This is a genomic window from Pontibacter mangrovi (genome assembly GCF_006385705.1).
Classification (GTDB): domain Bacteria; phylum Bacteroidota; class Bacteroidia; order Cytophagales; family Hymenobacteraceae; genus Pontibacter; species Pontibacter mangrovi.
In genome coordinates this window covers 287,105-344,051 of record NZ_VFRQ01000002.1, presented here as the reverse complement: position 1 = coordinate 344,051, position 56,947 = coordinate 287,105, and the positions used below count along the sequence as shown (strand labels likewise).

The 56,947-nt window shown below is 53.2% G+C and carries 55 protein-coding genes (1 of these 55 only partly in view); 36 read left to right on the top strand and 19 right to left on the bottom strand.

Features of this window, described 5'->3' with window-relative positions; translation table 11 throughout:
- The first annotated feature begins 42 nt into the window (after nt 1-42).
- The 7 genes from FJM65_RS05085 to porN all read left to right on the top strand — a co-directional run bounded on the left by FJM65_RS05085 (nt 43) and on the right by porN (nt 7,863).
- Nucleotides 43-1,218: a DUF4271 domain-containing protein gene (locus FJM65_RS05085; RefSeq protein ID WP_239022832.1), complete on the top strand. Its 1,176-nt coding sequence runs from the start codon at nt 43-45 to the stop codon at nt 1,216-1,218.
- Between the two features lie 43 nt (nt 1,219-1,261).
- The gene (locus FJM65_RS05080; protein ID WP_140620086.1) at nt 1,262-2,065 is read left to right on the top strand and encodes a uroporphyrinogen-III synthase; all 804 of its coding nucleotides are present in this window, start codon (nt 1,262-1,264) and stop codon (nt 2,063-2,065) included.
- A 163-nt stretch (nt 2,066-2,228) separates the two neighbouring features.
- Entirely contained in the window at nt 2,229-3,191 is a 963-nt protein-coding gene (locus tag FJM65_RS05075; protein ID WP_140620085.1) for a PorP/SprF family type IX secretion system membrane protein, read from the top strand.
- A 229-nt stretch (nt 3,192-3,420) separates the two neighbouring features.
- Nucleotides 3,421-4,437 carry a T9SS ring complex lipoprotein PorK/GldK gene (porK, locus tag FJM65_RS05070; RefSeq protein WP_140620084.1) on the top strand — a complete coding sequence of 339 codons (1,017 nt, stop codon included), beginning with the start codon at nt 3,421-3,423 and terminating at the stop codon, nt 4,435-4,437.
- A gap of 87 nt (nt 4,438-4,524) precedes the next feature.
- On the top strand, nt 4,525-5,328 hold the full coding sequence (porL, locus tag FJM65_RS05065; RefSeq protein WP_140620083.1) for a type IX secretion system motor protein PorL/GldL: 804 nt from the start codon (nt 4,525-4,527) through the stop codon (nt 5,326-5,328).
- Nucleotides 5,329-5,382: 54 nt separating this feature from the next.
- The gene (gene porM, locus FJM65_RS05060; RefSeq protein ID WP_140620082.1) at nt 5,383-6,981 is read left to right on the top strand and encodes a type IX secretion system motor protein PorM/GldM; all 1,599 of its coding nucleotides are present in this window, start codon (nt 5,383-5,385) and stop codon (nt 6,979-6,981) included.
- Nucleotides 6,982-7,002: 21 nt separating this feature from the next.
- The gene (porN, locus tag FJM65_RS05055) at nt 7,003-7,863 is read left to right on the top strand and encodes a type IX secretion system ring subunit PorN/GldN (protein WP_140620081.1); all 861 of its coding nucleotides are present in this window, start codon (nt 7,003-7,005) and stop codon (nt 7,861-7,863) included.
- Between the two features lie 210 nt (nt 7,864-8,073).
- Here porN and uvrC read toward each other — a convergent pair whose 3' ends face one another.
- Genes uvrC through porW form a run of 3 tightly spaced genes read right to left on the bottom strand, consistent with a single transcriptional unit; the run spans nt 8,074 to nt 15,022 of the window.
- Entirely contained in the window at nt 8,074-9,882 is a 1,809-nt protein-coding gene (uvrC, locus tag FJM65_RS05050; RefSeq protein WP_140620079.1) for an excinuclease ABC subunit UvrC, read from the bottom strand.
- A gap of 12 nt (nt 9,883-9,894) precedes the next feature.
- Entirely contained in the window at nt 9,895-12,210 is a 2,316-nt protein-coding gene (locus FJM65_RS05045) for a penicillin-binding protein 1A (protein ID WP_140620076.1), read from the bottom strand.
- 4 nt (nt 12,211-12,214) lie between these two features.
- Nucleotides 12,215-15,022: a type IX secretion system periplasmic lipoprotein PorW/SprE gene (porW, locus tag FJM65_RS05040; RefSeq protein WP_140620074.1), complete on the bottom strand. Its 2,808-nt coding sequence runs from the start codon at nt 15,020-15,022 to the stop codon at nt 12,215-12,217.
- 280 nt (nt 15,023-15,302) lie between these two features.
- On the opposite strand from porW, the gene FJM65_RS05035 reads away from it, so the two are divergent.
- The 11 genes from FJM65_RS05035 to FJM65_RS04985 all read left to right on the top strand — a co-directional run bounded on the left by FJM65_RS05035 (nt 15,303) and on the right by FJM65_RS04985 (nt 24,611).
- Nucleotides 15,303-15,545 (top strand): AtpZ/AtpI family protein, encoded by a 243-nt coding sequence (locus tag FJM65_RS05035; protein ID WP_140620073.1) that lies wholly within the window; start codon nt 15,303-15,305, stop codon nt 15,543-15,545.
- Between the two features lie 4 nt (nt 15,546-15,549).
- Nucleotides 15,550-15,933: a hypothetical protein gene (locus FJM65_RS05030; RefSeq protein ID WP_140620071.1), complete on the top strand. Its 384-nt coding sequence runs from the start codon at nt 15,550-15,552 to the stop codon at nt 15,931-15,933.
- A gap of 43 nt (nt 15,934-15,976) precedes the next feature.
- Entirely contained in the window at nt 15,977-16,993 is a 1,017-nt protein-coding gene (gene atpB / locus FJM65_RS05025) for a F0F1 ATP synthase subunit A (protein ID WP_140620069.1), read from the top strand.
- Nucleotides 16,994-17,030: 37 nt separating this feature from the next.
- Complete coding sequence (gene atpE / locus FJM65_RS05020) at nt 17,031-17,288, top strand: ATP synthase F0 subunit C (RefSeq protein ID WP_025608468.1); 258 nt, start codon at nt 17,031-17,033, stop codon at nt 17,286-17,288.
- Between the two features lie 146 nt (nt 17,289-17,434).
- Nucleotides 17,435-17,929 (top strand): F0F1 ATP synthase subunit B, encoded by a 495-nt coding sequence (locus FJM65_RS05015; RefSeq protein ID WP_140620067.1) that lies wholly within the window; start codon nt 17,435-17,437, stop codon nt 17,927-17,929.
- 50 nt (nt 17,930-17,979) lie between these two features.
- Nucleotides 17,980-18,537 carry an ATP synthase F1 subunit delta gene (atpH, locus tag FJM65_RS05010; RefSeq protein ID WP_140620065.1) on the top strand — a complete coding sequence of 186 codons (558 nt, stop codon included), beginning with the start codon at nt 17,980-17,982 and terminating at the stop codon, nt 18,535-18,537.
- A gap of 2 nt (nt 18,538-18,539) precedes the next feature.
- Nucleotides 18,540-20,120 (top strand): F0F1 ATP synthase subunit alpha, encoded by a 1,581-nt coding sequence (gene atpA, locus FJM65_RS05005; protein ID WP_140620063.1) that lies wholly within the window; start codon nt 18,540-18,542, stop codon nt 20,118-20,120.
- 69 nt (nt 20,121-20,189) lie between these two features.
- On the top strand, nt 20,190-21,080 hold the full coding sequence (gene atpG / locus FJM65_RS05000) for an ATP synthase F1 subunit gamma (protein ID WP_140620060.1): 891 nt from the start codon (nt 20,190-20,192) through the stop codon (nt 21,078-21,080).
- Between the two features lie 171 nt (nt 21,081-21,251).
- Nucleotides 21,252-22,961, top strand: a complete 1,710-nt coding sequence (gene pafA, locus FJM65_RS04995; protein WP_239022831.1) for an alkaline phosphatase PafA — start codon at nt 21,252-21,254, stop codon at nt 22,959-22,961.
- A gap of 51 nt (nt 22,962-23,012) precedes the next feature.
- Entirely contained in the window at nt 23,013-23,591 is a 579-nt protein-coding gene (locus FJM65_RS04990) for an inorganic diphosphatase (protein ID WP_140620540.1), read from the top strand.
- A gap of 120 nt (nt 23,592-23,711) precedes the next feature.
- Nucleotides 23,712-24,611: a UbiA prenyltransferase family protein gene (locus tag FJM65_RS04985; protein ID WP_140620058.1), complete on the top strand. Its 900-nt coding sequence runs from the start codon at nt 23,712-23,714 to the stop codon at nt 24,609-24,611.
- Here the strand turns inward: FJM65_RS04985 and FJM65_RS04980 are convergent.
- Complete coding sequence (locus FJM65_RS04980) at nt 24,592-26,109, bottom strand: NAD(P)H-hydrate dehydratase (protein WP_140620056.1); 1,518 nt, start codon at nt 26,107-26,109, stop codon at nt 24,592-24,594. The genes FJM65_RS04985 and FJM65_RS04980 overlap by 20 nt on opposite strands.
- 114 nt (nt 26,110-26,223) lie before the next feature.
- On the opposite strand from FJM65_RS04980, the gene FJM65_RS04975 reads away from it, so the two are divergent.
- The 4 genes from FJM65_RS04975 to FJM65_RS04960 all read left to right on the top strand — a co-directional run bounded on the left by FJM65_RS04975 (nt 26,224) and on the right by FJM65_RS04960 (nt 31,329).
- Nucleotides 26,224-27,117, top strand: coding sequence for a phosphatase PAP2 family protein (locus FJM65_RS04975; protein ID WP_140620054.1), 894 nt, complete (start codon nt 26,224-26,226; stop codon nt 27,115-27,117).
- Between the two features lie 64 nt (nt 27,118-27,181).
- Nucleotides 27,182-29,614, top strand: a complete 2,433-nt coding sequence (locus FJM65_RS04970) for a DUF5686 and carboxypeptidase-like regulatory domain-containing protein (RefSeq protein WP_140620052.1) — start codon at nt 27,182-27,184, stop codon at nt 29,612-29,614.
- Nucleotides 29,615-29,779: 165 nt separating this feature from the next.
- A complete protein-coding gene (locus FJM65_RS04965) occupies nt 29,780-31,036 on the top strand; it encodes a pyridoxal phosphate-dependent aminotransferase (RefSeq protein ID WP_181163640.1) in 1,257 nt (418 codons plus the stop codon).
- A gap of 5 nt (nt 31,037-31,041) precedes the next feature.
- Entirely contained in the window at nt 31,042-31,329 is a 288-nt protein-coding gene (locus FJM65_RS04960; RefSeq protein ID WP_140620050.1) for a YciI family protein, read from the top strand.
- 67 nt (nt 31,330-31,396) lie between these two features.
- Here the strand turns inward: FJM65_RS04960 and FJM65_RS04955 are convergent, their stop codons facing one another.
- On the bottom strand, nt 31,397-31,855 hold the full coding sequence (locus tag FJM65_RS04955) for an Lrp/AsnC ligand binding domain-containing protein (protein WP_140620048.1): 459 nt from the start codon (nt 31,853-31,855) through the stop codon (nt 31,397-31,399).
- 164 nt (nt 31,856-32,019) lie between these two features.
- On the opposite strand from FJM65_RS04955, the gene FJM65_RS04950 reads away from it, so the two are divergent.
- Nucleotides 32,020-32,976, top strand: coding sequence for an asparagine synthetase A (locus FJM65_RS04950; protein ID WP_140620046.1), 957 nt, complete (start codon nt 32,020-32,022; stop codon nt 32,974-32,976).
- An 851-nt stretch (nt 32,977-33,827) separates the two neighbouring features.
- On the opposite strand, the gene FJM65_RS04945 is transcribed toward FJM65_RS04950, so the two are convergent.
- The 3 genes from FJM65_RS04945 to rocD form a co-directional block, all read right to left on the bottom strand.
- Nucleotides 33,828-35,003, bottom strand: a complete 1,176-nt coding sequence (locus tag FJM65_RS04945) for a DUF4407 domain-containing protein (protein ID WP_140620044.1) — start codon at nt 35,001-35,003, stop codon at nt 33,828-33,830.
- Nucleotides 35,004-35,146: 143 nt separating this feature from the next.
- Nucleotides 35,147-35,884, bottom strand: a complete 738-nt coding sequence (locus FJM65_RS04940) for a hypothetical protein (RefSeq protein WP_140620042.1) — start codon at nt 35,882-35,884, stop codon at nt 35,147-35,149.
- Between the two features lie 263 nt (nt 35,885-36,147).
- Nucleotides 36,148-37,389 carry an ornithine--oxo-acid transaminase gene (gene rocD / locus FJM65_RS04935; protein WP_140620041.1) on the bottom strand — a complete coding sequence of 414 codons (1,242 nt, stop codon included), beginning with the start codon at nt 37,387-37,389 and terminating at the stop codon, nt 36,148-36,150.
- A gap of 258 nt (nt 37,390-37,647) precedes the next feature.
- Here rocD and FJM65_RS21155 point away from each other — a divergent pair, with 258 nt between their 5' ends.
- The 7 genes from FJM65_RS21155 (at nt 37,648) to rimO (ending at nt 41,761) form a co-directional block, all read left to right on the top strand.
- Nucleotides 37,648-37,815 (top strand): DUF5522 domain-containing protein, encoded by a 168-nt coding sequence (locus tag FJM65_RS21155; RefSeq protein WP_181163639.1) that lies wholly within the window; start codon nt 37,648-37,650, stop codon nt 37,813-37,815.
- Nucleotides 37,816-37,949: 134 nt separating this feature from the next.
- Nucleotides 37,950-38,189 carry a 50S ribosomal protein L28 gene (rpmB, locus tag FJM65_RS04930; protein WP_073851608.1) on the top strand — a complete coding sequence of 80 codons (240 nt, stop codon included), beginning with the start codon at nt 37,950-37,952 and terminating at the stop codon, nt 38,187-38,189.
- Between the two features lie 299 nt (nt 38,190-38,488).
- Complete coding sequence (rpmG, locus tag FJM65_RS04925) at nt 38,489-38,677, top strand: 50S ribosomal protein L33 (RefSeq protein WP_073851609.1); 189 nt, start codon at nt 38,489-38,491, stop codon at nt 38,675-38,677.
- Between the two features lie 2 nt (nt 38,678-38,679).
- A complete protein-coding gene (locus FJM65_RS04920; protein ID WP_140620040.1) occupies nt 38,680-38,835 on the top strand; it encodes a DUF4295 domain-containing protein in 156 nt (51 codons plus the stop codon).
- Between the two features lie 112 nt (nt 38,836-38,947).
- Nucleotides 38,948-39,907 (top strand): signal recognition particle-docking protein FtsY, encoded by a 960-nt coding sequence (gene ftsY / locus FJM65_RS04915; protein ID WP_140620039.1) that lies wholly within the window; start codon nt 38,948-38,950, stop codon nt 39,905-39,907.
- Nucleotides 39,908-39,916: 9 nt separating this feature from the next.
- Nucleotides 39,917-40,429 (top strand): carboxypeptidase-like regulatory domain-containing protein, encoded by a 513-nt coding sequence (locus tag FJM65_RS04910; protein WP_140620038.1) that lies wholly within the window; start codon nt 39,917-39,919, stop codon nt 40,427-40,429.
- Nucleotides 40,430-40,432: 3 nt separating this feature from the next.
- Nucleotides 40,433-41,761 (top strand): 30S ribosomal protein S12 methylthiotransferase RimO, encoded by a 1,329-nt coding sequence (gene rimO / locus FJM65_RS04905; RefSeq protein WP_140620037.1) that lies wholly within the window; start codon nt 40,433-40,435, stop codon nt 41,759-41,761.
- A gap of 140 nt (nt 41,762-41,901) precedes the next feature.
- On the opposite strand, the gene FJM65_RS04900 is transcribed toward rimO, so the two are convergent.
- Both FJM65_RS04900 and FJM65_RS04895 read right to left on the bottom strand, forming a co-directional pair.
- Nucleotides 41,902-42,252 (bottom strand): endonuclease domain-containing protein, encoded by a 351-nt coding sequence (locus FJM65_RS04900; RefSeq protein WP_262710933.1) that lies wholly within the window; start codon nt 42,250-42,252, stop codon nt 41,902-41,904.
- A gap of 91 nt (nt 42,253-42,343) precedes the next feature.
- Nucleotides 42,344-42,721: a PH domain-containing protein gene (locus tag FJM65_RS04895; protein WP_181163638.1), complete on the bottom strand. Its 378-nt coding sequence runs from the start codon at nt 42,719-42,721 to the stop codon at nt 42,344-42,346.
- A gap of 262 nt (nt 42,722-42,983) precedes the next feature.
- Between FJM65_RS04895 and bshC the strand changes: the two genes are divergently transcribed.
- Both bshC and FJM65_RS04885 read left to right on the top strand, forming a co-directional pair.
- Entirely contained in the window at nt 42,984-44,549 is a 1,566-nt protein-coding gene (gene bshC, locus FJM65_RS04890; RefSeq protein WP_239022830.1) for a bacillithiol biosynthesis cysteine-adding enzyme BshC, read from the top strand.
- Nucleotides 44,549-45,130 carry a 5-formyltetrahydrofolate cyclo-ligase gene (locus FJM65_RS04885; RefSeq protein WP_140620035.1) on the top strand — a complete coding sequence of 194 codons (582 nt, stop codon included), beginning with the start codon at nt 44,549-44,551 and terminating at the stop codon, nt 45,128-45,130. The genes bshC and FJM65_RS04885 overlap by 1 nt, the downstream gene beginning before the upstream one ends.
- On the opposite strand, the gene FJM65_RS21440 is transcribed toward FJM65_RS04885, so the two are convergent.
- On the bottom strand, nt 45,127-45,630 hold the full coding sequence (locus FJM65_RS21440) for a hypothetical protein (protein WP_219855952.1): 504 nt from the start codon (nt 45,628-45,630) through the stop codon (nt 45,127-45,129). The two genes, FJM65_RS04885 and FJM65_RS21440, sit on opposite strands and share 4 nt — an antisense overlap.
- A gap of 612 nt (nt 45,631-46,242) precedes the next feature.
- On the opposite strand from FJM65_RS21440, the gene FJM65_RS04875 reads away from it, so the two are divergent.
- A complete protein-coding gene (locus FJM65_RS04875; RefSeq protein ID WP_140620033.1) occupies nt 46,243-46,779 on the top strand; it encodes a TetR/AcrR family transcriptional regulator in 537 nt (178 codons plus the stop codon).
- Nucleotides 46,780-46,868: 89 nt separating this feature from the next.
- Here the strand turns inward: FJM65_RS04875 and FJM65_RS04870 are convergent, their stop codons facing one another.
- The 3 genes from FJM65_RS04870 to mnmD form a co-directional block, all read right to left on the bottom strand.
- Complete coding sequence (locus tag FJM65_RS04870) at nt 46,869-47,177, bottom strand: hypothetical protein (RefSeq protein ID WP_140620032.1); 309 nt, start codon at nt 47,175-47,177, stop codon at nt 46,869-46,871.
- A gap of 221 nt (nt 47,178-47,398) precedes the next feature.
- Nucleotides 47,399-48,511, bottom strand: coding sequence for an endonuclease/exonuclease/phosphatase family protein (locus tag FJM65_RS04865; protein ID WP_140620031.1), 1,113 nt, complete (start codon nt 48,509-48,511; stop codon nt 47,399-47,401).
- Between the two features lie 62 nt (nt 48,512-48,573).
- Complete coding sequence (mnmD, locus tag FJM65_RS04860; protein ID WP_140620030.1) at nt 48,574-49,260, bottom strand: tRNA (5-methylaminomethyl-2-thiouridine)(34)-methyltransferase MnmD; 687 nt, start codon at nt 49,258-49,260, stop codon at nt 48,574-48,576.
- A gap of 129 nt (nt 49,261-49,389) precedes the next feature.
- Here mnmD and FJM65_RS04855 point away from each other — a divergent pair, with 129 nt between their 5' ends.
- Both FJM65_RS04855 and rlmN read left to right on the top strand, forming a co-directional pair.
- Nucleotides 49,390-49,818 (top strand): acyl-CoA thioesterase, encoded by a 429-nt coding sequence (locus tag FJM65_RS04855; protein ID WP_140620029.1) that lies wholly within the window; start codon nt 49,390-49,392, stop codon nt 49,816-49,818.
- 21 nt (nt 49,819-49,839) lie between these two features.
- Nucleotides 49,840-50,913, top strand: coding sequence for a 23S rRNA (adenine(2503)-C(2))-methyltransferase RlmN (gene rlmN, locus FJM65_RS04850; protein WP_140620027.1), 1,074 nt, complete (start codon nt 49,840-49,842; stop codon nt 50,911-50,913).
- Nucleotides 50,914-51,424: 511 nt separating this feature from the next.
- Here the strand turns inward: rlmN and FJM65_RS04845 are convergent.
- Nucleotides 51,425-52,387, bottom strand: a complete 963-nt coding sequence (locus tag FJM65_RS04845) for a YihY/virulence factor BrkB family protein (protein WP_140620024.1) — start codon at nt 52,385-52,387, stop codon at nt 51,425-51,427.
- 70 nt (nt 52,388-52,457) lie between these two features.
- Between FJM65_RS04845 and FJM65_RS04840 the strand changes: the two genes are divergently transcribed.
- Nucleotides 52,458-53,264, top strand: a complete 807-nt coding sequence (locus FJM65_RS04840) for a DUF6503 family protein (protein WP_140620022.1) — start codon at nt 52,458-52,460, stop codon at nt 53,262-53,264.
- Between the two features lie 111 nt (nt 53,265-53,375).
- Here FJM65_RS04840 and FJM65_RS04835 read toward each other — a convergent pair whose 3' ends face one another.
- The 4 genes from FJM65_RS04835 to FJM65_RS04820 form a co-directional block, all read right to left on the bottom strand.
- Nucleotides 53,376-54,830, bottom strand: coding sequence for a DUF4403 family protein (locus FJM65_RS04835; protein WP_140620020.1), 1,455 nt, complete (start codon nt 54,828-54,830; stop codon nt 53,376-53,378).
- Between the two features lie 90 nt (nt 54,831-54,920).
- On the bottom strand, nt 54,921-55,244 hold the full coding sequence (locus tag FJM65_RS04830; protein WP_140620018.1) for a thioredoxin family protein: 324 nt from the start codon (nt 55,242-55,244) through the stop codon (nt 54,921-54,923).
- 108 nt (nt 55,245-55,352) lie between these two features.
- Nucleotides 55,353-56,078, bottom strand: a complete 726-nt coding sequence (locus FJM65_RS04825) for a DUF3891 family protein (RefSeq protein WP_140620016.1) — start codon at nt 56,076-56,078, stop codon at nt 55,353-55,355.
- A gap of 262 nt (nt 56,079-56,340) precedes the next feature.
- Nucleotides 56,341-56,947, bottom strand: the 3' portion of a protein-coding gene (locus FJM65_RS04820; protein ID WP_140620014.1) for an NAD-dependent epimerase/dehydratase family protein. Its footprint extends 368 nt past the window's final position; the window shows 607 of its 975 coding nt (coding positions 369-975); its start codon lies off the right edge, out of view; its stop codon occupies nt 56,341-56,343.

The following is a 56,947-nucleotide window of genomic DNA, read 5'->3' as shown; positions in this document are numbered from 1 at the left end:
TAACAGGTTGCTGCCGCTTTCCCCTGATAACACCATTTTGCCGTGCACAGAACGCTCCTGAAGTATAGCTTTCCCTTTCTTATACTTTTAATAGTATGGCTGGGCGCCTGCCTGACGCCTGTGCAGGGGCAGGTGTTGCCGCTGGAGCAGAAAAATACCATTACCAACAACTGGCTGGTGCAGCGCCCCGGCGGGGAAGAACTGGTGCCGTTTGTGGCCAGCGCCCACTCCGACTACAACGCCGTGCACCAGTGGCTGTCTATTGCGCAGGCGCAGCCGTTCCGGGTGGCCTTTGCCGCGCCCAAAGACCTGTGCCTTTTCCTGAACAACCGGCTCGTTTTTAAAGCCGACTCAGCGGCCAACTATACCCTGGACCTGGCGCAGTTTAGCCGCGGCACCAACCCGGTAGAGGGGAAGTACCTGCTCACGGTGTGGCACCCGGCGCAGCAGCCAAACGTAGGCAGCTTCCGGAATGCGCCGCTGGTGTCTGGCGAGAAGCCTGAAGCTGGCGAGCGGCCCTTTTCGGTGCAGGTGCGGGAGTATGTGAACCAGAACGCCTTTATCGTGTTCATGCTGCTGATAGGGCTGATCTACGGGCTGCTGCGGGCAAATTACCTCAGCGATTTCCACGACCAGTTCGACCCGAACCGCTTTCTGCGCTCTAACCACCAAGACAACCTCACTGCCGGCAAAGCCCTTGGCTCGGTGTCCAACATGCTGTTCGTGCTGGCCTTTTCGCTCTCGCTGGCGCTGCTCATCGCGGCCATTCATACCAACGTGCAGCACGTGCGCCTGTTCAACCGCCTGTTCCCGGTTTCGGAGGCCGACATCACCACCAAGATCCTGTTTTATACGTTGCTCATTTTTACGGTCGTGATGCTGAAGTATGTGCTCCTGAAGCTAATGGCGTTTGTGTTTGGGCTGGAGCGCCTGGTGCAGCTGCAGTATAGTGAGTTTCTAAGATCGCTGCTGTTTATGGGCCTGTTCCTGCCGCTCGTCATGCTGCTGTACCTCTCCCTGAACACTATAATGCCCGAGGCCGTGTTGCTCATTTCCACCCTATCGGTGTCTTTGGTCTTGGTTATCACGATCCTGCGCGTGTTTTATGCCGTAAATAAGAAAGCCTCCGTGATTGATTTGCATTTATTTTCGTACCTTTGCGCCACAGAAGTGATTCCGCTTGCCATTATGCTGGAGCTGATCGTATTCAATTTCTAGGCAGCGGGCATCGCAGGCGATCTTACAAGCATTATTCTATAATATGGCTGAAAGCAAAGCAAAGGGCTCTGCGAACCCTGAAAGACACAAGTTTCCGATCAAGAGTATACTGGTTACCCAACCACAGCCTACTACCGATAACTCTCCGTACCTCTCGATTGCGGAGAAGTATGGCATCAAGGTAGATTTCAGGGCGTTTATTGAAGTGGAGCCGGTTCCGTTCAAAGAGTTCCGCAAAGACAAAGTGGACATACTCGCGCATACGGCCGTTATCTTTACGAGCCGCAACGCAGTGGACCACTTCTTCCGCATCTGCCAGGAGAGCAAGATAGAGATGCCAGCCGACATGAAGTACTTCTGCATCTCTGACCAAACGGCCTACTACCTGCAGAAGTATATCACGCTGCGCAAGCGCAAGTTGTTTGTGGGCGAGAAAACGGCCAAGGACCTGTTTGAGGTGATCAAAAAGCACAAGAACGAGAAGTTCCTGTTCCCGTGCTCCAATATCCGCAAAGACGACATTCCGAACTTCCTGAAGGATAACAAGATAAAGCACACCGAGGCGATCATCTACAAAACCGTGGCCGCTGACCTCTCGGACCTGGACGACGTGACCTACGACTGCCTGGCCTTCTTCAGCCCGTCCGGCATTCATTCGCTGTTCATCAACTTTCCGGACTTTAAGCAGAATAATACCCGCATTGCCGCATTTGGCCCTACTACCGCCAAAGCCGTGCGCGACGCAGGCCTGGAGCTGGACATAGAGGCGCCGATGCCAAACGCACCATCCATGACCGGAGCCATAGAAGTATACATTCAGAACCAGATGCAGGAGGCAAAAAAGTAGGCTTTAGCGCAACTTTTACCCCTGATTTGCATACGTACTAAAACGCAAACGCCGGAGCTGCCCCATGTAGCGCGGCATTTGCGTTTTAGTGTTTAATAGCTATATTTGATAAAGCGATCTGTGCAAAACCGCTCATCTTAACCTTGCCTTCTTGCCACGGCCTATGAAAAAGCTTCTACCTGTATTGCTGTTGGTGCTCTTGGTGGCACCATTTGCCCAAGCGCAACAGCAGCCTCAGTTTACCCACTATGGGTTTAATGGCATGCAGCTAAGCCCTGCCTACGCAGGTATAACCAACCGGCCCGAGTTCACCTCTATCTACCGCTACCAATGGCTCGGTTATGATGCCTCCTTTGATGACGGCGGCTCCCCGCAGACCCTGTTCCTGTCGGCGCACACGCCCGTAAGGCTGCTGCACGGCGGCATTGGCGTTAACTTGATGCGCGACAAAATAGCCAACACCACAGTGCTGTCGGCGGCCCTCTCCTATTCTTTGCATATTAATATAGGAGAGACAGGCAAGTTGGGGCTGGGTATACAAGGCAACGCCAACAACTATAAGAAAGGCCGCTACCGCGCCATTGATGAAGGCGACCCGAATGTGCCGTTCAACAGCGAGGACTCAAAGTTCGACCTGGGGGCTGGCGTTTGGTATGAATCTGAGACGTTTTATGCAGGCGGCAGCATCACCAATCTTTTAAAGGCAGAGTACGAGTTCGCTGACTCCGCCAATACCGGAAAAGGAACATTGCTGGGCGAAAACCACATGTATCTTACAGCCGGTTACCACATGCCCCTCACCTCTGATGTCACGCTCACGCCTACCGTGCTTCTCAAGCACGACACCGAGACTTTTTCCTTCGATGTGGGCGGGCGGCTAACCTATCAAGAAAAATATTGGGCCGGAGTGAATTATCGGCATGAAGAAGCTGTTAGTGCCCTGGTGGGAGTGTCTCTGTTTCAGGACAATGCCCTACGGGTAGGCTATGCGCTGGATCTGACAACTTTTAACAAAGCGGCCAAGGCGCCCACCTCGCATGAGGTGATGGTAAACTATCGGCTGCCTGAGCCGGTGATCCGATTTAAGCCTCCTGTAAGGACCCCACGTTACTTTTTTACAAAATAAAATCGTTGCGAATTGTAACAGGTTTTTTACTTTTAGGGGCATTTCTTCAAAAAGTGCATAAAAATATACCTGTACAGTAGTATAATAATCAGCACCTTATGCCGTTAAAAAAATTAAAAAAGGTGTTGTAGTGAATTGTTTTTTATTTATTCCTAATTCTCATATATTTGCTACACTCGTAAAAGTGTGCTAAAATCTATTACAGAAAATTTTACTTTTTAACAGTCACATGAATAAACTACTTAAGCTGTCTTACTTCGCAATGGCGGTGGTACTGCTTGCAAGCTGTGGGATGAGACGCGGTCCGCAAGGCGATCTTGTCGGTGCCGAAGACAGGCCAGAGTACAATGCGCAGGAAGTGCCTTACGGCATGGTAGCCTGCCCTGGCGGTACGTTCCACATGGGCCAGGCCGACCAGGATATAGCAGCGTCTATGGCAAACTTAAATAAGCAGGTAACCATCGGTGGTTTCTACATGGATGAGACCGAGATCACGAACAATGAGTATCGCCAGTTTATCAACGTAATGATGGAAGACTCATTGGACGTTCTGGGCGAAGAGCACGTGATGAGCAACCTGTATCCGGACACAACTGTGTGGGTGAAAGACTATACTTACCACATGGGCGACCCGCTGATGGAGTACTACTTCTCTCACCCTGCCTTTGATGACTATCCGGTAGTGGGTGTGGATTGGTTTGCTGCAAAATATTTCAGCGAGTGGCGTACCAAGCATAAAAACCAGGCCAATGCAGAGGATGGCCGTGCGCCGATGCCGCAGTTCCGTCTGCCTTCTGAGGCTGAGTGGGAGTATGCAGCGCGTGGCGGTCGCGATATGGCGGTTTACCCTTGGGGTGGCCCCTACCTGCGCAACGCCAAAGGCTGCTTGCTGGCTAACTTTAAGCCAGGCCGTGGCGACTACTACAGCGATGGCTTTACTTATACTGCTCCGGTTGCCCAGTACTTCCCGAACGACTTCGGCCTGTACGATATGTCCGGCAACGTAGCTGAGTGGTGTGAAGATGCTTACTCAGACGCTACTGTTCCGATTACCTGGGACTTGAACCCGGTATACAACGACGACAACGAGCCTCGCAAAGTAGTAAGAGGCGGCTCCTGGAAAGATATTGCATATTTCCTGGAGACAGGCACTCGCAACTTCGAGTACCAGGATTCGGCCAGATCATACATCGGTTTCCGTAATGCCATGATCTACCTGGGCCGTTCTTCCGGAAGAGAGTTTTAATCAGGCTTATATAATAGCAGAACAATAATCACCAATCCCCCTAAATTTTTATTAATCAATCGTTCACTACTTTAATTAGAAAACAAAATGAGCAAAGCTAAAGGTCGCAATTTCTTGTACGACGTTTTGATGCCAAAAGTATATGGCCTCGGTGCTGCTGTCGTAATTGTGGGTGCGTTGTTTAAAATCCAGCACTGGGACTTTGCAAACGAGTTTTTGATTATCGGTCTCTTAACAGAGGCATTAATCTTTGCTCTTAGTGCGTTCCAGCCGCAACACGGCGAGCCGGACTGGTCCAGAGTATACCCGCAACTGGCTGAGGATTACAGCGGAGAAGCTGTAGTGCCAACTTCAGCTGCCGTAGCCGGAGGACCGTCTGTAACAGGAAAACTAGACGAAATGATGCGTAATGCCGACATTACGCCAGAAACAATTAACCAACTGGGCCTTGGCCTGAACCGCCTAAGCGAAACAGCTGCCAGCATGGCTGACATGAGCAATGCCGCTGCCGCCACTGAAGAGTACACGGTGCGTGTAAGAGCAGCTGCCGGCGAGTTGGATAAGATCAACAGCGCATACGCTTCTACAGCTGATGCTATTTCACAGATGGCCGTTTCTGCCACCGACGCAAAAGAGTACCACAGCCAGATTCAGGGTATGACCCGCAACCTGGGCGCTCTTAACGCAGTGTACGAGATGGAGCTTCAGGATGCAAATAACCACCTGAAGGCTATGAACAAGTTCTATGGCAACCTAAGCATGGCCATGGAAAACTTAACTGATGCCAGCAAAGACACAGAGCAGTTTAAAGAGGAAGTATCTCGCCTGACACAGAACCTGCACTCACTGAACACAGTGTATGGTAACATGCTGTCAGCGATGAAAGGTTAATCCTTGATTAAATTTGGTTCTAATCTTAAGAAAACACAGTTAATATAGTATAACATGGCTGGAGGAAAAGAGACACCAAGGCAGAAGATGATTGGCATGATGTACCTCGTGCTGACCGCGATGCTAGCCTTGAACGTGAGCTCGGCGATCCTGTTAAAGTTTCAGTTCCTGGACGAAAGTTTGAAGGAAGTGAACGACAAAACAGTGAATGACAACGCCGGGGTCGTATCGAATATCAGAGCTGCGATAGCAGAGAACAAAACCCCGTCTGCAAACGACCAGCGCGTGCTGAAAAGTGCAGAGGAGGTTCGCAAACAAACATCAGAAATGGTGACGTACATTCGCGGCTTGCGCGATGAGTTGATCCAGAAAACTGGTGGTAAGAATCAGGATGGTCCTGGCTATCTGAACCCGGAGGCAAATGATATCGTGGCCAACTACATGATCGGAGCGGCCAATAAGAACAACGGTAAAGCCTACGAGCTGAAGGACAAGCTGAATAATTATGCTAAGTTCCTGAAGGAGTATATGCCAAACGTGCCAGCCAAGCTTGCGCTGGACGGCTCAGAGGACCCAGTTGCTAAAAACGACCCGGACCAGAAGCGCAAGGACTTTGCGCAGCTGAACTTTGAGGAAACGCCGATGGTGGCCGCCCTGGCTGTGCTCTCTCAGAAAGAAGCAGAGGTGCTGAAGTATGAGGCGGACGCGCTGCAGAAGCTGGCGCAGCAGGTAGGTGCCGACATTATCAAGTTTGAGAAAATCTTTGCCATGGCGCGCGCGGAGTCTAAAACCGTAGCGGCAGGCACAAAATACTCAGCTGATATGTTCATCGCTGCCTCTTCTGACAACATCACACCTAAAATGTCTTTCCAGGGTAAGCCGGTGAAGGTAGAGAATGGCATGGGTAAAGTAGAGTTCGTGGCTTCTGCCTCTGACTACGATGCCGATGGCAACTCTAAGAAGACTTGGACGGGCCAGGTAACGATCAACCAAAACGGCAAAGACACGACCTTTACAGTAACGGAAGAGTATGTTGTAGCCAAGCCAGTGATTCAGGTACAGTCTGCATCCGTGCAGGCGCTGTACTTCCAGTGTGCTAACGAGCTGAACATCCAGGTACCTGCTTTGGGCGCTGTGTATGACCCAAGCTTTAGCGCTTCCGGTGGCTCTGCCATTAAAGGTTCCAAGAAAGGTGAAGTGACCATCATCCCGAACTCTACAGAAGTAACCATTAACGTAAGCAGCGGTGGCAATGCAATCGGTTCAGAGAAATTCAAGGTTCGCCCGATACCGAAGCCAGAGATTGTGGCGCTGGTAAACGGCAAACCGATAGACGTGAAGCGTGGCGTGCCGGCACAGTCATTCCGTGCAGTGGAGATACAGGCTGTAGCTGACGAAGGCTTTAAGCAATTATTACCGAACGAGGCTCGTTATAGAGTAACGAAGTGGAAGGCATACCTGGTGCGTAACAACCAGCCGGTAGACCAAGGCGAGTTTAACGGCCCAACGGCTAACCTGACAAGCTTTGCCGCCAAGGCAAACAAAGGTGACCGTGTGGTGATCGAGATCCTGGACGTGAAGCGCCTGAACTACAAAGGTAACGCAGTAGACGTGAACGTAGGTAGCCCGAACTTCAACGTTCCTTTAAATTAAAAATAGAAGCTTACAAGGAGTATGAAATTAGTTAAAGCAATAGGTGTAGCGGCCGGTCTGATGTTCTCTGTGGGTGCCATGGCACAGCAGGTGTCTAACACTACGGCAAGCAACCCATCGGCAAGGCCTATTCCGGAGTCTGATATCCTGTTCAAGAAAACGGTGTGGCGTAAGATTGACCTGCGCGAGAAGCAGAACAAGCCGCTGTTCTCAGAAAACAGAGAAATCACCAAGATCATCATCGAAGCTGTAAAAAGCGGCGAGTTGACTGCCTACAGAAGCGACTCTGTTAGTACACCGATCACCAGAGAGGAGTTTATCGAAAACATGACTCCAAAAGAATCTGGCGGTGGACTGAGTGAGGAAGAACTTGCTGCCGGCTTTGGCGAGGTGGAAGAGGAAGATGATGCTTGGGGAGAGGCATTAGGCGACGAGGCCGTAGCAACCGAAGCGGCTCCTGTAAGCAATGAGTACTTTCCAAAGCAGCTGTACCTGCTGGAGCTGAAGGAGAACGTGGTGTTCGACAAGAAGCGTTCGCGCATGTACCACGACATCCAGTCCATCAGCATTAAAGTGCCGGCTACGCTAAACCCGCTAGGGTTTGAGCAGAATGTAGCAAGCTTTAAGATGAGCGACCTGGTAACACTGTTCCGCAATAACCCGGAAACAGCTATCTGGTACAACGCTCAGAACGACGCGCAGCATAAAAACCTGGCTGACGCTTTCGATCTGTGGCTGTTCAGTTCTTACATCACCAAGATATCTAATCCAGGCGACCAAAGCCTGGCATCGATCTACGGTGGTGGCAAGAAAGGCCTGTTAGCGGCACAGGATGCGCTGGAAGCACTCATAGAGTATGAATACAGCCTGTGGAGCTACTAAGCACTGCAAGTTTATAGAAACAAAAAAGGAGGCCCGAAAGAGTCTCCTTTTTTGTTTAGCGATGTTTAGTAACTGAAACAGTTAGGTTGAGTGTACTAGCTTATACATTCCAAGCAGAAACCCTCCTTGGAAAAGTTAGGGGAGTGATTTTAGGATAAGTATACATCAGATATCCTTCAACTGGTGTGGGGATAAGTATAAATTATAAACCTATACTGATGAATGCAGGTGGTTGAAAAGCACTGTTGCCTTTGCTTTTCCTACCTCAGCAGTCAACTCCTCTAGGCTAAGCTCCCGTAGCTTTTTAACAGAGCGGTACTTTTTAAGCAATGCTTCGGATGTGGAAGGGCCAATGCCTTTGATATCGGTAAGCTCGGTTTTAAGCGTGCCGGCATCGCGTTTGCTGCGGTGGAAGGTGATGGCAAAGCGGTGCGCCTCATTGCGCAGGCGCTGTATCAGCTTAAGTGACTCAGACTTTTTGTCGATATACAGCGGCAAGGAATCGCCGGGATAGAAGATCTCCTCCAGGCGCTTGGCAATGCCTACCACGGCTACCTGACCATAAATCCCAAGATCGCGCATCGCTTTTACGGCCATACCTAATTGCCCTTTGCCACCATCTATAATAATAAGCTGTGGCAATGGCTGGTTCTCATCCAGCAAACGGCGGTAACGGCGCGTCACGATCTCATACATAGAGGCGAAATCATCCGGGCCGACCACGGTTTTGATGTTGAAGTGGCGGTAGTCTTTCTTGCTGGGCTTGCCATTCTTGAAGCACACCATAGAGGCCACCGGGTTGTCGCCCTGAAAGTTGGAGTTGTCGAAGCACTCGATCTGGCGCGGCAGCTCGGTCAGGCGCAGGTCTTTCTTCAGTGTCTCCAGCACCCGCAGCTCACGCTGCTCACCCAACTCCTTGTTCTTCTCCTGGCGTCCCTCTCGCTCTTTGCGCAAGTATAAAGCGTTCTTGAGAGACAGGCTCAGCAGCTTCTTTTTATCGCCAATCTGCGGATACGTAATGGTAATGTTATCCAGCGGCAGCCGCAGCTCGATGTTGGAAATAACTTCGCGGGATGTGCTTTCAAACTCCTGACGCAGCTGCACCACCACCGAGGCAAGTATGTCGGCGTCCTCCTCGTCCAGCTTCTTCTCCAACTCCAGCGACTGGGTAAGTATGATGGAGCCGTTCATCACCTTCAGGTAGTTGATAAAAGCGCACTGCTCGTTGCTGGTAATGGTAAAAACATCGATGTTGGTGAGCGTGTTGCTAACCACCGTAGACTTCGCCTGGAAATCTTCCAGCATGTCCAGCTTCTGTTTATACTTATGCGCCAGCTCGTACTGATAGTCTGCGGCAGCGGCGGCCATGTGTTCCTTAAAGTATGACTTAGCCACAGAGAGATTACCTGAAAGTATGTTTTTGATCTGCGAGATGTTGGCATTGTACTCTGTCTCATCTACCAGCGCCTCGCAAGGGCCTTTGCAGTTGCCGATGTGGTACTCCAGGCATACTTTAAACTTACCGGCAGCAATGTTCTCAGGAGAGAGGTTATAGGTGCAGGTGCGCAGCGGGTACAGCGTCCGGATGAGGTCGAGCACCACGTACATAGTCGTGACGCTGGGGTACGGGCCGAAGTAGCGGGAGCCGTCGTTCTTCTTGTTACGGGTGCTGATAACGCGCGGAAAACGCTCATTTACGATGCAAATGTACGGATAGGTCTTGCCGTCCTTGAGCAGGATGTTGTACTTGGGCTGGTACTGCTTGATAAGGTTGTTCTCCAGCAAAAAAGCGTCGGCCTCGGTGTCTACAATCGTAAACTCGATGTGCTTGATTTGAGAGACAAGCTTGAGCGTTTTCTTATTATGCTGGGCGGAGCGGTTGAAATAGGAGCTGACGCGCTTCCTGATATCAACCGCTTTGCCTACATAGATAATGCCATGGTCGTCGAAGAACTTGTAGATGCCGGGCTTATGCGGCAGGTGCACTATTTGTTCCTTCAGCTTATCGTTTGCTGGCATAGAATGTCGGAATTAGATTTCTGCGTCCAGGTTTATCTCAGATGGCAGGTTGAGGAACTCGTCCTGCTGGGCCGAATCGATCGGCATGCCCTGGTTATACTTTTCACAATCTAATTCTACAGATAAAGGCATAGAAGGTTTAGGGAAAGGCTCCTTAGAGACCTCCAGCGTCTTATCTTTATAAACTTTCTGCATAAATGAGCCATAGATCGGCATCGCCAGCTTGCCACCCTGCCCCAGCGCAATGGTTCTGAAGTGGATGGAGCGATCCTCGCCCCCTACCCAGGCTCCGGCTACCAAATCAGGGGTGATGCCCATGAACCATGCATCGGAGTAGTTTTGGGTAGTGCCGGTTTTGGCGCCAATCTCGTTCTTAAGCCCGTTGCGGAAGCGCAGGCCATAGTAGGCGGTGCCGCCTGGCTCTGCCGCCGCTTTCAGCATGTGCACCATCAGGTAGGCAGTCTCCTCGCTCAGGGCCTCCACTGTTTTCGGCACAAACTCAGCGATCACGTTGCCGTGCTTGTCCTCGATGCGGGTAATGTAAGTAGGCTGCACCCAGGTACCGCCATTCACAAACGTGCCGTAAGCGCCCACCATGTCATAAAGCGTCACGTCGCTGGTGCCAAGCACCAGGGAAGGAGTTTCGTCGAGGGGCGTGCTGATGCCCATGCGGCGGGCGGTTTGGGCTACAGCCGGAGCGCCCAACTTGTTTACAAGGAAGGCCGAGATGGAGTTTACAGACTCCGCCAACGCACGGCGTAAGGTATACTTCTCGCCGCTATACTTGTTATCCGCATTCTGCGGGCACCACATGTTGCCATCCGGCAGCGGAATGCAAGTCTGCGTATCCAGCACCTCGTAGCAAGGGTAATAGCCGTTCTCGATGGCAGTAGTATACAGGAAAGGCTTAAACGTGGAGCCTGGCTGGCGCGAGCCCTGTTTCACGTGGTCATACTTGAAGTGCTTGTAGTTGATGCCCCCCACCCAGGCCTTAATGTGGCCTGTCTGCGGCTCCATGGCCATAAAGCCGGTCTGCAGGAAGTGCTTGTAGTACTTAAGGGAGTCCATCGGGCTCATCTCCACCTCTTTTTCGCCATCCCAGCTGAAGATGGTCATCGGTATTTTTTTGTTGAGGTAGTAGTTGATCGAGTCGGTGTTGTCGCCGAAGCGGGCTTTGAGGCTGCGATAACGGTGGGTGCGCTTGATAGCCTGCTCCGGGAAGCCTTTGATCTCGCGCATGTGCTCATCTACCCACGGGCTGCGGCCTTTCCAATGCTCAAAAAAGGCTTTCTGACGGTCTTTCATGTGCTCAGCCACGGCATCCTCAGCATACTTCTGCATACGCGAGTCGATGGTGGTGAAAACACGAAGGCCATCGGCATAAAGGTCATACCCGTTTTCGCGGCACCAACGCAGCAGGAACTTACTGGCCTCGGTACGGAAGTATGGCGCCAAGCCAATGTTGTGGCTCTCCACGCGGTAGTTGAGGGCAATCTTCTCATCCTTCAGTTTATCGAACTCAGCTTGAGGCAAGTAGCCATACTTTACCATTTGGGCCAGCACCACGTTGCGGCGGCGCTTAGAGTTCTCGGGGTTAAACTTAGGGCTAAAGTTAGTGGGGGCTTTTAAGAGGCCCACCAGCACGGCCGACTCCTGCACTTCCAGTTCCTCGGGCTTTTTATTGAAGAAGGTTTTAGCCGCCACCTTTATGCCAAACGCGTTAGAGCCGAAATCCACGGTGTTCAGGTACATCGTCAGGATCTCACGCTTGGTGTAAGAGCGCTCCAGCTTCACGGCCATGATCCACTCCTTTGTCTTCAGAATGAGCATGCGCAAGCCGGGAATATCGTTCAATAGGCCACTGTTCAGCTCGTCGCTCCGTGTATCGAACAGGTTCTTGGCAACTTGCTGGGTAAGCGTACTGCCGCCACCCTTGCGGTCGCCGGAGACGATGCCTATTGCCACACGCACCATGGACTGCGGGTCGATGCCGGCATGTTCCTCAAAACGAGCGTCTTCGGTGGCCACCAGGGCGTTTATCAGGTTATTCGGGAGTTCCTCATACTCTACAGGGGAGCGGTTTTCCCGGAAGTACTTGCCCAGTAGCTCGTTGTCAGCGGAGAATAACTCAGATGCCAGCTCGCTCTTGGGGTTCTCCAGCGTGCGCAGGTTCGGCATCTCCCCAAACAGGTTAAGGAAGTTTATGCTGACAGCATACAGGTAAAGCACGAAGGCTGCAAAACCGCCAATAAACAGCAGCCATAAGGCTGAGATGATCTTCGGGTAGACGGTTTTTTTGGATGAAACGGTTTTTTGACGCGTAGCCATGTAATTAATAATTGTCTTTGAAAAAGGTCAGATACTCCTCAGCATCCTTCTTCTGTAAAAATTTCCTGTAGTTGGCGGATGAGATAACAAAGGTAATGAAATCTACGCCTCTAATTCTACCTATCGGGGCTTGCGGCGCCTTTTGTTTGATGTTATAGGAAAGCGCCAGTTTAGGGTCCTGAAAAGCCCGGGCCACCAGCATCTTTTTGCCCGCTCCGAAATCGGAGGAGCTCACCGCCAGCTGCTGGTTTCGGTAATAGGTGCTGTTATACTTGTTATACTTCTGCTCCACATCAGCAAAGGCCTTGGCATCCTCCGGGTAAATCAACACAAAATAATAAGCCGAATCTTCCTGCGCCTGATACGCCAGCGTGTCGGTGGCAGGAGCAGCCAACGTATCAGGCGCTGTTTCCTGCACGGTGTCAGGTGCCGGTGCGGCGCTGGCGGCGGGCGCAGGTGCGTCAGGCACAGGCGGTAAAGCAGGCGTTGGCTTGGCTGCTGATGCTGTAGCCCCAGCAATTTCTGTGCTACGATTCGGCGCGGCCGGTGCTTCGGGTGCTTTTTGTTGTTTAGGAGCCGGCGGGGCAGGGGCCTCGGTGCGGAGCTGCTTCTTTTGCTCCAGTTCCTGGTAAGTAGCCAATAGCTGGTCGGCCTGCTGCACCAGCGGGCTTCCCTTGTGCTCTTTCTTAAACCTGTTCAGCTTATCGCGCAGCACCTCCGGCTTCTGGGTGCGTGCGGCTACCATGGCATCCAAAAACATGACCTTGTCCTGTATGTCGTTGAGCGGGTACTGAGCGGTGATGTTGTTAAGCAGCTGCGTGGCCTGCGCATACTCCTGCTCCTCATAATGAACGTAGGCCGAGTCGTACAAAGCGTGTACTTTGCTGTTGTCGGCAGCATTTTTAGCCATAAACCCCTCGTCATCCAGGAGGCGGGCGTAGGTTGTAGCCGGGAACTGCTGCTTGATCTTTTTATAGTATACCTGCTGCCTTTCCTGGTTGCCGGTGCGGCCGTAGAGCAGGTATAAGCTATAGTATGATTCGGCGGCATGCCCCGTAAGCGGGAAACGCTGCAGCAGCTCTTCGTAAGTGGCGATGGCCTGCTCCGGCTCCTGCAGGTTTTGGGCATAGATAACGGCCAGGCGGAACAGGGCCTCCTCTACCATTTTCTCAGACTTTTGAAGGTCGGCGGTGCTTAGCGGCAGGTTTTGCTCATAAGCCTGCAGCTGTGCCTGCATGAGCTCCTCAGGTGTCTGCTCCGCCAGCTGCGTGGTGTCTGCCGCGGGGGCTGCTGCTACAGGGGCAGGCTGGGCACCTGTAGCCTCGCCACGCGCCCGGGTACGCCAGAAGTCCTGGTTAGGGCGGTCGCCCCAGCGGCGGGTAAACTCGGCGCGGGCCGTGGCCATGGCCGAAGGGTTGTCAAAATACCAGACGCCGCCGCTGTTGCCGGTGCCAAATGTCTCGTTGCTGTTGCTGCGCGATGTGCTTCGGCGGCTGGCCTGGGCCTGCTGCAGGGCCTCCTCCTGCTGCTGTGCCAACTGCGCCTGCCGCTCTTCCTCCTCACGCTGCGCCAGCTGCTGCAGAAACGCCATACGCTCCGTCTCCGGCATTTTGGCGATGCGCTGCAGGCTATCTTGGGTTTGGATGGTGGTATACTGCTGTGCAAAGTCGGCCAGCACATTTCTGCGCTCCACTACTGCTTCATATAGGGCTGCCTGCTGCGGGTATACCTGCACGGCGCTGTCGTAGTAGGCGGCGGCCATTTCATACTTGTTTAGCTTCTCAAAGTATATCTCGCCGGCGGCCACGTAGCTATAGGCGTTCTGGTTGGGCAGGGCGCCAGGCGTGCGCAGCGATTGGTTCAGGTACTCGAGCGCCTTCTCATAGTTCTGCTGCCGCAGCTCAAACTGCGCCATCTCATAGTATATCTTGTTGCGGTACTCCTTGTTCTTGTCGTCCTTCAGGAGTTTCTGGTAATAGCCTTCCACGCGCTCTTTATCCTGGCTGCCCGCCAGCTCTGTTACCTGCCCCAGGTTCAGGCGGCTGAAAAAGCCCAGGTCGAAGGGCGGGTTGTTGCGCAGCACTTTGCTGTACTGCTTGTTGGCCTCTTTGTCTTGCCCGGTTAGCTGGTAAAGCTGGCCCAACGTATACCTTACCCGCGACTCATCGTCTTTCTCCTCAAAGTTCGGCAGCGAGAGGGCCAGGTTTTCGATCACTTGCGCCGTGTCGCCCTGCAGGCGGTAGTAGTGCGCGCGCGTCAGGTAGAGTTCCCGGGCATTGTCCTTGTTCAGGCGCTCCTTGCGCAGGTACTCCGACACCTGTTGGGCATTCTCCATCTCGCCCAGCTTTATAAAAGAGCGCATTAGCCACACCAGCGCCTCGTGGCGCTCCGCCTTGCCTTTGCCATTGGCGTTCACATACTTAAAGGTGCGCACGGCCTCGTCAAAATTAAGACTGTAAAAGTTTGCCTGCCCTATCAGCACGTAGCTGTTGTCTACCCACTTGCTGTTCTGGTGATACTGTATCGGAAAAGAGGCCTTCTTCTTGATGTCCTCCAGGTCGGCGGCCAGGGCGTTGGCGGTAGCAGAGTCCAGGGGCGGGAAGATGGGCAGCACCTGGCTGTAGTCGTACACCGTTTGCTGCTGCAATTGCTCCTGCAGCAGGCGCATTTTCTCCTTGGCCAGGAAGTAGCCGTTGTAGCGGGCAGTGGTGTTGTGGTAGGCTTTGCTCAGCGGGTTGTTGCGCTCGGCAGAGCAGCCAGCCAGCAGCATTACAGCGATCACTAGAAATATGTGCAGCGGTTTCTTGTTCAAGGCTATGTGTGCAGCGGGTTTGGGCACTGTAGTATAATAAAGTATAAACGTTGAGGCGCGGGTATAAAGTATGGCAAAATGGCTGATGCGGGCGTTTTGCAGGCTCCAGCTGCGCCGGCCCTGCAGCGACTATCTACAAAAATACAATAATCATCGGATAGTTAAGCAAATAGCTTTTTAGGGCCTGCTATTGAACTATGCAAAAATGTAAATGGTTTCAGGCAGTGCAACCAGTGGCGGAGGGCACGTAAAAAGGAGTATCTTTGTAAAACTAGAATGTATGGAAAAGGCTCCGGAAGATAAAAACACGCCTGAACGGCGCAGGCAGGATAACATCAAGCCCTACGTGAAGTACTCGGGCATGGCGTTCCAGATGATCGGGGCGCTGGTGCTGGCCGCTTTTGCCGGGCAGTGGCTGGATGGGAAGCTGGGCAACGACAAACCCTGGTTTACCATAGCGCTGCTGCTGCTGGCCGTTATCTCCACCATGATTCTAACCATCACCTCCATTAATAAAAAGTAAATACGTGAAGTTCGTCCGAAACCTGGCCATACTTGCCGCCCTACTCTGTATAATAATAGGTGTTCTGCTGCAGTTTACAGGCAATGCGCTGTTGCACAGTTATATCTGGCACATGCTCATCTTCTTTGTCTTCATCACGGGGTTTACGTTTTACCTCACGCAGTTGGGCCACAAAAACGACCCGGAGAACTTCCAGGTGTACTATTTCGCCTCCATGGGCTTTCGGGTGGTGCTGAGCCTGGGGGTGGTGGCGCTGTACGTATGGTTCTACAAAGAGGGCCGTCTGCAGTTCGTTTTCAACTTCTTTGCGTTATATTTCCTGTTTACCGGGTTTGAAATTTACAGTTTGTTGGCTAACTTGCGCCCGCATTTGAGAAGGCAGGATTAACGGTAGGTTCTGTCTGATAAATTTTGCTCCTAAATCATTCTTAATGAAGAGGTTATTCGTTCTATTGTTTTCTTTCCTTACGCTAACTGCTTTTGCTGAGGCGCCAGAGGAAGGCGGTGAGTTTCAGCCGGGGGATATGATCACGCACCATATTGCGGATGATTATACCTGGCACTTTGCAGACGGTGCTGTGGTGTACCTGCCTGTGATACTGGTAGACAATGGTGAGTTTAAGGTCTTCTCTTCTCACAATTTCTACAACGAACACCATGAGACGGTGGCATACGATGGGTATGCGCTGGAGCATGGGCATATTGTAAAAGTTAACGAGGCTGGCGAGCCGCTGGAGGATCATGCAGGCCTGTATGACTTCTCTATTACTAAGAACGTGGCCTCCATGTTTGTTAGCGTGGCGCTGCTGCTAGGTATTTTCTTTGTGATCGCCGGCCGCTACAAAAGAAACCCTAAGGCTGCCCCGCGTGGCATCCAGTCCTTCTTTGAGCCCATCATCATCTTTATCCGCGACGAGATTGCCAAGGCGAACATCGGCCCGAAGTATGAGCGCTACATGCCATACCTGCTCACAGTGTTCTTCTTTATCTGGTTTAACAACCTGCTGGGCCTGATGCCAGGTGGCGCCAACCTGACGGGTAACATCGCGGTAACGCTGGTATTGGCGGCTATTACCCTTCTAATCACAGTGTTCAGCGGTAACAAGAGCTACTGGAAGCACATCTTCGCGACGCCAGGCGTTCCGACATGGCTGGCGCCGATCATGATCCCGGTGGAACTGATCGGTATCCTGACAAAGCCATTCTCGCTGATGGTTCGACTTTTTGCCAACATCACGGCCGGTCACATCATCATCCTGTCGCTGTTTAGCTTGATCTTTATCTTTAGAAGTGTGGCCGTTGGCCCGCTGAGCGTGGCGTTCGCCACCTTTATGAACTTCCTGGAGCTGTTCGTGGCCCTGCTGCAGGCGTACATCTTCACGCTGTTGTCGGCCATGTACTTTGGCGGCGCCGTTGAGGAGCATGACCATGCGGAGGATCACCATTAATCTGAATTTTATTTTTTAACTATATATTTCTATAACTATGTTGTTAGCAATTCTGCTTCAAGCTGTTTCTGAAGGCGCTGGTCTTGGTATCATGGGTGCCGGTATCGGTGCAGGTCTGGTTGCCCTTGGCGCTGGTCTTGGTATCGGTCGTATCGGTGGTTCCGCTATGGAGTCTATTGCTCGTCAGCCAGAGGCTGGTGGCAAAATCCAAACTGCCATGATCATCTCTTCTGCACTGATCGAGGGTGTAACCCTGTTTGGTGTGGTAGTGTGTCTTCTGATCGCTATTGCTTAATTACTTTTAGAGTAACAAGCTAACATTACCTGATCTCACGTCTGGGCGCATGGCCCAGACGATGAGGTCAAATGCATAGTTCTGATATAGTTAAAAGCGGCCAAAGCGGCTGTTTAAAAAGAACCTAATATTCAACCTTCATAAAAATGGATTTAGTAACCCCTGGTTTTGGTTTGATTTTCTGGCAGCTGGTAACGTTCCTGATCGTTCTGTTCCTGCTGGGTAAGTTTGCCTGGAAGCCGATTATGAACGCTCTGAACGAGCGTGAGGCTTCTATAGAGAATGCCCTGAGTGCGGCTGAGAAGGCGAAACTGGAGATGCAGGCGCTGAAAGCTGACAATGAAAAGCTGCTGGCAGAGGCTCGTATGGAGCGCGACAAAATTCTGAAGGAGGCTACCGAGGCTGCTAACAGCATTGTGGAGACTTCTAAGCAGAAGGCGAACGAGGAAGGAGCCCGCATGATTGAGCAGGCTCGTGAGGCGATCGAGAATGAGAAGCGCGCCGCCATTACGGAGGTAAAAAACATGGCTGCCACGCTTTCCCTGGAAATCGCAGAGCAGATCCTGAAAAGAGAACTGAGCGACAAAACTGCACAGCAGGCGCTGGCGCAGGAGTATATCAGAGAAGTATCGCTTTCCTAACAAAGATAAACGCAGGCTGCCCGTGCAGCCAGACGCAATAAAAAAGCACTATGTCAGATATTAGAGTTGCTTCCAGGTATGCGAAGTCGCTGATTGAGCTGGCGGCAGAGAAGAACGTGCTGGAGCAGGTGCATGCAGACATGCAGCTGTTCTCGCAAGTGGTTTCTCAAAGCCGTGACTTCAAGCTGCTGCTGCACAACCCCATCGTAAAGTCAGACAAGAAGCTGGCTGTGATAAACGCAGTGTTTAAAGGCAAGGTGCAGGAGATGACGCTGGCCTTCTTTAACCTGGTTGCCCGCAAAAACCGGGAAGCTATACTTGAGGGAGTTGCCACTTCTTTTCAGGAGCAGTACCGCACCCTGCAAGGCATCCAAACAGCAGAAGTGGTTTCTGCCGTGCCGCTTACACCAGCCCTTCGCGATGAACTGGGACAGAAGCTGGTAGCGCAAACTGGCAAACGCATAGAACTGGTAGAACGTGTAGACCCGGCCTTGATAGGCGGATTTGTGCTGCGCGTTGGTGACAAGCAGATTGACAGCTCTGTGAAGAACAGTCTTCGCAAGCTGAAAAACCAATTTAAAGAAAACCCATATATTAATAAACTATAATCATGGCAGAAGTAAGACCTGACGAAGTATCAGCCATATTAAGAGAACAGCTGTCTAACTTCCGTACCGAAGCGGAATTGGAAGAAGTAGGCACTGTGCTGCAAGTGGGTGACGGTGTCGCTCGTATCTATGGCCTTTCCAAGGCTCAGTCTGGTGAGCTTTTAGAGTTTGAGAATGGCCTGCAGGCGCTTGTTCTGAACTTGGAAGAGGACAACGTAGGTGCCGTATTGCTCGGCGACTACAGCGAGATCAAAGAGGGCGCCACTGTAAAAAGAACAGACCGTATTGCCTCTATTAAAGTAGGCGACGGTATTGTTGGCCGCGTGGTGAACACACTGGGCCAGCCAATCGACGGCAAAGGCCCTATCGCTGGTGAGATGTACGAGATGCCGCTGGAGCGTAAGGCGCCAGGCGTTATCTACCGCCAGCCGGTAAACGAGCCGATGCAAACTGGTATCAAGGCGATCGACTCCATGATTCCGATCGGCCGTGGCCAGCGTGAGCTGATCATCGGTGACCGCCAGACTGGTAAGACGGCGGTTGCAATCGATACTATCCTAAACCAGCGCGAGTTCTACGACAGAGGAGAGCCTGTTTTCTGTATCTACGTAGCTGTTGGACAGAAAGCCTCTACTGTAGCCCAGGTAGTTAAGGCCCTGCAAGAGGGTGGCGCTATGGACTACACAGTGGTTGTATCCGCTTCTGCCGCTGACCCTGCGCCAATGCAGTTCTTCGCGCCATTTACAGGTGCTGCCATCGGTGAGTTCTTCCGTGACACTGGCCGCCCTGCACTGGTAGTTTATGACGACCTTTCGAAGCAAGCCGTGGCTTACCGTGAGGTATCCCTGCTGCTGCGTCGTCCGCCAGGACGTGAGGCTTACCCAGGTGACGTATTCTACCTGCACTCTCGCTTACTGGAGCGTGCCGCTAAGATCAACGCGTCGGATGAGATCGCTCAGAACATGAACGACTTGCCGGAGTCTATCAAGCATCTGGTGAAAGGTGGCGGTTCTTTGACTGCCCTACCGATCATCGAGACGCAGGCTGGTGACGTTTCCGCTTATATCCCGACAAACGTGATCTCTATCACGGACGGTCAGATCTTCCTGGAGACAAACCTGTTTAACGCGGGTGTTCGTCCGGCGATCAACGTGGGTATTTCGGTATCACGAGTGGGTGGTTCTGCCCAGATCAAGTCGATGAAGAAAGTAGCGGGTACCCTGAAGCTGGACCAGGCACAGTTCCGTGAACTGGAGGCTTTCGCTAAGTTCGGTTCCGACCTGGATGCCGCTACCAAGCTGACTATTGAGCGTGGCCGTCGTAACCTGGAGATCCTGAAGCAGGCGCAGTTCTCGCCGGTGCCGGTAGAGGAGCAGGTGGCTACCATCTATGCCGCTACAAACGGTCTGCTGGACAATGTGCCGGTAACAGAAGTTAGAAACTTCGAGAAAGACTTCCTGCGTAACATGCGCGCGCAGCATGCTGATGCCCTAAACGCACTGAGAGCTGGTAAGCTGGACGATGCAACAACAGCCGTTATCAAGCAGGTAGCGAAGGAGACTTCAGCGAAGTACAACAAATAATCTTAAAGTAACAGAACCAGGGTTAAGGCCACCAGTCTTAGCCCTGGTTTTTGCTCATAGAGAGAATATATGGCAAGTTTAAAAGAGGTTAGAAGCCGCATTACATCTGTTTCGTCTACCCAGCAGATCACCAAGGCCATGAAAATGGTTTCGGCTGCGAAACTGAGAAGAGCACAGGATAACATCCTGCGCATGCGGCCTTATGCGCAGCGCCTGAGCGGCATCCTGACAAATCTGTCGTCTATGGCAGAGGGTGCAGTGTCGAATCCGTACACGGAGAAGCGCGAGGTGAATAAAGTGCTGATCATTGCCGTAACCTCTGACCGTGGTCTGGCTGGTGCCTTCAACTCCAACATCATCAAAGGGGTGTCGGCGCTGATTGCTGAGAAGTATAAAAGCCAGTATGAGGCAGGCAACCTGACCATCCTGACCATCGGCCGAAAAGGGTATGACGCCTTCCGCAAGCGAGGCTACAACGTGATCGGAGACTACAGCAATACCTTCGCAAACCTTTCCTTTGATACGGTGCGTGTAGCCGCAGAGCATGCCATGGCGGGGTTTGTTGCCGGAGAGTTCGACCAGGTGGATCTTGTTTACAACGAGTTCAAAAACGTTGCAACACAGATCGTGCGCCAGGAGAAGTTCCTGCCAATCGAGGAGAAGTTGCCAGAAGAGGCCGATAACGAAATGGCGTTGATCGACTATACTTTTGAGCCTTCCAAAGAGGAGATCATTGAGGAGCTGATCCCTAAATCACTTAAGATACAGGTGTACAAAGCTGTGTTGGAGTCTAATGCCTCAGAGCACGGTGCTCGTATGACGGCCATGGACAAGGCCACAGAAAACGCTGGCGAGCTTCTAAAACAGCTGAAGCTAACCTACAACAGAACAAGGCAGGCTGCCATTACCAAAGAAATCCTCGAGATTGTGGGTGGTGCAGAGGCCTTGGCTGCAAAATAAGCAGGAGCATAAGAAAACAGTTGCAGCGCCCACCAACAAAAGTGGGCGCTGTTCATTTAGGGGCAGCTGCGTTAAGTATATGTTAATTAATGTATAAACTCACATTAGTGGTTGGAATACGGGAATATTAGGAGCATGTGGTTTATATTTGCAGGAACCGATCTATAGTATATGAGACACAAGACATTACTAAAGCGCCTGGTACAGGCAAATGCTGTAGCTGCAAGTATGCTGCTGCTTAGCGCCTGCGCCAGCACGGCACCCTCTGCCCCCCCTGTAAATGCCGCACCTGCCGCACAAAACGCAAAGCCAATCATGCAGCGCCCCAAACTGGTGGTGGGCATCGTGGTGGACCAAATGCGGTATGATTATTTGTACCGCTACTGGAGCAAGTATGGCAACGATGGCTTTAAGAAGCTTTTGACGCAGGGGTTTAACTTTAAGAACACCCAATACAGCTACGTGCCAACCTATACAGGTCCGGGCCACGCTTCCATCTACACAGGTAGCGTGCCGGCGCTAAACGGCATCATCGGGAACAACTGGTATGAACGTGGGCAGAAGGGAACGGTTTACTGCGTAGAAGATAAGACAGTGCAGACGGTGGGCAGTAGCTCCAATGCAGGAGAAATGTCGCCGGCGAACCTGAAGACCACTACCATTACAGATGAGCTGCGCCTGGCAACAAACAAAGAGGCCAAGGTGGTAGGAGTTGCCCTGAAGGACCGCGGATCTATACTTCCGGCTGGCCACTTAGCTAATGGCGCCTATTGGTTCGACTCAAAAAGCGGCAACTGGATTACGAGCACGTACTATACCCAGGAGCTGCCACAGTGGGTACAGGCCTTTAACAGTAAAAAGCTGGCGAATGAATACCTGAGCCAGCCATGGGAAACACTGCTTCCGATAGAACAGTATACCGAAAGCACCGCCGATGACATGCCATGGGAGCGGCCGCTGTCGGGAGAGAAGAAGCCAGTGTTCCCGCATGACTTGCCAGCTTTGCGAGGTGATAGCTACGACCTGATCCGCTCAGTGCCGGCAGGAAATACCATCACGAAGGACTTTGCCCTGGCTGCCCTGCGCGGCGAGGAGCTGGGTAAAGATGAGGTAACGGACTTCTTAACGGTCAGCTTTTCTTCTACAGACTACGTAGGACACTCTTTTGGCCCGAATTCTATTGAGGCGGAGGATATCTTCCTGCGCCTGGACAAGGAGATGGCCGAGCTGATCAGCACGATAGAAAATGAGGTAGGAAAAGGCGAAGTGCTCTTTTTCCTTACCGCCGACCACGGCGCCGCACATGTGCCTGCCTTTTTGAAGGGCCAAAAAGTGCCGGCTGGCGTAACATCTCCGAACAAGATACGCGACTCTGTGGATGCTTACCTGGATAAAACCTACGGCAAAGCAGACTGGGTAGAGCGCTTTATCAACCAGCACCTGTACCTGAACCACCAGGTAATGCAAAGCAAGAAGCTGGAGACAGCAGAAGTGCAGCAGCGTGTGGCCAATTACGTGCTCCGTTTCGACGGGGTGATGCGTGCCGTGCCAGCTACTGTGCTGCAAAGCAGCAACTGGGGAAGGGGCATGATGGCCCGCGTGGAGAATGGCTACAATACCAGGCGCTCCGGAGACGTGGTGCTGTTGCTGGAGCCAGGATGGCTGGAGGGGTATGGCAAGGAGCCGAAAGGCACAAGCCACGGGTCCTACTCGAACTATGATACCCACGTGCCGCTGGTTTGGTACGGCTGGAACGTGCCACACGGCGAAAGCGGTGCAGAGGCAGAAATAACAGATATTGCCGCCACCATCGCTTCCTGGCTTTATATACAGGAGCCAAACGGATGCGTGGGCAAACCATTGCAAGAATACATGAAATAAACCATAGCGCCTGAAGAAGAGGAATTATTGACGGCGCGCTTTAAACTAATGATGAATATGGAGAACACAGAGGACAAGAACAATCCATGGCATAGTGTGAGCTACGGCGAAATGGCGCCAGAAGTAGTAACAGCTATCATTGAAATACCGAAAGGATCGAAGGCGAAATACGAGTTGGATAAGGATAGCGGCATGCTGAAGCTGGACCGTGTACTGTTCTCGTCGGTTAACTACCCGGCTAACTACGGCTTTATCCCGCAAACTTACTGCGACGACAAAGACCCGCTGGATATACTGGTGATCTGCTCGATAGACGTGCAGCCAATGTGCCTGATAGACGCAAAGGTGATCGGCGTGATGCAGATGATCGACAACAACGAGGAAGACGACAAGATCATTGCCGTGGCTTACAACGACATGTCCGTGCGCCACATAAACGACATATCGGAGCTGCCGCCGCATACCCTGCTGGAGATGCGCCGCTTCTTTGAGGACTACAAAAAGCTGGAAAACAAAGAAGTGGTGGTAGAGCAGTTCCTGGGGCGCGAGCATGCCTACAAGATCATTCAGGACAGCATTGAGCTTTACAACACCACATTTGGTGAGCCAAAAAGGGAGAAAGCCCTTTAAGCAATTACTTTTCCTGTTAAAGCCTGGCGTAGGAACACCTGCGTCGGGCTTTATGCTTTTAAACAGGCCAGGTTGCCGCGTTTGATTGGCGACTAAATTGTTGCGTACTTGCATAAAAGTATGGAAGCGAAGAGACACACAGGCGGAATGGCGACAGTGGCAGTGCCGAGGCGGGCACTGGAGGCACTGTTGTATAGCAGCGTGTTTATCTCTGGCTGCGGCTTTGCGCTTACCATAGAAACGTATCAGCTGGCGAGACTGCCGGTGTCGTGGAGCATGGCCGTGTTCGTGTTTCTGGCAACGCTGTTTACCTACAACCTGAGCAGTGTGCAGAGCATGCTGCGCCGCCCCCGCCAAACTATAAATCCGCATGACCCCTCTTGGAGCCAGCGGCACAAAAGGGAGCTGGCGGGCATAGGCCTGTTGAGCCTGATCGGGGCAGTGACTTTATACTTCTGGGCAGGGTTCGAAATAAACTGGTGGTTTCTGCTGCACCTGGCCGTTATATCGGTAGGGTACACGGTGCCGGTGCTGTACAAGCGGCAGCGCGTGAAGCCGCTGCGCAGCGTGCCGCTCCTAAAGGTATTCCTGATTGCCTATGTATGGGCAGTGGTTACGGCGATGTTTCCGTTGCTGGATGCAGGCATGGAAGTATGGCAACAGGAAGCGCTCATGCTCTTTCTGCGGCGCTTTCTGTTTATACTTGCCCTGGCCCTTCTCTTCGACATCCGGGACCATGTATACGACCAACACACCAACACCCTTACCTTTCCGGGGTGGATGGGGGTGCGCCGTACCAAGCTGGTGTCGCTGGGGCTGCTGGTGCTGTATGCGCTGGTGCTTTTGAGCCAGGAAAAGGGGCTTATACTTTGGGCGCTGCTGGCTAGCACGCTCGTAGCGACGCTGATCGTCAGTATGTCTTCGGCAGAGCGGCCACGCATCTACTTTGCCATACTTGCCGACGGCGCCATGCTGCTGCACGCAGGCCTGGTGATCATGGCTACGGCATGGGCTGGGTAAGGTGCAGAAAAGCCCTGGGCAGGTGATCAATTACGTCAGAGGCTGTCATGGCAATTTCCCCAACAGTTTGCAGCGCCAGGTCGGCGGCAAGTCCGTGCACATACACTCCTAAACGGCAAGCCTCCTCCAGCGTGTACTGCTGCCCCACCAGCGCCGTTATTATTCCCGTCAGCACATCGCCGGTGCCGCCGGTAGCCATGCCCGGGTTACCTGTCGTGTTAAAGTATACTTTTCCCTCGGGCGTACCAATGGCCGTATGGCTGCCTTTCAGGGCGACATAGCACTTATACTCCATGCAGAACTCGCGCAGGTGCTGCAGGCGGTCGTAGTCGTTTTTCACCTTCCCTACCAGCCGCTCAAACTCTTTGGGGTGTGGCGTAAAGATGAGCTTCTTCTTATACAGCTGCGCTTTCAGTTTCTCGCTGGCAGCGATGAGGTTGATGGCGTCGGCGTCTATTACCAAAGGATGGGAGGAGGTAGCCAGCAGCTGCCCGATAGCGGTTTTCGTAACGCGCTCGGTGCCAATGCCCGGGCCCACCCCGATCACATCATACTTCTCCACCCCCTGCGGCAGCTCCGAGAGGTGCCTGCGGTTTTTATCGGTCAGGGTCATGGCCTCCGGAACGGCTGTCTGAAGTATGGAATAGCCGGCCTGCGGCACCTGCACCGTGAGCAGGCCAACCCCGCTGCGCAGGCAAGCGCGTGCAGCAAGCACGGCAGCCCCCATTTTACCGTAGCCACCGCAAAGCAAGAGCGCGTGGCCATACATGCCTTTGTGCGAGAACTTCCGGCGGGGCTTGAGCAGCTGCTGAATATCCTCCTGGGTGGTGCAGAAGAAATTAGTTGGCGCCCCAAGTATAAACTCTTCACTCAGGCCAATGGGCACCACATGCCACTCACCCACAAACTGCTCGTGCTGCGGCAGCAGAAAAGCCAGCTTGGGTAGCTCGAAAGTGGCTGTGCAATGTGCCCGGATAATAGCGCCCTCCTCAGGTGTCTGGCTGTCCGTGTACAGCCCGGAGGGGATGTCGACGGAGGCAATGGTGGCGCCGCTGCTGTTCAGGCTGTTGATTACCTGTGCATACAGCCCCGTTACCGGGCGGTTTAGCCCTGTGCCGAAGAGGGCGTCTACAATAAAAGCGCTTTTAGAAAGTGCGGGGATGGCGGCGGCGTCCTGCACACGGATTGGCTGCAGCTCCTGCGGCAGGCGCTTAAGGTTGGCATTAAAATCATCGGAGGCCTTGGAGAGATCTCCTACCAGGTATGGCTGTACCCGGTGGCCCCGCTCGTGCAGCAGCCGCGACACGGCCAGGCCGTCTCCGCCGTTGTTGCCGGGGCCGCAGAACACATGCACTTCCGTGCCAGACTGAAACTTATTCTCGAACCAGCCGGTAAAGGCTTTCGCGGCTCGCTCCATTAGGTCGGTAGAGCTAATGCCTTCTTCCTGTATGGTACAGGCATCGGCTTGGCGCGTCTGGGCAGCAGAAAGGATTTTCATGTGTTGCAGGTGTATCGTATGCCTACATATACTGCGTAGGGGGCGTTCGGTTGCAGCGCGAAATTTATGAAAGTCGGCACTAAAAGTATAGCACAAAAGTTATAGCTTGAAATTATGACAGTCCAAATCTCAGCATACTTGAAACAACTACGTTTGATTGCTTGCCTGCTATGGATAACGGCAGGAGCAGGCCCCGCGCTGGCACAGGCGCAGCAGCCGGAAGACCTATTGCCGGCTAAGGCAGATAGTCAGCTGCCGTCAGTTTTATCAGACTCGCTTAATAGCTATTATATTTCAGCCCAGGGCGATACGGTATATCCGGGCCAGAAGCACCCGTTCACGGAGGCGCAGCTGCGCGAGGGCGAGAACAAGCGTTACCTGAAGCGCGCGGTGCTTCCGGCCGCAGCCCTGATTGGCGCAGGAATTTACACGATACAGGGCAACGGCGTTTTCAGCAGCTTCGATGCCCGCGACGCCCGCGACCAGCATGCCCCGGAGTTCAGCACCAAGGTAGATGATTACATTTTCTTTCTGCCGGCGGCGTACCTGTACGGCTTTAACGCCTTCTCCTCCCAAAACCGCCACGACATCCGCCGCCAGACAGGGCTGCTGTTAGCGTCCGGTGCCCTGACGTCGGCGCTGGTGTGGCCAACCAAGAAACTCACCAACATTGATAGGCCAAACGGCGAGCCGACGGCTTTCCCCTCCGGCCACACGGCCTATGCCTTTACCATTGCCACGGTGGTAGATAAGGAGTTCCGGCACAAGAGCCCTTGGGTAAGTGTGGGCAGCTACACCATTGCCAGCGCCACCGGCGTGATGCGCGTACTCAACAACGAGCACTGGATGGCTGACGTGCTGGCCGGGGCCGGTGTAGGGATCATCTCGGTGAACACGGTGTACTGGCTGCACGACAAGTTTGCCAAGAACAAGGGCCTGAATACCATGCTGGTGCCCACCGTGCTGCCAAACGGGAGCCCGGGCATGGGCCTAAGCGTAACCTTTTAAGCCATACCTTACGAAGAGCGGAAGGCGCTGCAGGAGTAGCGCCTTTTCTTTTTATCTTTACCGGATGCCATACTTTCGCCACCTCCTACTTTTATACTTTTGCCTGCTAACCGGAACCGTGCTCGCACAGGTGCGGCAGGTGCAGGGCGTGGTGCGCGATGCAGCCACCGGCGAGCGCCTGCCTTTTGTAAGCATTGTGGTAAACGAGGGCGAGACCGGCACCACCACCAACCTGGAGGGAGAGTATCGCCTGCGCCACCGGCAGCCCATCCGTAGCCTGCGCTTCAGTTACGTGGGCTATCAGCCAAGTATAGTTTACCCGGATTCCGTGGAAAGTATAAACGTGCAGCTGCAGCCCACGGCGGCGCGGCTGCAAGAGGTGGTGGTATTGGGTACCGGTGAGAACCCGGCGCACCGCATCATCCGGCTGGCCACGCAGAACCGCGAGCGGCACCGCCTGCAGAACCTGGAGAGCTACACCTACCGCACCTACAACAAATTTATACTTTCCGCCACCGATGTGGGGGAGCAGGAGCTGCGCGACACGCTGCAGCTCTCCAAACGCGACTCGGCCTACTTAAAGATGCGCAAGCTGCTGGGCCAGCAGCACCTGTTCCTACTGGAGAGCGTGACGGACTATGCTTTTCTGCAGCCTAATCATACCAAAGAAACGATCCTGGCCACGCGCGTGTCGGGCCTGCAGCAGCCGAGCTTTGGCGTGGTGGCCGCCGAGGCCCGTGAGTTCTCGGTGTACGACGACCTGCCGGTATTCTTCGGGAAGCGCTACCTGAGCCCCATCAGCCCGAGCAGTACCCGCAAGTATAACTTTGTGCTGCAGGAGACGGTGGTGCAGGGGCAGGACAGCATTTTTGTCATTTCGTTTGAGCCGGAGCAGGGCAAGAACTTTGAGGGGCTGAAAGGATTGCTCTACATCAACAGCAGCGGCTGGGCGGTGCAGAACGTGTTGGCCGGCTCGGCTGGCGACGACAAGCGCAACATACAGCTGCAGCAGCGCTACGAGCGGGTGGGGGCGCAGCAGCAGTGGTTCCCCACGGAGCTGGACGTGGAACTCACCATCCCGCAGCTCAACCTGAACGGGCACCAGCCTTACGCGCACATGCGCACCTACATCACCAACATCAACCTAACCCCCAGCCTGCGCCGCTCTGACTTTGGCGTGGTGGCCCTGCAGCAGCAGCCAAACGCCAACCGCCGGCCCGACAGTTTCTTCCAGGTCTACCGTCCTGACTCGCTCACGCAGCTGGAGCAGCTTACCTATGAGCGCCTCGACAGCGTGGGCCGCGCCCAAAAGCTCGATCGCACCATCCGCACCCTGGAGTACCTGATGAGCAAGCAGGTTCCGATTGGCCCAATTAGCCTGGACCTGAAGCGCCTGTTCCGCGTGAGTGCTTTTGAAGGCCTGCGGCTGGGGATGGGCGCACACACGAATGACCTGTTTTCGGAGCGGTACAAAGTGGGCGGCTACTGGGGCTATGGTTTCAAGGATGAGGAGGCCAAGTATGGTGCCGATGCCTCGGTTATACTTTACCAGCCGCTGGAGCTACAGCTAAAGGCTGTATACTTTGAGGACGTGCTGGAAACCGGCGGACGCAGGCAGGCTTTTGAGGAGAGCCACGGCTTGCTGGGCAGCCTGCGGCGGGCCTTGCTCACGGACATGGATTATACCACGCACCAAAGTATAGCGCTGCAGGGGCGCGTGCTGCGCTACCTGCAGGCAAACGCGCAGCTGCGGCAGGAGGAGCGGCGGCCAACGCTGCTGCAGCCAACGCTGCTGCAGCCGGAGGGGCAGCCGCTGCCGGCCTTTAACCTGGCGGAGGCGGTGCTAAGCCTGCGCTATGCCCCCGGCGAGCAGTACATGCAGCAGTTCAACCGCCTGGTGCCGATGACGGATGAAGACCGGCCGGTGCTGTGGCTGCAGTATACCCGCGGGCTGGATGGTGTTTTGGACGGCGACTACGGCTATAACAAGTATGACCTGCGGCTGAAGGCCCTGCTGCGGCACCGCACCTTCGGCGAGAGCAGTTTTATACTTGCAGGCGGCCTGGTGGAGGGCAACGCCCCGCTCGTAACGCGCTACAACGGCTACGGCAGCAACAACCCCGATTATAAACTCTACACCGGCGAGGGCTTTGAGACGATGTATCCCTACGAGTTCTTCTCCGACAGGTATGCCGCGCTGTTCTTCTCCCAGAACTTCGGAAAGCGCCTGCTCAACACCCGCTTCTTCGCCCCTGACCTGGTGGCGGTCACGAACGTTGGCGTTGGAGGTATGGAGGAGCCGCTGCAGGAGCAGTATGCTGTTGCTTTCAGAAGTATGCGCAAGGGCTTCTTTGAATCTGGCTTGATGCTGAACAACATCATCAGCTCTCCGTTTAGTGGCGTGGGGGTAGGGGCCTTTTACCGGTATGGGCCATACTCACTGGCAAACAAAGGCGACAACCTGCGCATCAAGCTTACGGCTAGCCTGTTGTTTTAAGGTACTAAAGTGTATTTATTTTGCTAAATACTTAATGATTTAGTGCAGTAAGTATAAATTTAGTCAGGAAGTAGCGTGCTGGCAAACAAACTTGTAAAGAGTTGCGCAAGCTATGTCAGAAATATATAACTTTACAGGACCTTCTTATACTCAGCAAATAATACCATGACAGTTTCTAAAATGGCGCAGAACCTGATCGGCTCCGAGATTATTCGGGTAGCCGGCGAGGTGAACGCAATGATTGCCAAAGGCGAGCCTATCTGCAACCTCACCATCGGCGACTTTAACCCAAGCATTTACCCGATTCCGGAGGAGCTGCGCAAGGGCATCACCAAAGCCTACGAGCAGGGGCACACCAATTACCCGCCTGCCAACGGCGTGGCAGTGCTGCGCAAGGCGGTGGTAAACTTCACCAAAGAGCGCCTTGGCCTCACTTACCCGGAGAACGATATACTGGTGGCCGGCGGCTCCCGCCCGCTCATCTACGCCACCTACCTGGCCCTGGTAGACCCAGGCGATAAGGTGGTGTACCCAACGCCATCCTGGAACAACAACCACTACTGCCACCTTTCTGGCGCTACGCCGGTGGAGGTGAAGACGCGGCCGGAGAACAACTTTATGCCGACTGCCGCCGACGTGAAGCCGCACCTGAAGGGCGCTACCATGCTGGCCCTGTGCTCGCCCCTGAACCCTACGGGCACGATGTTCTCTAAAAAAGACCTGGAGGAAATCTGCGACCTGGTGCTGGAGGAGAACCGCAGCCGCGGCGAAGGCGAGAAGCCGCTGTACATGCTCTACGATCAGATCTACTGGATGCTGACCTTTGGCAATGCTGAACACTACGACCCGGTAAGCCTGCGCCCCGAGATGCGTGATTACACAGTATACATCGATGGTACCTCCAAGTGCTTTGCCGCCACAGGCGTGCGCGTAGGCTATGCCTTTGGCCCGACAGTGGTGATGGACAAAATGAAATCCATACTTGGCCATGTGGGTGCCTGGGCGCCTAAGGCGGAGCAAATGGCCATGGCCGAGTTTCTGCAGCAGCCCGAGGAGGTGAACGGCTTTATGGATGAGTTTAAGCCGAAGGTGCAGGAAAGCCTGAACGTGCTGTATAACGGCTTTCAGGAACTGAAGTCGGAGGGTTATGCCGTGGATGCCATTGAGCCGATGGGCGCCATCTACCTTTCTGCCAAAATGGACCTGGCGGGCAAGACCACGCCGGAAGGCAAAGTGCTGGAGACGAGCCAGGACATTACGTTTTACGTGCTGCACGAGGCAAAACTGGCCGTGGTACCGTTCTCTGCCTTCGGTTCCGGCAAAGACCTGAACTGGTTCAGGCTGTCGGTAGGAGGTGCCTCTCTGGAGGATATCAAAGCCTCGCTGGGCAGGCTGCGTGAGGCGCTGCAGAAGCTATACTAAAGGGTATGTTTCTTGTATCGCTTACCTATATAAAGCCGCTGGCTGAAGTAGAAAAACACCTGGCAGAGCACGTAGCCTTTCTGAATAAGTGCTATGCTGCCAAGAAGTTTGTGGTTTCGGGGAGGAAAGTGCCGCGTACCGGTGGTGTTATACTTGCCTACAACTGCAGCCTGGCGGAGCTGCAGGCGCTACTGCAGGAAGACCCTTTTCACAGGCACGCTATTGCGGCATATGAGATAACAGAGTTTGAGCCCTCCATGTCCGCACAGGCGTTTGAGGCCTTCGTTTCATAGATTTTACTTCCCTACGTTAAGCACATAAGCAAAGGCGCCACCTGTAGTACTGCAGGTGGCGCTTTTGTTATTCTATCTCAATCTGGCGGTTTATACTTTCCTCCAGTGAGATCAGCGTTTCGGTGCGCTGCACGCCCTCAATAGACTGTAGTTTCTCGTTCAGCACCTCGCGCAGGTGCTTGGTGTCGCGGCAAATGATCTTGGCGAACATACTGTAGGCGCCGGTGGTATAGTGCAGTTCCACAATTTCAGGGATAGCCCGCATCTTCTCCACAGTTTCTTTGTACTCCGAGCCCTTCTCCAGGAACACCCCGATAAACGCACAGATATCAAACCCCACTGCCGAAGGGTTGATCAGCAGCTGCGCCCCTTTTACCACGCCCATCTCCGTCAGCTTCTTCATCCGCACATGGATCGTGCCGCCCGAAACGTGCAGTTCTTTGGCAATGTCAGTATACGCACGCGTCACGTCCTGCATCAAGAGCCTTAAAATCTGCTTGTCCAGATTATCAATTTCATAATTCATATGGTCCTGTACTTGCTGTTATTAACAAAGTTTCAAAGATAAGATTCTAAAATTGAAAATCTATTAAATAGCTAAAATAAAGTTTAATAAATTTATAATTTAAGACAACATTTGTTAGCTTTGTGATGTAATAAAACTCATTTAGTTAACAAATTTTCAAAAAAATGACAGAATCAGTAACACTTACGGAACCGACGGTGCTAGATGCCACCGTGAGCCACCTGAGCCGGACATCGCTGCCCAAGATACTGAAAGTGCAGCAGGGCATCGTGCGGGCCACCCACGACTTTATGTACAAGAAAGGCCTGACGCAGCTCATGCCGCTCATGCTCTCGCCCATCACCGACCCGCTGAACCATGGCGTGGTAGACGCTTCCATTGGCTATGCCGACCAGCGCTGGAGCCTCACCAAATCCATGATCTTCCATAAGCAGCTGGCCCTGATGAACCCTGAGCTTAGCAGCATTTACATCGTGTCGCCGAACGTGCGCCTGGAGTTCTCCGACCGCGCCGACACGGGCCGCCACTTGTTCGAGTTTACGCAGGTTGATTTTGAGTTTAAGGGCAAGGACCGCTTTTACGTGATGGAGTTTATGGAGGAGCTGGTAAACTTCGTGTTCCGCCGCCTGAACGAGGAGATGCCGGAAACGATACTTGAGTTGCGCGGGGAGCTGCTGCCGCAGTACGAGAAGTGGGAGGTATGCCGCACCGAGAAACTGGAGGCTGCCATGGGCCCGGACTATGAGCACCTTAAATCGGCGGAGGCCACTGCGCCGTTCTGGCTGCTGAACCACAAGCGCGAGTTCTATGACAAAGAGGACCCAAAGAAGCCGGGCACCTACCTGAACTATGACGTGATTTGGCCGGAAGGCTTCGGCGAAGGCCTGTCGGGCGCGGAGCGGGAGCACGAGTACCACCAGATACGCAAGCGCATGGCGGAGGTAGGCACCAACGAAGAGGCTTTTGCCCATTACCTGGAGGTAGCCAAAGAAGGCGGCATCCCGAAAACTGCAGGTGGGGGATTTGGCGTGGAACGCATGACCCGTTTTATCTGCCGCCTGAAAGACGTGGACGAGGTAACCGTGTTTTCGCGTAAACCTTTTACTAAAGCGGTGTTTTAAAAGAGTAGGGGGTAGAACTTAAGTATAAATAAATGAGTAGAGAATTATGGATGACAATAGCGACAATGCGGATAATCCTGCGAATTATAAATTGATAAAGTGGTTTAAGATGATGTAAAGGCCTGCTGCTGAAATGCTGCAGGCCTTTTTGCTTGACTGACGGTATCGTTGTGTTGCTCCAGATAGAGCTCAGTTAGAGTTTCCAGAGAGGCTTGTCTTGAATGTATTTCAAGGGCGTGAACGTGTGGCTGCGGCACCGGGCCCAACCACCCTTGACCATCTCCCGAAACAAGTCCGGGATCTACGACTTGTCTAAGGAGGGGAATCTTGAGTTACCATTTCAGAAGTATAAGTTTCATGGTTGGTGTTGTCATCAGCAGAAGTATAAACCCACCCCTAGCCCCTCGGAGGAGGGGAATTAGGGGTGGGTTTATACTTCTGCCCCCTTCGAAGGGTGACTTGGTTTAAACTCCGTCAGCCGTGGCTATCGAACTGATCCCAGTCTTTGGGTGGGGGTAGGGGGCCTCGACAAGAGCGCCTTCTAGATTTCCGGTTTCGCCTTGGCGGCACTGCGACGCAGGAGCAAAGGAAGTGTAGACAGCGCGATGCCCGAAGGCGAGGCCCCCTGGCCTTGAGGGAGCCACAGCAAGAAATGCAAAGAGTCGCTTATAAGACTGAGGATCAGCAGAAGCTAGATAGGATAGCTGTGTCGAATTACAAAGACAGCGGCAAAGTATAAAGGCACAAGCGGACGCTTGCGCTAGGGAAGCTTGATCTTATAACCAAGGAGCCATAAAAAAGCCTGAGCCGAAACCGGCTCAGGCTGATGATTCATACTTGCTAAAACAGGCTTACCACTTATAGTAACCGTTTTCCTCATTATCATTCAGCACATCGCTGGCGGTGTTGGGGCTGCGGTGGATGTCGGCCAGTTTGCGCTCCTTCCATACCGCGGCAGACTCGCGTACCACCTCCAGGTGCGCATCCGACTTGATGCGCTCTTCCTCTCGCTTGGCATCTATTTCATACTCGCGGCGGGCCGTAAACTTTGCCTCAGCCACCTCCTGGCGGGTGTCGTACTGCTTCTGCCGCTCAGCCACGCGCTGCATCTCCTGCGTGGTGCGCTCGTGCTCTATCCCTTTCAGGATGTCGTCGTAAGGGCCTTTGCTGGAGATGAGCTTGGTAAAGATGGGGGCGGTTTCAAGGCAGATGAACAGCAGCGTGATAAAGAATACCGGCAGCCAAGGCAGCTCATCCAGCGCATTGATACGGGCCATCAGGCCATCGTAGTTCGAGAAACTCTCCTGCCCCTCCGCCACTGTCTCATCATACTTTGCCATGAGGTTGTTGATGCGTTGCTGGCGCTGGTTAATGCGCTCCTGGGCGTCGGCCTGCAGCAGTTTCAGCTCCTCGTCTACTTTATCATACTGGCGCTTTTTCTCCTCATATATCGGGCCGCGGCCCACCTTGCCCGTACCACCGGTACCATCGGCCTCAGCGGCCACGGCCTCGTAGAACTTGTTGCGCTCCTGCAGCTTGGCCTCCACCTCCTGGCGTATAGCGGCCATCTCAGCCTTTACAGAGTCTACCTCGGCAAACTGGCGCCCCACCAGTTGCTTGTGCTCTATGGCCAGCTCCGCCTGCTTCTCCTTCAGCACGGCCTGTATCTCCTTGTCAAAGATCTTCAGCTCCAGTGGTTTGGAGATAACAACGGCCAGCACCAAGGCCAGCAGGATACGCGGCGTTACCATCAGCAGCTCTTTCCAGAACCTACCCTCCTTGCGCAGCGTGGATACAATAAAGCGGTCGAGGTTGAAGATGACAGCGCCCCACAGCAGGCCAAAGGCAACCGCCATCGGTACGGAGTCAAAAACGGTGTAAAGGGCATAGCCGCCCGAGATGCTGGCCAGCAGGCCCGTGAAAAGCACGGTGGCGCCCACACCCGCATACTTTACGTGCTCCGATTTAGAGCACTTCTCAAGAATCGTATCGTCGGCGCCGGCACACCACCAAAAGAATTTCTTCATTTATACTTGATCAAAATGTGAAAGCATAGCAGCCATATGAAAGGTATACGCTAATAACGTAAGATGTAGCAGGTTTTATACTTCTGCGGCGATTTAATCGACTAATATCCAGATAGCTACTATAAAACAGGAAACGTGTGTGGCTAAAGATTTGGTTCAAGGGAGGAGTTGGAGTTGTGCAGCTTCTCGTAGAGCAGCAGCGAGGCCATGGCGCTGGCGAGCACCATGCGCGTATCGTCGGGGAGGTTGGGCTGCAGCCATACCTTGCCGTTATTGAGCACCTGCACCGCCCCCAGCAGCTCCTTGCCGGCCTTAAACTCATAGCCAACAATATCAGGCAGCGGCATACTTTTGCCTTCAAACTTGTACACAGGCGCCACGGTATAAACAGTGCTGCCGTTGGATAGCTCCCCCTCGAAGCGCTGGCGGTCCTGGTAATGGCCGGGGTCGGAAGTGAGCAGGTGCCACTGGCCGCTCTCGGGGGAGGTGAAGTAGCTGGCGTAGTACTCCAGGTTGGGCGAAAGCCGTATGCTGATGCCGTTGCTGGACTTCAGGTTCTTCTCGTGCAGGCGGCTGGCGCCGAACACGTACCATTCCGTGCCCTGTGCGCTCATCAGGCTAAACTCATGCTGTTGCTTTGCCTTGATGTTCTCGTAGCCGAAAAGGTTGAAGCCGCCGCTGTTCTTCCAGCCGCGGTGCACGTTGGCCACCGTATAGTCGCCGATGGTGAACTTGCCGTTCGGCTTGAGCACTTTGCGCCCCTCTACGGGCAACTCCTGCGCCTCCTGTTTAAAGGCAGACTCCAGGGCCATGTGCGGAACAGAGCAACCCTGCAGCGCCAGCACTCCCGCCAGCACTGCAGTCAGTAATGTATTTCTCATAGTTTTATAGGTATAGTAGCGTTGTTAGCCAATGTAGTAATGGCAAATATAGCCTTAGCATATATAGTGCCAGTTGCTGCGGAAGAGGCTGGGAAAGAGGGTAAAAGTATGGCTGGCGGTTCAGCGAGGGAGGTGAAAGTATAAACTGAGCAAGTATAAAGCTGTTTGTCCGGGGGCGGTCCATGAGCATAAACCATATGGGCGGGAAATAAAAAAGGCAGAAGCCGTAGCCCCTGCCTTTCATACTTGTGGTGGTTTATACTTTAGAAGCCCATGATCACCTCTTCAATGATGTCGCAGCACTCGTGCAGCTGATCCTCCGTCATTACCAGTGGTGGCGCAAAACGGATGATATCGCCGTGGGTTGGCTTGGCCAGCAGGCCTTTGTCTTTTAGCTCTACGCACACATCCCAGGCCGTGCGGCCATCTTCGGTAGGCTTGATTATGATAGCATTCAACAGGCCACGGCCGCGCACCAGCGTTACCAGCTCAGGGCGCTTCTCGATGAGGCGGCGCATGCGCTCGCGGAATACCTCTCCGAGCCTGTTCGCGTTTTCCGTTAGGTTCTCCTCCCGGATCACTTCCAACGCAGCAATGGCAACCATAGCCGCCAGCGGGTTGCCGCCAAAGGTAGAGCCGTGTTCGCCCGGCTGGATGCAGAGCATGATATCGTCGTTGGCCAGCACGCAGGAAACCGGCAGCACGCCGCCAGAGAGCGCCTTGCCAAGTATAAGTATGTCGGCTTTCACGTCGTCGTAGTAGCTGGCCAGCAGTTTGCCGGTGCGCCCGATGCCGGTCTGTATCTCGTCAGCCATCAGCAGCACGTCATACTCCTTGCACAGCGCCTGCGCCTTGGCCAGGTAACCCTCGTCCGGCACCACCACGCCAGCCTCGCCCTGTATCGGCTCCACCAGGAAACCGCACACGTTCGGGTTCTCCTTCAGGGCGCGCTCCAGCGCCTCCACATCATTATAAGGAATCACCTTGTAGCCCGGCATGTATGGTCCGAAGCCTTTGGTCGAGTCAGGGTCGGTGGAGAAGGAGATGATGCCGGTGGTGCGGCCGTGGAAGTTATGCTCCACCACGATGATCTCGGCATTGTGCGGCGCGATGCCCTTCTTCATATAGCCCCACTTGCGGGCCAGTTTGATGGCTGTCTCCACGGCCTCGGCTCCTGAGTTCATGTACAGCGACTTATCGTAGCCGAACAGCTCACAGATATACTTCTCGGCCAGGCCCAGCTTATCGTTGTAGAAGGCGCGGGAGGTAAGCGTCAGCTGCTGCGCCTGATCGGTTAGTGCCCCAACTATTTTGGGGTGGCAGTGGCCTTGGTTCACGGCGCTGTAAGCCGACAGGAAATCATAGTAGCGCTTTCCTTCTACGTCCCACAGGTACACGCCTTCGCCGCGGTTAAGCACCACGGGTAGCGGGTGGTAGTTATGGGCACCATACTTGTGCTCGGTGTCGATAGCCTGCTGGCTGGAGGTGATGGTTTGAGTGTTCATAGTTTTCGATTATCAGATTCTGGAGTGGCTGGTAGCCCGCGGCCACTCTCTTAATTACAGTAAATTGGGTTTAATGTTGTCAAAATTACACATTTCAGCCCCACATCAAAACATGGGCGCAGGGTAACAAGGCTGGGTAGCGCCGCCGCGGCCGGAAACGCGTTTGTGTAGCCGCAGCCCAAAAGGTGACAAGCTTGTAACGCATGTTTGCATGCCTTTATTTATTTGGCGAGCTTTGCAGGCTAAAAAGAGGAAGACTTGGCACAGAAGCTAACCGAAGGAGAAGACTTTTATTTTAACCAGCAAGGGCTGATGGTGCTCACGGCAAAGTACCTGCAGAAGCGCGGCTACTGCTGCAAAAACGCCTGTAAGCATTGCCCTTACGGCTTCCATGAGCAGGTGGCGGCAAAGCGGAAGGAAGTATAAAAGCTGTAACCGAAGCCCGCGCCGCGAAGCAGGTTCTACACAGGTAAAGTAAAATTTTAGCTAGGGGGTTGATATTCTGTTTCTTTTTATAGATATTTGCACCCCTATTGAAATAAACCAGAAAAGAATACAAGATGGCACGAGTTTGCGACTTAACAGGTAAAAGACCACAGGTAGGTAATAACGTTTCTCACGCTAACAACAAGACGAAGCGTAAGTTTTATCCAAACCTACAGAAGAAGCGCTTCTACATCCCGGAGGAGGATGCTTGGGTAACGCTGAAAGTTTCTACTTCTGCACTGAGAACCATCAACAAGAATGGTATCACTGCGGTGTTGAAGAAGGCTGTAGAGCAAGGTTACATCCTGTACTAGTAGTGCTGTAATCCGGCTGCGCCGCCTACGGTAGCCTTTGGCGCCAGGCTTGCCCCGGAAAAAGCCATCTGGTACTTTAAGATAAACATCGGCAACGGAGAGAAGCTGTAGATGCTTTCCCTCCGTTGCTCTTTTTTTGACCTTAGCCTTTTCTGCCGCGGCAGGAGGGGCCGCTTATCCTACAAGTGTAAATTGTGTGAAGTGCGGCAGCGTGCTTCTACAAGAAAATTTATACATTGTTTGTAATTAGAGATTTAAGCTTTTATATTTGCAGTCCTAAATAAAAAATTACTGTCGAGATGGCTAAAAAAGCAAAAGGTAATAGAATCCAGGTTATTATGGAGTGTACAGAGCACAAAGCTACTGGCATGCCTGGAACTTCAAGGTACATCACTACCAAAAACAGAAAGAATACTCCAGAGCGTCTTGAGCTGAAGAAGTATAACCCTGTGTTGAAAAAAGTAACTGTACATAAAGAAATTAAATAACCATGGCTAAGAAGGTAGTTGCAACCCTAAAGACCGCTACAGGTAAAGACTGGGCGAAAGTAATTAAGGCTGTGAAGTCCCCAAAAACTGGTGCTTACAGCTTTAAAGAGGAGATGGTACCTGTTGACAAAGTGCAGGAGTTCCTTTCTAAGAAATAAACAGCCTACTCTACATCGATAGATAGATAATACGAAGAAGTCCCTTTACCGGGACTTTTTTAGTATATTACCGTATCAGTGAGATAATATTCACCCTACATCGTAAACCGGCATGGGAATTTTTGACTTTTTCAGCAAAGAGAAGAAAAAAGAATCGCTGGACAAAGGCCTCGAGAAAACCAAGAGCAACTTTTTCGGTCAGCTAAGCAAAGCCGTTATGGGCAAATCCACCGTGGACGTGGAGGTGCTCGACGAACTGGAGGAGATTCTGGTGCATGCCGACGTAGGGGTGGACACGACGGTAAAAATCATTGACCGCATTGAGCAGCGCGTGGCCCGCGACAAGTACGTGAGCACCGATGAGCTGGACACTATCCTGCGCGAGGAGATTGCGGCGCTGCTGGAGGAGAACCGTGCCGGCGACGGCGCCAACTTCGACCTGCCAAAAGACATAAAGCCATACGTGATCATGGTGGTGGGTGTGAATGGCGTGGGCAAGACCACGACCATTGGCAAGCTGGCCGCGCAGTTCCATAAGGCCGGTAAAAAGGTAGTGCTGGGCGCTGCCGATACGTTCCGGGCCGCTGCCGTAGACCAGCTCATCATCTGGGGTGAGCGCGTGGGCGTGCCGGTTATTTCGCACGGCATGAACACCGACCCGGCCTCTGTGGCTTATGATGCCGTGAAGAAAGGCGTGGAAACAGGCGCCGATGTGGTGATCATCGATACGGCCGGACGACTGCACAACAAGGTGGGCCTGATGAACGAGCTGGCCAAGATCAAGCGCGTGATGCAGAAGATAACACCTGACACGCCGCACGAGGTGCTGCTGGTGCTGGATGGCAGCACAGGCCAAAACGCCCTGCTGCAGGCCCGCGAGTTTACCAAAGCGACCGACGTAACGGCGCTGGCCATTACCAAGCTGGATGGCACGGCCAAAGGCGGCGTGGTGATAGGAATCTCCGACGAGTTTAAGATCCCGGTAAAGTATATCGGGGTTGGCGAGAAAATTGAGGACCTGCAGCTGTTCGACAAGCACGAGTTTGTAGAGTCGTTCTTCTCACGCAAATAAAGTATAGCCATGGCTAAGTTCCTGCTGTTGCCGCTGGCGCTGCTGCTGTCGCAGTGCAACGGCGCCAACCAGACCCATCAAAACACACAAGAGCCGATGGAAAACCAGGAACAGGCAAAACAGGTGCAGGAGCAGCAAACTCCCGTAGCACAAGGTATACGCGGGCAGGTGCTGTGGGTATCGGGAAACCAGATGCCCTCACCGGACGCGCCGCCGAGCAAAGGCAGGGGCGTGCAGCGCACCCTATACATCTACGAACTCACCAACGCCAGCCAAGCCAAAACCACAGACGGTGTTTTTCACACCAACATTCAAACTAATTTAGTGACTCAGGTTGTTACAGATGCTAATGGCAACTTTGCGGTTAGCCTGAAGCCCGGCAGGTACAGCCTTTTCTCGAAGGAGGAGAAGGGCTTGTTTGCCAGTATCTTTGACGGAGAGATGAACATCAACCCGGTGGAGGTAGAGGAGGGGCAGGTAACCAGCGTGGAGTTTCTGATCAATTATAAAGCAAGTTATTAATCCGTGAAAGTAAGATCGCTCAAGAAAGATAAAGTAAACGTAGTTACATTGGGTTGCTCTAAAAACCTGGTGGACTCGGAAGTGTTGATGGGGCAGTTGCGCGCCAATGAGTTTGAGGTGGCGCACGAGTCTGAGAACGATGATTCCAACATCATCATCGTGAATACCTGTGGCTTTATCGATAACGCCAAGCAGGAGTCTATCGATACCATTCTGCGTTACGCCGAGGCTAAGGAGGCCGGCCAGATAGATAAATTATACGTTACAGGTTGCCTTTCGCAGCGCTACAAAGACTCGCTGGAGCAGGAGATTCCGCAGGTGGACGCCTACTTTGGTACGCTGGAGCTGCCGCAGTTGCTCAAGAAGCTGGAGGCCGATTACAAGCACGAGCTGATCGGGGAGCGTTTATTAACCACGCCATCGCACTTTGCATACTTTAAGATAGCCGAAGGCTGTAACCGCCCCTGCTCGTTCTGCGCCATCCCTTTGATGCGCGGCAAGCACGTAGACCGCCCGATTGAGGACCTGGTGCGCGAGGCGAAGCGCTTGGCAAGTATGGGCACGAAGGAATTGGTGCTGATTGCGCAGGACCTGACCTACTACGGCCTGCAGCACTACGGCGAGCGCAAGCTGGCTGATTTGCTGAGAAACCTGTCTGATGTAGACGGAATCGAGTGGATCAGGATGCAGTACGCCTACCCGTCGCAGTTCCCGATGGACGTGTTCGACGTGATGAACGAGCGCGAGAACATCTGCAAGTACCTCGACATGCCGCTGCAGCACATCTCCGATAACATGCTCAAAACCATGCGCCGCGGCATCAGCAAGCGCAGAACTATTGAGCTTGTAGACCAGATCCGCCAGCGCGTACCGGACATCGCCCTGCGAACCACCCTGATTGCCGGTCACCCGGGCGAGACAGACCAGGACTTCCAGGAGCTGTATGATTGGGTAGAGGAGACGCGCTTCGACCGCTTGGGCATCTTTACCTATTCGCACGAAGATAACACGCACTCCTATACTTTAGAAGACAGTGTGCCGGAGGAAGTGAAGCAGGAGCGTGCCGATGCCATCATGGAGTTGCAGCAGGGTATTTCGGTGGAGCTGAACGAGGAGAAGATCGGCAACACCTACAAAGTACTCTTCGACCGCAAAGAAAGCGGCTACTTCGTGGGTCGTACGCAGTACGACTCTCCGGAGGTAGACAACGAGGTGCTGGTGCCAGCCGACAATACATATGTAAGATTAGGTGATTTTGCCAACGTGAAGATCACAGATGCTTCTGATTTTGATTTGTATGGCGAGGTGATTCCTAATGGAGCTACACATTAAGCTTCAGCTATAAAAATATTCTTAAAAGCCCTGCAAGTATAGCTTGTGGGGCTTCTTGTTTTTATACTTTGAAGTTAGAGGCAATTCTCAGTGGAGCAACAATTCCCCTCCTCGGAGGGGTTAGGGGTGGGTTCTTACACCTACCGATGTTCCAGAACCCAAGCCTCAATCTGTCTGAGAACATTACCCAAATTTTGCTTCACCTCTTTATCGTCAAAGCGCAAGAAGCTCACGCCAAGGTTTTCGAGTGCTTGCTGCCTTGCCACATCCAATTCATAAGTATAGTCGTGGCTGTCTCCATCAATCTCTATACCCAACAATAACTCCTTGCAGTAGAAGTCTACAATATAGTTATCAAGCGGTTTTTGCCTGTCAAAATCGAGTCCCAGTAGCTGTTTGATCTTTAGCTCATTCCAAAGTATAACCTCAGAAAGTGTGCTGTTCTGACGGAGCTGCTTTGAGAGTTCATTTAAGTATGGCTTGTAAGGTATAATTTAGTGTTTCATCTGCAAATGGTTAACCCACCCCTAACCCCTTCTTGGATAAGGAGGGGTTAGGGGTGGTTGGACTTGGCAGGGGAGGTCACAACACATACTTACTCAGCACTCGATACGCCTCATTGATATTATCACCTTTCCGGAAATCCTGCTTTATCGTTGGTTCCGATTCCCCGGTGAGCCAGATCTTCAGTTCGGCGTCCAGGTCGGCGATGCCGGCGCTCTCTTTGGAAAACATCTTGATGCTGCCGTAAGGGATGCTTTGGTAATCGATCTTGGAGCCGGTGAGGCCCTGCTTGTTTACTAGGATGAGGCGCTTGTTCGTGAACACCAGCATGTCCCGGATCAGTTTGTAGGCGCGTTCGATGCGCTCATCATCGATTAGGATAGGCTGAAATTCTTTTGCCAGTTTTTCGATAGACACCTCGGAGGCGTGCCCCATCATGCCGCTTAGTAATCCCATAGGTATAGAAGTATAAGTTGATTTGCTACCCTGCTTTACGCTTGGCCGCGGAATAGTTTACATGCTTTTTTCGTGTAACCCGTGTAGGTACAGCAACAGCCCACCTCCCTCTTCCTGCTTTCTATCGTATCATCTGCAAAACCGAAAATAAAACCTTTACTTTGTGCTGAGGCGGCCAAGTATAAATTAGCTGCAACACATTTCGGGCTAAACTGTTTAAAGGGCTAAACCTACGGCTACAAAGCAGATGGAAGTACAAACCATGAAGATAACCAAGATAGACTACGCCGCCACCGGCGCCTTCTCCAAAACCATAACCGATTACCTTTGTTGTAGCGGGCAGCTGCAACCGTTCTACAACCACTTCCCGACCCTGGAAGCCTTCGGGGCACAGCTGAAGGAGAAAAGCTTTAGCCAAGAGCAACGCCAAACCCTGCACCAGGCGCTGCAGGAGCAGTATACTTCCCTCTCCGACATCAACCCAAAGGTGCAGCAGAACCTCGACCTGCTGCTGCAGCCCAACACCTACACCGTCACCACAGGCCACCAGCTCAACATCTTCACGGGGCCATTATACTTTGTCTACAAGATCATCACGGCCATCAACACCTGCAAACAGCTGCAGGAAAAATACCCCGACTATAACTTTGTGCCGGTGTATTGGATGGCCACCGAAGACCACGACTTTGCCGAGATCAACCACTTCAGCCTGTTTGGCAAGGCTTATACCTGGGAGACAGACCAGACCGGAGCCGTAGGCAGGTTCTCTACGGAAAGTATGGAGCCGCTGCTGAAGGAGCTGCCGGAGGCATACCCTGTTTTTGAGGAGGCTTACCGCAACAGCAAGAATCTGGCAGACGCCACGCGCGCCATTACACATGCATTGTTCGGGGAGTATGGCCTGGTAAGTATAGACGGCGACCACACAGAGCTGAAGAAGGCGCTGCTGCCGGTGGTGGAGCAGGAGCTAACCGGGCAGCTGTCGAACCGGCTGGTGGAGGAGACGAGCGCGCAACTGGAGGAGCTGGGCTACAAGCCGCAAGTATACTCCCGCGAGATCAACCTGTTTTACCTGACCGACACCTTGCGCGAGCGCATTGTGCAGGAAGATGGCAAGTATAAAGTGCTCAACACCGACCTAAGTTATACTTTGGAGGAGATGCTGCAGGAGGCGCAGGAGCACCCGGAACGCTTCAGCCCGAACGTGATCCTCAGGCCGCTGTACGAGGAGCTTATACTTCCGAACCTGGCCTACATTGGTGGTGGTGCCGAGGTGGCCTACTGGTTTCAGCTAAAGAAGCTTTTTGCAAAGTATGAGGTGGCTTTCCCGCTGCTGATGCTGCGCAACTCGGCGCTGTACATCAGCCGCAGCAATGCCAGCCGCATGCATAAACTGGAGCTCCAACCACAGGACCTGTTCCAGGACTACCAGGAGCTGAAAAAGCAGCTTTCGGGCCAGCTGCACGAGGAGGAGATAAGCCTGGAGGCGCAGGGAGAGGCTGTAGCCGCCGCCTTTGCCGAGGTGGAGAAGTTGGCCGAAAATATAGACCCGACGCTGGTGAAAGCCGTGGGGGCCGAGGCGCAGAAAGCAGCCAACTCGCTGCAGATGCTGGAGAAGAAGATATCCAAAGCCCGCGACAGCAAACACGAGCAAACCTTTAAGCAGCTGGAAAACCTGAAGGATAAATTGTTTCCGGGCGGTACCCTGCAGGAGCGAAAGGACAACCTGCTCACCTTCCAGACGAACAACCCAGACTTTATACCGGCGCTGGCAGAGGCTTTCGACCCGCTGGAATTTAAGTTTACCATACTGGAGGAGGAGGCGTAATGCAGAAGGCAGAGCTGCGCAAACACATGCTGCAGAAGCGGCGCAGCCTGCCGCAGGAGGAGGTGCAGCGGCGTAGCCTAAGTATAGCAGAGCTGTTCTTCCGGCATTTTCCGCTGCGGGCAGGGCAAACGGTGCACGTGTTTCTGCCTATCCTTAAAAACAACGAAGTAAACACCTGGCTGATCATTGAGCGGCTGCGGCAGGAGCACCCCGAGGTGCGCGTGGCCGTGCCGGTAACTGATGCCGTGCAAAACATCCTCACGCACCACCACCTCACCGACGAGGCCGTGCTGGTAGAGAATACCTGGGGCATCCCCGAGCCGCAAAACGCGCAAATCATACATGCCCGGGAGGTAGATGTGGTGCTGGTGCCGCTGCTGGCTTTCGATAAGGCTGGCCATCGCGTGGGTTATGGCAAAGGCTTCTACGACCGCTTTCTGGCCGACTGCCGCCCGGATGTGCTGAAGGTAGGCCTTTCGCTGGAGCCGCCCGTGGAATGTATAGCCGATCCGAACCCCTTTGATGTGCCGCTGGATGCGGTGGTGATGCCGGAGGGAGTGTGGCAAAAGAATAGTGTTTAATTCTGCTGCTTTGCCGCCTGGTGCTGCATAATCTTATCCCAAGCCTTTCTGGTAAGCATCACCAGGTCCCGTTTCTGGATATCCCAAATAGAAACAAAGTTATCCGAAAAAGTATAGTGTTGCTTCCAGTTGCTCATGTTTCCGTAAAGCAGCATCGTACAGATATCAGTCGGCGTCATATAGTCTCCTGTAGCTGGCAGGTGGGTATGAATAGTGGATACTTCTTCTGCCCCGTCCTCGGCGCAGTTTAGCGGGATGATGCTCTGATGTAGCCGTTGCTTGCTCCTGACTTTGTTGTTCTTGTCGAAAGAAAGAAGGTAATCGTTTCCTAATACTACCACGCCGTCCACCTGCGGGCCTGTCAGCACGTAAACCTTTTTCTCGTTGCCGTTAATTAAGGGTACTAAATTTAAGCTCGTGTTATTATAGGTCTTAAATAGAGTATCTGCATTGATTTCAGCTAACGCGGCTTTTCTTATCTGATAAAGGTCGTTTTCCAATTCAGTAAAAGGCCTCGTCTGCTCCAAAGCCTTTGCCTTCTGTACATTAAATGATTTATCGAATGTAAATGATACCAGGGATTGGGGGACATCTCCTTTGCTGAAGAAGATACACTTTACGCTATCATTGCTTTCATAGGAAAAGTATCCGCCGGCTTTCTCCCTCAGGTGCGGGTAGTTTTGCAAGAAAAGGTCTGTGCCGTGCCACGAGGCCAATTCTGACCTGTATAGCTTATAACCTTCATTTATTACTTGCGCCTCTGTTTTCTTATTCACCCTATTTTGGGCAGACACGGAGGCCGTCGCCATGAAGATTAGGAAGAGAAGTATATTTTGTTTCATAATTTGCGTTAGGCCCTGTATAAAGTATCAATATAGCCGATTTAAATTATAATGCTGCGCTAAACTTTGCAAACACTGCCGCCAGGGTATGGCAACAAGCAGTATAACAACAGGCAGATTTATCAGAAAAAACTATCGGTACAAACGTATCGTTTGTAAATACTTATTTTTTAAGTAGCTATATCGTACTTTTGTAATTCGCCCAAGCAGGTGCATGTAAATTTGCCTGAGCCTGCCATCCCGTTGCATATTCCGCTATACAGTAAGACCATGGCCAAGACCAAGAAAGAAATTATTTTAGACACCGCATTACACCTCTTTGCAGAAAAAGGGTACGATGCCACTCCCACTAGCCAGATTGCCAAAGCGGCTGGCGTATCAGAAGGACTGATCTTTAAGCACTACATCAGCAAGGAAAACCTGCTGGAGGCTGTCGTAAAGTCAGGCTACAGGCGAATTACCGAGAAAAGTAAGAAATCAGTAGAGGAGAACGACCCGGCCAAGCTGATCAGCAATGTGCTGGACATGCCGCAGAAACTGGTGGAGGACGAGCGGGATTTCTGGCGCATGCAGTTCCGGATGGTGGACGAGGAGGTGGCGCAGCGGCACCACCAGCGCTACCTGAATTCTGTGAAAAAGAAGCTGGTAGAGGCGTTTCAGAAGCTGGGGCACAAAGAGCCGGAGCTAGAAACCGAGATACTCATGCTGCTGGTAGAAAGCCTTTGGCGCGCTTACCTCACCAACGAGGATAAAACGCACTTCGCTAAGATGCTGGAGCTCACTAAATCTAAATTTATTGCAAAATAGGCAGCAGGTATAAACTGCCGTTCCGATAAACAAAAACGCCTCGCCGGGATTATCTTCGGCGAGGCGTTTTGCTTGGGTGCGTACAGGGGTTAGCCTTTGTACACCACGTTAAATTTCTTCAGCTCGTCTATTGGGCCAAAGTGCTGCTTCTCAATTGTTTTGCCGCGGCGCTTCAGGTGCACTTCCACTGGTGCCATGGTTCTGGTCATGTCGGAGTTTACCACCTTCACGTAGAATTTTCTGGCTTCTTCAGAGGCGCCCTTCTCAAAGGTGTGCTTCTGCTGGTTGCCATTTACCGGCAGGCCCGGAATTACCTGATAAGTAGTGCAAACCACTTCATACTTAGGGAGAAACGGCTTGATGATGCTAAAAGAGACTTTTCTAAGTAAGCTTTTCATATAATGAACGATTTGGGGATACCTGTTCTGTATTGCAATGTAGCGCTTTATTTCAAATTTCAAAGTATGGCGGCTGCAAAAAAGTGCAATTTAGCTTCTAACTATTTCATTGCAGCTTAAGTTCATCTTTGATCAGGACAAAATAGAAAATAATGTGCTGCAGCCCTTGCGGGCAATTGGATGCTGCTCTGAAGTATACTTTGGTAGAAGTGCAAGTATAACTATTTGGTTGTCAGTGTGTCTGGTTTTTTGCCTTCCTCCAGGGCCTCTTCCACACCTTCTTCTATAGTCTCCTTGGCCTCCTCGTGCGTGTCTTCGTCTGGGGCGGGCGCCACCTGCTCATACTTTTCGTCGGGCTCGTAACTGAGCTGCACATAAATCGGGAAATGGTCGGAGTTGATGTTGTCCAGGCGCTGTAGCTCCACGAGCTTAAAGTGGGTGGAGTGGAAGATATGGTCCAGCGGCCAGCGAAAGATAGGATATTGCGCGTGGTAAGTGCTGTAAAAGCCCCGGCCTATGCGCGGGTCCAGCAGGCGGCTCACCTCCTGGAAAAGCTTGGTGGTAGGCGACCAGGCCACGTCGTTAAAATCGCCGGCCACGATAACCGGGTACTTCGAGTCCACTACCTCCTTGCCTACTATGATGATCTCTGCGTCGCGTTTGCTGGAGCTCTTCTCCTCGGTGGGCACGGGCGGCTTGGGGTGCACGCCCCTGAACTCTATCCAGGCGCCGCTGCGCAGCTGCATGTAGGTTTTAATAGAGGGAATGTCGTTATCCAGTATATAGCTTACCTTCTTCTGGCGCAGGGGCAGTTTGCTGTACAGGTGCATGCCGTAGGTGTTAGCCAGGGGCACCTCTACGCGGTATGGATAGGCATCGGTAACCTCCCGCAGGGCCTCTTGCCAGGCAGAGTCCGTCTCCAGCGCCAGCAGTACATCCGGTTTGTAGCTCTCTATCGCCCCAATAAGTTTGTCGTAGGCCCTGTTGGACATCAGCACATTAGAAACCAGTATGCTAAGGTGCGTCGTGTCGGAAGGGTCGCGCTCAGACTTTATGGTTTGCACCGGCGCAAGGGCAGTGTAGGGGTAGATGTTGACGGCCTGGTAGATAACCGTGGCGGCCAGGATAAGCAGCTCCGCTTTATCGCGCCGGCGGTGCTTAAAGCCCAGCGCATTCAGCATCACCAGGCTGATAACAGCCATAAAGAACAGCTGTACCCTCGGAAAGTCGAACATGCGCACATACCATACTTCTGCCGGCAACAGGGGGACTAGCGTTCCGATAACAGCAATGGCTGCCACGGCCCGAAAAAGTATATTTAGTGCACGTTTCATAAGGGGTTGCTTTACGGTGATGCCGGGCACCACGTTTTAAAAAGCCTGCTTTGTAGCAGGTGTTAGCTGCCGGGGGGCAACGGCTTCAGGCCACGCGTCATCTCGCGCTTGCCCGGGGGGCCAGGCAGCGCCTCCACCACAAAGCCGGCAGCTTTCAGGCTGCGCTTAAACGAGCCTTTGGCGCAGTAAGTAACCAGGGTGCCGCCCGGCCGGATGGCCTTGTACAGTTTTTCGAACATGGCATCAGACCACAGCTCGGGCTGCTTCTCGGGGGCAAAGGCATCAAAGTATACCACGTCGTAGTAAGCGTTTGGCGCCACAAACTCCTCCAACGACTCATGCATCTTCTGCAGCGAAAAGTATGGAATCACCTCAACGGGCTCGTTCCAGGGCGCGGCGTGCAGCTTCAGGAAATACTCGTACAGCTCCGGGTTCAGGATGATGTTCTCGTAGTGCAGCTGCTGCACCACCTCCTCTGTTAGCGGGTACTTTTCCAGCGAGTCATACTGGATAAAGGCTTTTTTGGCCAGCGCGTACGGAAAGGTGAGGATGGCGTTCAGGCCGGTGCCGAAGCCGATCTCCAGCACTTTCAGGTCTTTTTTCTGCTCTAGGGCATGCTCCAGGCCATGCTTTATAAACACATGCTGCGACTCCTGCAGCGCCCCGTGCACCGAGTGGTAGTGCTCGTTCAGCTCGGGCACAAAAAGGGTGTTAGAACCGTCTTTTGTCTGTCGGATTTCGAGGTGCATGGTTTTTGTGTTACTTTGCAAAGGTACGCAATACTGCAATGCAGCCGCAATATACCAATACCAGAATTTAATAAAATTATAGAAAGCAGCAAACAAAGTATGCGTTTATACTTGCAGCTGCCCCATGCTATGGCACGAGTTAAAGTATATATCCCCAACCATACCCACTTTACGGCGCGCATTCCGGTGCGCGTAACCGACCTGAACTACGGCAACCACCTCGGCAACGACGCCCTGCTCTCCATTATGCACGAGGCGCGCATGCAGCTGCTCGGCCACTTCGGCTGGAGCGAGTTAAGTATAGGCGGGGCCAGTATGATCATGGCTGATGTGGCGATCGAGTACAAGGGAGAGGGCTTTTACGGCGATGTGCTAACTATAGAACTGGCCTTTGACGACCTGAGCAAGTATGGCTTCGACATCACCTACCACATCACGAACCAGAACGGCAAAGAAGTGGCCCGCGCCAAGACCGGCATGCTGTGCTTTAACTACCAGGAACGCAAACTAATGAGCCTGCCCGCCGAAGTAAAGGCAAAGATTGAAACTAAAGCCTGAGGATTTTTGTAATTTTGCAGTATGACTTTGATTGCAGATATAAACATCATTGATAAAAAGGATATCCGGAAGCTGACGCTGGACGACCTGAAGGCGTGGCTGGTGGAGAACGGGGAGAAGCCTTTCCGGGCTAAACAGGTATACGAGTGGCTCTGGAAGCACTCGGCCCAGTCGTTTGCGGAGATGAACAACGTGAGCCTGGCCCTGCGCGAGAAGCTGGAGCAAAACTTTTCCATTAACGCCGTGCAGGTGGCCACAGAACAGCTGAGCAACGACGGCACCATCAAATCTGCTTTCATACTATACGACAGCAATATTGTGGAGGGCGTGCTGATCCCGCACGACGAGCGCAAGACGGCCTGCGTGAGCAGCCAGGTGGGTTGCTCGCTTAGCTGCAAGTTCTGCGCCACCGGCTACATGGACCGCGTGCGCAACCTCGACGCCGCCGAGATCTACGACCAGGTAGTGCGCATCAACGAGCAGAGCCTGAAGCAGTACAATCAGCCGCTCACCAACATCGTGTACATGGGCATGGGCGAGCCGATGCTGAACTACGCCAACGTGATGAAGAGCATCGAGCGCATCACGGCGCACGATGGCCTGGGTATGGCGGCGCGCCGGATTACGGTAAGTACCGCCGGCATTGCCAAGATGATCAAGAAAATGGCCGATGACGGCGTGAAGGCAAACCTGGCGCTGTCGCTGCATGCGGCGAATGATGAGAAGCGCAACCAGATCATGCCGATAAACGAGACGAACTCCCTAGAGGCCCTGAAGGACGCGCTGAAGCACTACCACCAGATAACCGGTCGCAAGGTAACGTATGAGTACATCGTGTTCGACAACTTCAACGACACCCTGCAGGATGCTGAGGAGCTGCTGCGCTTCTCCAAGGTCATCCCTTGCAAGATCAACCTGATAGAGTATAACCCGATCGAGAACGCCGATTTCGTAAACACCGACGACGACCGCCTGCAAGCGTTTATCTATTACCTGGCCGACCGTGGCCTGCAGGTAAATGTGCGCCGTAGCCGTGGCAAGGATATCGACGCTGCCTGCGGTCAGCTTGCCGTGAAGGAGAAGCAGCCGGCGTAAGGTATAAAGCTAGAATATAAAGTATAAATGAGCGGCCTCTGCTAGTGTAGCAGGGGCTGTTTTGTTATAGATCAGGCTTTGGTTAATCCCTGGCGCAAGCGTCCGCTTGTGCCTTTATACTTTAGCCTCCGCCGGCGCGGGCTTGCAGCCTGTGGCTTTATATACTTTGGCCATACTTTATACTTACTTCTGTTTATACTTTTTCATAGTGACTGCTCCCTTCAACTGGAACCAAGCTATACTTCCATAGCCGCTGCTTCCTAAAGCTTGACACAAGCTATCCTTTCAAGCAACTGCTTATCCTCAGTCTTACGTGACTATAGTAGCATTTCATACTTGGCTCCCTCAAGGCCGGGAGGCCCCTACCCCCACCCAAGGACTGGGATCAGTTTTCGATAGCCACCGCTATTGCTATGGAACAAGTATATTTCCCCTTTTTGGCTAAGGAGGGGAAGGGGTGGTTGGACCCGGTGCTGCAGACACTTGCGACAAGCCATTGAGCAACCAAAAATCAGCCTTTAAACCTGCCCTCGGCATGCGGCCTGCCGGTGCCCTCCAGGTCCTTGGGTTTGTCTTTAATTTCCCGCTCTTCCACAAACACGGCGTGCTCTTTTGGAGAAATGCGCTGCCCATACTTGCGGGCGTACTGCTGCGTAAACTCCGCCCCGAAAAACACGATCATGGAGGAATAGTAGATCCAGACAAGTATCAGGATGATGGAGCCCGCCGCACCGTAGGCAGAGCCGGGGTCGGAGGTGCCGATGTACCAGCTGATGAGGAATTTACCGACCGTGAAAAGTATGGCCGTGATGAGCGCCCCGATCAACGTGTCTTTCCAGCGGATGTAGGCATCGGGCAGGTACTTGAGGATGAGGGCGAACAGCAGCGTGATCAGGCCAACGGAGATGACAAAATCGAGTACCTTGATGAGCCAATAGCCTATTCCGGGTATCATGCCAGTGATGTAATCGCTCAGCACCGAGATGGCCGCACTGATGACAAACGAGATGAGCATGAGCAGCGAGATGCTCAGGATCAGACCGAAAGAAAAAACGCGCTCCTTGACCATGTACAGAATGTTGTTGGTTGGCTTTACCTTCAGGTTCCAGACGCTGTTGAGCGACTGCTGCAGCGTGGCGAAAAAGGTAGTGGAGGCGAAGATCAAGGTGCCGATACCCACCCACATGGCCCAGCCAGACGATTCGGTTGTGCTGGCATTCTGCACCATGGTTTGGATAGAGGAGGCAGCGTCTTGGCTAATGGCGGTGGATACCTGCTCCTCCAGCTTCCCCGACACGGCCTCTTCGCCAAAGAAAAAGCCTGCCGCCTTAATGATGATGAGCAGCAGCGGCGGGATGGAGAAGATGGCGTTGAACGCCAGTGCAGCCGCCAGCCGGAGCGAGTTGGCGTCCAGAAAGCCGTTTACGGAAGACTTTAGCAGCTGGAAAATTCCTTTAAGAGTATATCTGGCCATAGGGCATGTGTATCTGTTTCAGGTATGGTTCTAAACTACGCAGCGCCTCTGCAATGGGTTAAAACAGCCTTTGCCGGAGCACCTTGGCAGCATCCTGTGCAAGTATAAATCCGTACAACGCAACGCAACCAACACCAATGCCATGCCCCACCGACACCTGCTGAAACCATTGCTCCTGTGCCTGCTGCTGTTGCCGCTCGCCTGCGCACAATCCCCCGAAAATAAAGCTGAGCAAATAGCCCGCCGCGTGCTAGACAACATGGGCGGCGAAAAAGGCTGGGAAGATACCCGCTACCTTGCCTGGACCTTTAACGACCAGTACCAGGTGTGGGACAAGCAGCAGCACCGCTTCCGTTGGGAGATGGACAGCCTGGTGGCCGTGATGAACATCGACACCAAAAACGGGAAAGTATACGCCGATGGCCGGGAACTGCCGGACGGGGAGGAAAAGCAGAAGCTGCTGGAGCAGGCCTACGCCCTCTGGATAAACAACTCTTACTGGCTGGTGATGCCCTTTAAGCTGCTGGACCCCGGCGTGAACTTAACCTATTTGGGCGAAGAAAAAACAATGGACGGCGCCCCGGCCGATGTGCTGCAGATGACATTTGAGGAGGTGGGGCTGACGCCGCAGAACAAGTATAAAGTATGGGTGGACAAGGAGCAGGGGCTGGTAACGCAGTGGGCTTTCTTCCGGAACTACGAGGATGCGGAGCCGGCCTTTACCCGCCGCTGGAGCGACTACCGCGACTACGGAAGTATAAAACTGGCCAGCGACCGCAGCAACCCCCAAAGCGACTTTGAGCTGTTCCATATAGCCGCGCCCGCTAAAGTGCCGGAGAAAGTGTTTAACAGCCCCAAGCCGATTAAGAAGCTTTGATTATTGAGTTGACTCAGGCTGAAAAGTATAACATAACTGCTGTCATACTTGGCAGGCCTTCCTGTTGCTAAGAAGTCTTGAATCTTGTGTCTAATATCTTGCGTCCAAAGACTACAGCTTATCTACCGTAGCGGTTAGTGTGCCGCGGGCGTTTACAACGGCTTTTATGCCATCTTGGGTTAGGTAAAGGTTCTCGGGCGTGATGTCTTTTATACTTCCGCGCAGCAGCACCGACTTGTTTACCTGCCCCTGTTTGTCGAGCATGGCCTGCAGCATTTGGCGGGCATTTTCCAGCTCGTGCTGCACCGGTATACTTACCTGCTGCTGTATCATCTCCTCGAAGCGGTTTTGAGCCAGCCAGTTCGCGGCGCTCAGGATTTTATCTCTGGTGTCCAGGTCGTAAGCCACATCGCGCACCCGGATGGAGGCGGTTTCGGCATTGTAGTAGGGCGTGCCGCGCAGGTAGATCTTCCCGCTGATCTTCTTCGTAAAAATGCCTGCCTTTGTCTTGCCGTCTATGTCGAGCATCAGCACCAGTTGGTTGCCTGCCGGGGTAATGGCTGCCTCGCTTACAGTAATCTGGCTCTTTCCCTCCTCAAAAGTATAAGTCTGGTTAGCCACCTGCTCCTGCACCATCTTGCTGGCGTGTGCATACGGTATACTTGCCGTCAGCCCGATCTGGATATCGTCGGCCATGTGGCTGTCTATGATCAGTTTGGGCAGCGCCTTGTTTGCCTGTACCTGCGGCTTGCCGTTGGTGCTAACAGTGATGTAGGAGGTGAGGCCAAGGCGGGTGTTCAGGCTGCCGTTGTGGGCCAGCAGCGGGGCCATGCGTACTTCCTGTGGCGCCACGCTAAGCCAGGCGTTCAGGTTGTCGTCCAGCTTCAGGGGCTGCTGCAGCTGCTGCCAGGCCTCGGCAATATACTTTCTCACGTCCAGGCGGCTTTGCAGTTCCTTGTCCAGTTGTTTAGAGAGCGAGGTCATCTGTTGGCGCAGCGCAGGCTCCACAAAACGGGCCAGGCCAATGCGCAGCGGCCCCAGTTCCAGCACCGGTTTGGTATCGCCCCACACAAAGTTGCCGCTGGTAATGGTGTTGATTTTGTAGTCTTCCGTCAGCCCGATCCTGCTTTCTGTTTTAATGATGATGTCAAAGGCGGTGTCCTCGGTTTTATCGATAGAAGGGCATATTTTGCACGGATCCCACTTCCAGCGGCCTTTGGCGAACACGCGCAGCGGCACCGAGAAGTATACTTTGTCCTGCTCAGCACGCATGCTCAGGTGCCCGTTGCGGGCCACGGTTACGGCCAGGTTATCATCTGCCAGGTTGGTGTCCTGGTATAGGATGCCGGCTATCTCCTGGTTCAGTTTTTCTTCCAGGGCAGCCACCGATATAGAGACAGGCACGGTAACAGAAGAAAGGCGCGGGGTATAAGCCGGAATAGCTGCTGCGGCGGCGGTAGGCGCTGCCGTGTCCAGTTGCTCGGTGCCGGAGCAGCCGGGCAGGGCAAAGCCCGCTATTATTAGCAGGAGCAGCACGGGGAGTTTACGCAGGGTGTGTAGCGGCATAAGGTAGCTGTTTTAAAAAGCGGCGCAAGGTAGCACAGGTTTTTTGGTTAACAGCTACAGGGCAAAGGTCGTTCCTTAAAAAATGTTGCGTCAGGTGTACTGCAGCAGCTTTTGCAGCATATCGCGCAGTTCGGCCTCGGTGGCGGCTATGCCGCAGTCGGCTAGCAGGCCATTGCTGTAGGTGGCAAAGAAGGGCGTTCCCTTCAGCTTCACTTCGCGGCTCGAAACGGGGTTTTCCCTGGCTTCCATCTTCAGGAAAGCGATGGTTTGGTACGCAGGCTCTTCGGAGATTCCTTTATACTTCGGCTCCATTTCCTTGCAGATAGGGCAGGTCTCGTCTGTAAACTTCACGATTACCTTTTCTCGCTCAAATATTAATTTTCTTAGCTCGTTGTCGTTAGATTCTATTATCATTCTAGTTTAATATGATGGGTGATGCCACCTGTTACAGAAGTATAGACGCGCTTTTGAAAATATGGGTTAAGGCAAATATTTAAGACGGAGGCAGAAGTGAAGGGTGCATTATTTCTGTAAAGCCCACTTTTTATATGTTACCTCCGCCTGGTGCAGCGCCTGCGCCAGCTCGTCGTCATGCTTAAACTGCAGCTGTGGCAGCACCCGGTACTCTACCTGCACCTCAAACTGATTTTGCGCAAAAGGCCAGGGTTCCACGTGTACCGTTTCGTTCTGCAGCTGCTTTACAAAGTATACTTTCCCGCCCGGCCCCGCGGCTATTTCCAGCGACCGCTCATCGGCTGGCAGTTCGTTGCGGCAAAGTATAAGCGAGAGGCGGTCGCACCACTGCATGATGGCGTAGGCCTGCTCTGCCTGTTTTTGAGATAGCCTTAGGCTCTTGAGACAATTTTGCTGTAGCTCCCGCTGGTCATCCAGAAAGGTATCGGTGGCTTTGCTCTCGCCGCGGCGGCTCTCGTACAGGTAGCTCATGTGCAGGGAAGTGAGGAGTGCCACCCATCGCCCCTGAAACCGCACCGCATGCATCAGGGCCTTTGCCTGCTCCAGCGTGTTGGGCTGCAGCGTGAAATCGGCGGGAGCGCCGGCGGGAGTAAGGCCGTCTTTGCCGCGCCAGGTGCGCTGGCGGTTGTCGTGGTTGGCAATGGCTACCAAGGTCTCCACCCAGTGCGCGCACTGCAGCGCCGGTTGCAGCTGGTACGCCAGTTCTGCGGCCAGTATGCCGTGCGCCTGCTGGTAGATCACTTCCCAGCCTTCGGGTATCGGGTTTACGATCATAGATCAGGATGTACGGGGTTTGAGGATGAAGTATACTTATGTGCGGCTGGTGGTGTTGTGTAAACCAGGCAGTGGGCCTAAAGTTGTGATCTTTCCTCAGAGAAAAAATGTTTCTGCCACGGAGCCTTCCTGCCGCAAGTTACGCTATCGCTAAACTTGCGGCAGGTTAATGGTGAAGAATCCTGTTCATCCTGATCCAAAATAAAAAAAGGCGATGCTGCTGCACCGCCTTCTCCTGTGGTTTATACTTTGGGAACAGAATTTATACTGTTTGCTCCTGCTTCATCTTCTTCAGGTTCACCAGCATGTCTTCTGTCATGGCATCCAGGTCATACTGTGGCGTCCAGCCCCAATCCTGCTGCGCGGCGCTGTCGTCAATGCTTTGCGGCCACGAGTCGGCAATCTTCTGGCGCGAGTCCGGCTTGTAGACGATCTCAAAATCCGGGATGAACTTCTGGATAGAGGCCGCGATCTCTTTTGGCGAAAAGCTCATGGCGCTCAGGTTGTACGAGTCGCGCACTTTTATACTTTCTGCCGGGGCATGCATCAGGTCCAGGGTAGCTTTCAGGGCATCCGGCATGTACATCATCGGCAGGTAGGTATCTTCGCTCAGGAAGCACTCGAAGGTTTCGCCGGCCAGGGCTTTGTGGTAGATATCCACGGCATAATCAGTAGTGCCGCCGCCCGGCAGGGCTTTATAGCCGATCAAGCCAGGGTAGCGGAGGCTGCGCACGTCCAGGCCATACTTCTGGAAGTAGTATTCGCACCAGCGCTCACCAGCCTGCTTGCTGATGCCGTACACGGTGTTCGGGTCCATCACGGTTTGCTGCGGCGTGTGCCGGCGCGGCGTGCTTGGGCCGAAAACAGCG

Coding starts and splice junctions, on each gene's coding strand:
- FJM65_RS05080 (WP_140620086.1), top strand. CDS start 1,262: ATGGCTGAAAGCAAAGCAAAGGGCTCTGCGAACCCTGAAAGACACAAG.
- FJM65_RS05075 (WP_140620085.1), top strand. CDS start 2,229: ATGAAAAAGCTTCTACCTGTATTGCTGTTGGTGCTCTTGGTGGCACCA.
- porK (WP_140620084.1), top strand. CDS start 3,421: ATGAATAAACTACTTAAGCTGTCTTACTTCGCAATGGCGGTGGTACTG.
- porL (WP_140620083.1), top strand. CDS start 4,525: ATGAGCAAAGCTAAAGGTCGCAATTTCTTGTACGACGTTTTGATGCCA.
- porM (WP_140620082.1), top strand. CDS start 5,383: ATGGCTGGAGGAAAAGAGACACCAAGGCAGAAGATGATTGGCATGATG.
- porN (WP_140620081.1), top strand. CDS start 7,003: ATGAAATTAGTTAAAGCAATAGGTGTAGCGGCCGGTCTGATGTTCTCT.
- uvrC (WP_140620079.1), bottom strand. CDS start 9,882: ATGCCAGCAAACGATAAGCTGAAGGAACAAATAGTGCACCTGCCGCAT.
- FJM65_RS05045 (WP_140620076.1), bottom strand. CDS start 12,210: ATGGCTACGCGTCAAAAAACCGTTTCATCCAAAAAAACCGTCTACCCG.
- FJM65_RS05035 (WP_140620073.1), top strand. CDS start 15,303: ATGGAAAAGGCTCCGGAAGATAAAAACACGCCTGAACGGCGCAGGCAG.
- atpB (WP_140620069.1), top strand. CDS start 15,977: ATGAAGAGGTTATTCGTTCTATTGTTTTCTTTCCTTACGCTAACTGCT.
- atpE (WP_025608468.1), top strand. CDS start 17,031: ATGTTGTTAGCAATTCTGCTTCAAGCTGTTTCTGAAGGCGCTGGTCTT.
- FJM65_RS05015 (WP_140620067.1), top strand. CDS start 17,435: ATGGATTTAGTAACCCCTGGTTTTGGTTTGATTTTCTGGCAGCTGGTA.
- atpH (WP_140620065.1), top strand. CDS start 17,980: ATGTCAGATATTAGAGTTGCTTCCAGGTATGCGAAGTCGCTGATTGAG.
- atpA (WP_140620063.1), top strand. CDS start 18,540: ATGGCAGAAGTAAGACCTGACGAAGTATCAGCCATATTAAGAGAACAG.
- atpG (WP_140620060.1), top strand. CDS start 20,190: ATGGCAAGTTTAAAAGAGGTTAGAAGCCGCATTACATCTGTTTCGTCT.
- pafA (WP_239022831.1), top strand. CDS start 21,252: ATGAGACACAAGACATTACTAAAGCGCCTGGTACAGGCAAATGCTGTA.
- FJM65_RS04990 (WP_140620540.1), top strand. CDS start 23,013: ATGAATATGGAGAACACAGAGGACAAGAACAATCCATGGCATAGTGTG.
- FJM65_RS04985 (WP_140620058.1), top strand. CDS start 23,712: ATGGAAGCGAAGAGACACACAGGCGGAATGGCGACAGTGGCAGTGCCG.
- FJM65_RS04980 (WP_140620056.1), bottom strand. CDS start 26,109: ATGAAAATCCTTTCTGCTGCCCAGACGCGCCAAGCCGATGCCTGTACC.
- FJM65_RS04975 (WP_140620054.1), top strand. CDS start 26,224: ATGACAGTCCAAATCTCAGCATACTTGAAACAACTACGTTTGATTGCT.
- FJM65_RS04970 (WP_140620052.1), top strand. CDS start 27,182: ATGCCATACTTTCGCCACCTCCTACTTTTATACTTTTGCCTGCTAACC.
- FJM65_RS04965 (WP_181163640.1), top strand. CDS start 29,780: ATGACAGTTTCTAAAATGGCGCAGAACCTGATCGGCTCCGAGATTATT.
- FJM65_RS04960 (WP_140620050.1), top strand. CDS start 31,042: ATGTTTCTTGTATCGCTTACCTATATAAAGCCGCTGGCTGAAGTAGAA.
- FJM65_RS04955 (WP_140620048.1), bottom strand. CDS start 31,855: ATGAATTATGAAATTGATAATCTGGACAAGCAGATTTTAAGGCTCTTG.
- FJM65_RS04950 (WP_140620046.1), top strand. CDS start 32,020: ATGACAGAATCAGTAACACTTACGGAACCGACGGTGCTAGATGCCACC.
- FJM65_RS04945 (WP_140620044.1), bottom strand. CDS start 35,003: ATGAAGAAATTCTTTTGGTGGTGTGCCGGCGCCGACGATACGATTCTT.
- FJM65_RS04940 (WP_140620042.1), bottom strand. CDS start 35,884: ATGAGAAATACATTACTGACTGCAGTGCTGGCGGGAGTGCTGGCGCTG.
- rocD (WP_140620041.1), bottom strand. CDS start 37,389: ATGAACACTCAAACCATCACCTCCAGCCAGCAGGCTATCGACACCGAG.
- rpmB (WP_073851608.1), top strand. CDS start 37,950: ATGGCACGAGTTTGCGACTTAACAGGTAAAAGACCACAGGTAGGTAAT.
- rpmG (WP_073851609.1), top strand. CDS start 38,489: ATGGCTAAAAAAGCAAAAGGTAATAGAATCCAGGTTATTATGGAGTGT.
- FJM65_RS04920 (WP_140620040.1), top strand. CDS start 38,680: ATGGCTAAGAAGGTAGTTGCAACCCTAAAGACCGCTACAGGTAAAGAC.
- ftsY (WP_140620039.1), top strand. CDS start 38,948: ATGGGAATTTTTGACTTTTTCAGCAAAGAGAAGAAAAAAGAATCGCTG.
- FJM65_RS04910 (WP_140620038.1), top strand. CDS start 39,917: ATGGCTAAGTTCCTGCTGTTGCCGCTGGCGCTGCTGCTGTCGCAGTGC.
- FJM65_RS04895 (WP_181163638.1), bottom strand. CDS start 42,721: ATGGGATTACTAAGCGGCATGATGGGGCACGCCTCCGAGGTGTCTATC.
- bshC (WP_239022830.1), top strand. CDS start 42,984: ATGAAGATAACCAAGATAGACTACGCCGCCACCGGCGCCTTCTCCAAA.
- FJM65_RS04885 (WP_140620035.1), top strand. CDS start 44,549: ATGCAGAAGGCAGAGCTGCGCAAACACATGCTGCAGAAGCGGCGCAGC.
- FJM65_RS04875 (WP_140620033.1), top strand. CDS start 46,243: ATGGCCAAGACCAAGAAAGAAATTATTTTAGACACCGCATTACACCTC.
- FJM65_RS04870 (WP_140620032.1), bottom strand. CDS start 47,177: ATGAAAAGCTTACTTAGAAAAGTCTCTTTTAGCATCATCAAGCCGTTT.
- FJM65_RS04865 (WP_140620031.1), bottom strand. CDS start 48,511: ATGAAACGTGCACTAAATATACTTTTTCGGGCCGTGGCAGCCATTGCT.
- mnmD (WP_140620030.1), bottom strand. CDS start 49,260: ATGCACCTCGAAATCCGACAGACAAAAGACGGTTCTAACACCCTTTTT.
- FJM65_RS04855 (WP_140620029.1), top strand. CDS start 49,390: ATGGCACGAGTTAAAGTATATATCCCCAACCATACCCACTTTACGGCG.
- rlmN (WP_140620027.1), top strand. CDS start 49,840: ATGACTTTGATTGCAGATATAAACATCATTGATAAAAAGGATATCCGG.
- FJM65_RS04845 (WP_140620024.1), bottom strand. CDS start 52,387: ATGGCCAGATATACTCTTAAAGGAATTTTCCAGCTGCTAAAGTCTTCC.
- FJM65_RS04835 (WP_140620020.1), bottom strand. CDS start 54,830: ATGCCGCTACACACCCTGCGTAAACTCCCCGTGCTGCTCCTGCTAATA.
- FJM65_RS04830 (WP_140620018.1), bottom strand. CDS start 55,244: ATGATAATAGAATCTAACGACAACGAGCTAAGAAAATTAATATTTGAG.
- FJM65_RS04825 (WP_140620016.1), bottom strand. CDS start 56,078: ATGATCGTAAACCCGATACCCGAAGGCTGGGAAGTGATCTACCAGCAG.